Annotated in this window: 37 protein-coding genes and 2 tRNA genes (1 of these 39 only partly in view); 36 read left to right on the top strand and 3 right to left on the bottom strand. The window is 61.2% G+C overall.

The annotated features are described in order from the left end of the window. The 8 genes from GPK39_RS02160 to GPK39_RS02125 all read left to right on the top strand — a co-directional run. A partial coding sequence (locus GPK39_RS02160; RefSeq protein WP_215673594.1) for a hypothetical protein occupies positions 1-233 on the top strand: 233 nt, incomplete at its 5' end. Positions 234-490: 257 nt separating this feature from the next. Next, positions 491-898 carry a hypothetical protein gene (locus GPK39_RS02155; protein ID WP_215673593.1) on the top strand — a complete coding sequence of 136 codons (408 nt, stop codon included), beginning with the start codon at positions 491-493 and terminating at the stop codon, positions 896-898. A gap of 39 nt (positions 899-937) precedes the next feature. Next, positions 938-1330: a helix-turn-helix transcriptional regulator gene (locus GPK39_RS02150; RefSeq protein WP_035138093.1), complete on the top strand. Its 393-nt coding sequence runs from the start codon at positions 938-940 to the stop codon at positions 1328-1330. Next, positions 1327-1776: a hypothetical protein gene (locus tag GPK39_RS02145; protein ID WP_215673592.1), complete on the top strand. Its 450-nt coding sequence runs from the start codon at positions 1327-1329 to the stop codon at positions 1774-1776. Before GPK39_RS02150 ends, GPK39_RS02145 begins: the two co-directional genes overlap by 4 nt. A gap of 230 nt (positions 1777-2006) precedes the next feature. Continuing rightward, positions 2007-2978: a LacI family DNA-binding transcriptional regulator gene (locus tag GPK39_RS02140; protein WP_252204546.1), complete on the top strand. Its 972-nt coding sequence runs from the start codon at positions 2007-2009 to the stop codon at positions 2976-2978. Positions 2979-3161: 183 nt separating this feature from the next. Continuing rightward, a complete protein-coding gene (locus GPK39_RS02135) occupies positions 3162-4562 on the top strand; it encodes a PTS transporter subunit EIIC (protein WP_252204520.1) in 1401 nt (466 codons plus the stop codon). A 106-nt stretch (positions 4563-4668) separates the two neighbouring features. Beyond that, positions 4669-6201: a glycoside hydrolase family 32 protein gene (locus GPK39_RS02130; RefSeq protein ID WP_215673591.1), complete on the top strand. Its 1533-nt coding sequence runs from the start codon at positions 4669-4671 to the stop codon at positions 6199-6201. A gap of 96 nt (positions 6202-6297) precedes the next feature. Then, the gene (locus tag GPK39_RS02125) at positions 6298-7290 is read left to right on the top strand and encodes a PLP-dependent transferase (RefSeq protein ID WP_215673590.1); all 993 of its coding nucleotides are present in this window, start codon (positions 6298-6300) and stop codon (positions 7288-7290) included. A 101-nt stretch (positions 7291-7391) separates the two neighbouring features. Here the strand turns inward: GPK39_RS02125 and GPK39_RS02120 are convergent, their stop codons facing one another. Beyond that, positions 7392-7736: a winged helix-turn-helix domain-containing protein gene (locus tag GPK39_RS02120; RefSeq protein WP_215673589.1), complete on the bottom strand. Its 345-nt coding sequence runs from the start codon at positions 7734-7736 to the stop codon at positions 7392-7394. A gap of 193 nt (positions 7737-7929) precedes the next feature. Between GPK39_RS02120 and GPK39_RS02115 the strand changes: the two genes are divergently transcribed. After that, the gene (locus GPK39_RS02115; protein ID WP_152068092.1) at positions 7930-9441 is read left to right on the top strand and encodes an IMP dehydrogenase; all 1512 of its coding nucleotides are present in this window, start codon (positions 7930-7932) and stop codon (positions 9439-9441) included. 370 nt (positions 9442-9811) lie between these two features. Continuing rightward, positions 9812-12388 carry a leucine--tRNA ligase gene (gene leuS / locus GPK39_RS02110; protein ID WP_215673588.1) on the top strand — a complete coding sequence of 859 codons (2577 nt, stop codon included), beginning with the start codon at positions 9812-9814 and terminating at the stop codon, positions 12386-12388. A gap of 104 nt (positions 12389-12492) precedes the next feature. Here the strand turns inward: leuS and GPK39_RS02105 are convergent, their stop codons facing one another. Continuing rightward, a complete protein-coding gene (locus tag GPK39_RS02105; RefSeq protein ID WP_215673587.1) occupies positions 12493-12810 on the bottom strand; it encodes a hypothetical protein in 318 nt (105 codons plus the stop codon). A gap of 9 nt (positions 12811-12819) precedes the next feature. On the opposite strand from GPK39_RS02105, the gene GPK39_RS02100 reads away from it, so the two are divergent. The 26 genes from GPK39_RS02100 (at position 12820) to ffh (ending at position 40413) form a co-directional block, all read left to right on the top strand. Next, positions 12820-13092: a hypothetical protein gene (locus tag GPK39_RS02100; RefSeq protein ID WP_215673586.1), complete on the top strand. Its 273-nt coding sequence runs from the start codon at positions 12820-12822 to the stop codon at positions 13090-13092. A gap of 350 nt (positions 13093-13442) precedes the next feature. Then, on the top strand, positions 13443-13937 hold the full coding sequence (locus GPK39_RS02095) for a ribosome maturation factor RimP (RefSeq protein WP_138112363.1): 495 nt from the start codon (positions 13443-13445) through the stop codon (positions 13935-13937). A gap of 1 nt (position 13938) precedes the next feature. After that, a complete protein-coding gene (gene nusA / locus GPK39_RS02090) occupies positions 13939-15186 on the top strand; it encodes a transcription termination factor NusA (RefSeq protein ID WP_006234042.1) in 1248 nt (415 codons plus the stop codon). A 91-nt stretch (positions 15187-15277) separates the two neighbouring features. Beyond that, the gene (gene infB, locus GPK39_RS02085; protein ID WP_215673585.1) at positions 15278-17992 is read left to right on the top strand and encodes a translation initiation factor IF-2; all 2715 of its coding nucleotides are present in this window, start codon (positions 15278-15280) and stop codon (positions 17990-17992) included. Between the two features lie 11 nt (positions 17993-18003). Then, positions 18004-18414, top strand: coding sequence for a 30S ribosome-binding factor RbfA (gene rbfA / locus GPK39_RS02080; protein ID WP_006234038.1), 411 nt, complete (start codon positions 18004-18006; stop codon positions 18412-18414). Then, positions 18407-19450 (top strand): DHH family phosphoesterase, encoded by a 1044-nt coding sequence (locus tag GPK39_RS02075; protein WP_215673584.1) that lies wholly within the window; start codon positions 18407-18409, stop codon positions 19448-19450. Before rbfA ends, GPK39_RS02075 begins: the two co-directional genes overlap by 8 nt. Positions 19451-19465: 15 nt before the next feature. Beyond that, positions 19466-20398 carry a tRNA pseudouridine(55) synthase TruB gene (truB, locus tag GPK39_RS02070; RefSeq protein WP_215673583.1) on the top strand — a complete coding sequence of 311 codons (933 nt, stop codon included), beginning with the start codon at positions 19466-19468 and terminating at the stop codon, positions 20396-20398. After that, positions 20395-21402, top strand: a complete 1008-nt coding sequence (gene ribF, locus GPK39_RS02065; RefSeq protein ID WP_215673582.1) for a riboflavin biosynthesis protein RibF — start codon at positions 20395-20397, stop codon at positions 21400-21402. The genes truB and ribF overlap by 4 nt, the downstream gene beginning before the upstream one ends. Continuing rightward, positions 21395-23503 (top strand): DNA primase, encoded by a 2109-nt coding sequence (gene dnaG, locus GPK39_RS02060; RefSeq protein ID WP_215673581.1) that lies wholly within the window; start codon positions 21395-21397, stop codon positions 23501-23503. The genes ribF and dnaG overlap by 8 nt, the downstream gene beginning before the upstream one ends. 110 nt (positions 23504-23613) lie before the next feature. Then, on the top strand, positions 23614-24963 hold the full coding sequence (gene rpoD / locus GPK39_RS02055; protein WP_195363137.1) for an RNA polymerase sigma factor RpoD: 1350 nt from the start codon (positions 23614-23616) through the stop codon (positions 24961-24963). Between the two features lie 188 nt (positions 24964-25151). Next, a tRNA-Asn gene (locus tag GPK39_RS02050) sits at positions 25152-25226 on the top strand. 33 nt (positions 25227-25259) lie between these two features. Beyond that, positions 25260-25334, top strand: a tRNA-Asn gene (locus GPK39_RS02045). Between the two features lie 195 nt (positions 25335-25529). Beyond that, positions 25530-25886, top strand: coding sequence for an Asp23/Gls24 family envelope stress response protein (locus GPK39_RS02040; protein WP_338404375.1), 357 nt, complete (start codon positions 25530-25532; stop codon positions 25884-25886). Between the two features lie 27 nt (positions 25887-25913). Beyond that, positions 25914-27575, top strand: coding sequence for a DAK2 domain-containing protein (locus tag GPK39_RS02035; protein WP_215673579.1), 1662 nt, complete (start codon positions 25914-25916; stop codon positions 27573-27575). A 10-nt stretch (positions 27576-27585) separates the two neighbouring features. Then, the gene (recG, locus tag GPK39_RS02030; protein WP_215673578.1) at positions 27586-29763 is read left to right on the top strand and encodes an ATP-dependent DNA helicase RecG; all 2178 of its coding nucleotides are present in this window, start codon (positions 27586-27588) and stop codon (positions 29761-29763) included. Further along, entirely contained in the window at positions 29760-30416 is a 657-nt protein-coding gene (gene rsmD / locus GPK39_RS02025; RefSeq protein WP_215673577.1) for a 16S rRNA (guanine(966)-N(2))-methyltransferase RsmD, read from the top strand. The genes recG and rsmD overlap by 4 nt, the downstream gene beginning before the upstream one ends. Beyond that, positions 30409-30906, top strand: a complete 498-nt coding sequence (gene coaD / locus GPK39_RS02020) for a pantetheine-phosphate adenylyltransferase (protein WP_117769594.1) — start codon at positions 30409-30411, stop codon at positions 30904-30906. The genes rsmD and coaD overlap by 8 nt, the downstream gene beginning before the upstream one ends. Positions 30907-30974: 68 nt before the next feature. Beyond that, positions 30975-31472 (top strand): ATP synthase subunit B family protein, encoded by a 498-nt coding sequence (locus tag GPK39_RS02015; protein ID WP_040358176.1) that lies wholly within the window; start codon positions 30975-30977, stop codon positions 31470-31472. Then, entirely contained in the window at positions 31472-32026 is a 555-nt protein-coding gene (locus GPK39_RS02010) for a YceD family protein (RefSeq protein ID WP_215673576.1), read from the top strand. The genes GPK39_RS02015 and GPK39_RS02010 overlap by 1 nt, the downstream gene beginning before the upstream one ends. Positions 32027-32090: 64 nt before the next feature. Then, positions 32091-32270 carry a 50S ribosomal protein L32 gene (gene rpmF, locus GPK39_RS02005; protein ID WP_022094017.1) on the top strand — a complete coding sequence of 60 codons (180 nt, stop codon included), beginning with the start codon at positions 32091-32093 and terminating at the stop codon, positions 32268-32270. 87 nt (positions 32271-32357) lie between these two features. Next, the gene (gene plsX / locus GPK39_RS02000; RefSeq protein ID WP_215673575.1) at positions 32358-33377 is read left to right on the top strand and encodes a phosphate acyltransferase PlsX; all 1020 of its coding nucleotides are present in this window, start codon (positions 32358-32360) and stop codon (positions 33375-33377) included. Between the two features lie 114 nt (positions 33378-33491). Next, positions 33492-33734, top strand: a complete 243-nt coding sequence (locus GPK39_RS01995) for an acyl carrier protein (RefSeq protein WP_055309519.1) — start codon at positions 33492-33494, stop codon at positions 33732-33734. 3 nt (positions 33735-33737) lie between these two features. After that, positions 33738-34463: a ribonuclease III gene (rnc, locus tag GPK39_RS01990; protein ID WP_055286400.1), complete on the top strand. Its 726-nt coding sequence runs from the start codon at positions 33738-33740 to the stop codon at positions 34461-34463. 10 nt (positions 34464-34473) lie between these two features. Then, entirely contained in the window at positions 34474-38010 is a 3537-nt protein-coding gene (gene smc, locus GPK39_RS01985) for a chromosome segregation protein SMC (protein WP_215673574.1), read from the top strand. Next, positions 38010-38927 (top strand): signal recognition particle-docking protein FtsY, encoded by a 918-nt coding sequence (gene ftsY / locus GPK39_RS01980; RefSeq protein WP_215673573.1) that lies wholly within the window; start codon positions 38010-38012, stop codon positions 38925-38927. Before smc ends, ftsY begins: the two co-directional genes overlap by 1 nt. A gap of 10 nt (positions 38928-38937) precedes the next feature. After that, positions 38938-40413 carry a signal recognition particle protein gene (gene ffh / locus GPK39_RS01975; protein WP_215673572.1) on the top strand — a complete coding sequence of 492 codons (1476 nt, stop codon included), beginning with the start codon at positions 38938-38940 and terminating at the stop codon, positions 40411-40413. A 120-nt stretch (positions 40414-40533) separates the two neighbouring features. On the opposite strand, the gene GPK39_RS01970 is transcribed toward ffh, so the two are convergent. Then, positions 40534-40685 carry the 3' portion of a DUF134 domain-containing protein gene (locus GPK39_RS01970; protein ID WP_215673571.1) on the bottom strand. 613 nt of this gene lie beyond the right edge of the window, so 152 of the gene's 765 nt are visible here — the last part of the coding sequence; its start codon lies beyond the right edge, outside the window; its stop codon occupies positions 40534-40536.

Here is a 40685-nt window from a genome sequence, read left to right as displayed (position 1 = left end):
TCCAGATTCTAGGACAGGGGCCGCTTGCGTTTGGCGGTCAGCCGTCGGCGCGCTTACACCAACATTTCCGACGCGATCGTGATGAGACCAAGCCCAGCGAGGATCCCGCACTTACGCCTAATCCGTCTCACGAGCATGACGTAAAGCCCGCGCCCGCGTCCGCCAAGACGCCTGCGACCAAGACTGCTAAGAAGACCAGGCCCGCATCGACGCCGGCCGCCGCGTCCTCTTAGACAGGCGACGGTGACTGGGCGATTGCGTGCCTCGCCTTCGTTTCCTGGGTATGTTGTTGGCCACCATAAAAGTTCGGGCACTTCGCTGAGGGTCTTATTTGCCAATGCAGTTTCTGCCGTTTCTTTCTCACAATTCTCTGAGTCAATAATGCAGATTGCTTGAACTCGGCTTGAGACTTGCTATGTATTTGAATTTGACTAAACTTAACTTATAAGTTAACCACATTTGGTTTCTTCTGAAGCGGAGGGGGTGGCCTTTGGTTAGTGACTATGAACTTGTCGAATATGCTGATCCCGAGGGACGACCTTTTTGGGAACTAACCACCTCCCCTGAGAACTCTCAGTTTCAGAAGATGATTTCTGATCCTAAAACGAAGTTTACCGCCCGTAAAATGATTAATCAGATTTCAAAAATCTATGACTACGGGCTAAAGGATGTCATTGGAACGTCAAAGCTTCGGTGTATTGAGCCTAAGATTGGACTATACGAACTCAAGGGTTTTGATGGGGTTAATCGAGAAATGGTCTACGCGATTTGCCAAGGCGTGGACAAGATTGTTTTGCTTTTTTGGTTTAAGGGCCATCAAGGCTCGGGAAATATTTCCAAAGAAATTAAACGCGCAAAACAGTTGGCCGTGATAGCAAAGCAGCTTTTGGGGTCATAGCGTCGGCTTTTTTGCCCGCTTACGAAACGGAGACTTGTAATGGTTAAGGTCGATTTATCGGACTTTTACGCGGAAACGGAAACGAGCGAAACCCGTGCCTATGAGCACGCACTAGATATTGAGTTTATTGTTCATCGCGAGATGCAGCGCTCGGGCTTGAGTAAAAGCGAGTTGGCAAAGCGTATGGGCGTGAGTCTTCAGTCGCTTTCGAAATTGTTGAATTCTCAGCCTAACATGACGCTGAAAACAATCGCAAAGTTTGAGCTTGCGTTGGGTATCAAAATCATTCCTCAGGTCATTTCCAGTTATTCGAATGAGGCGCCGTTTTCCTCGTCTAATACTTCTGTCCGAGAACAATGGTCTTCATTTAACAGCGACTGCTCGGCTAAACGATTGAACTTTGAGATGATTCCGGGAGGTTTGGCTGCATGAGCAAGGATTTCATTGCGCCTATTCAGGTTGTTCATTTGTTTGTTGTCGACTCAACTTTTCATATTGAGAATGAGCCTTCCCAGAATATGGATTTAAAAGTTGACGTTAGTTATCAGGACGTCCATCTATTGAGGAACAAGGTGGGCGAGCGTGCAGACTTAAAGCTGTATGTGTGCGGCAGCCTGATTGATAGAGACGATGCAAAGGAAAAAATGCGCGCTGATGTAAGGGTTGCTATTTCGGTGTCTACAAAATTGCCGTTCGACATTTCAGACGATGAAGCGCGCCGTTATCTTCTCTCCAATGCGATTTCCATGGCGTATGGCCACGCTAAGAGCTATCTGATGGTCGTTACTGGACTTTCGCCCATGGGGGCTTTGACGCTGCCGGCAATTCTTCCTTCGGAATTGGCAGCGGACAGCGATGCGTCTTTCCAAAGTGAGTAAGTTGTTCTCGAGTTGGATTTTGCCTGCCACTGTGTGCAAATGTAACGGGGTGCCGAATCGGTAGTTTGACTGATTCGGCACTTATATTTTGAAGTTTTTAGTTGAAGCTCTACGATGCCCGTGCTACGACAGCTTAATTGACCGTGACGTCCTGTCTTGCGACGCGCATGTCGCTCCGCACGGGTATTATGGTGAAAGCGATTTCAACGACAGGGGTGCTCGTGGTAAAGATGAAGGATGTGGCCGAGCTAGCCGGCGTTTCGAGCGCCGCCGTCTCGCGCTACCTCAACGGTGGATATATCTCGGAGGACAAGGCCGAGCGCATTAAACAGGCGATTGAGCTGACCGGATACGTGCGGTCCAGTCAGGCTCGTGCGCTGCGCACCGGCTCCACCAAGCTCATCGGCGTCATCGTGCCCAAGATTAACTCGGAATCCGTGAGCCGCATTACCGCCGGTATAGGCCAGGTGCTCGGTCGCCGTGGCTACCAGATGCTGCTTGCCAATACCGACAATGCGGCCGATCGCGAGCTCGAATACCTCGATTTATTCCAAAACCACCCGGTCGATGGTATTGTGCTGGTGGCGACCATGGTTACCGACGAGCACCGTCGGGCGATTGGGTCGTGCCGCGTGCCCATTGTGCTGATCGGCCAGAATGTTGAGGGCGCGGTTTGCGTCTATCACGACGATTACGAGGCTGCCTTTGAGCTGGGTCATGCGCTTGCGGGTCGTGTGGACGGCAAGATCGCCTACATTGGAGTTACCGAGGATGACCGCGCGGCCGGTTATGACCGCCGTCGCGGTTTTGAGGCCGGCTTGCACGCCGCGGGCGTGGCGCTTGATCCGAGCCTGATTCGGCAGGGATCCTTTACGCTTGACTCGGGCTATCGCGCTGCGCGCGAGCTGCTTTCCGTCGCTCCCGATGTTTCGTTTATCGCCTGTGCGACCGACACCATGGCGGCGGGCGCGCTGCGTGCTATCGATGAGGTTCGCGGCATGGGCGAGGGTATACACCGCGTGAGCGGTTTTGGCGACAACGCATTTTTGCGCGCGCTGACGGGCGGCATTCCCACCGTGCACTATGGGTATCTGACCAGTGGCGTCGAGGCGACCAATATGTTGCTCAACACGCTCGATGGCGTGGAGGGGGAGCGCGGTCTAAAGACGCTTAAGCTCGGCCATCAGCTTATGAATGTTTAGGTTTTGGGCTCGTCTGTGTGCCGCTGAGCGCCTATTTTTGCCTTAAAACTACCATTCGCCGGCCTATTCCTACCGTTCACCCTAAAGTGAAAACGATTACAGACAGATGAAACTGAAATCGTTTACAGTGTAAGTGTCAAAGATGGCCGGGTGCAGATGCGCCCGTTGGAGGAAAGGGAAGTCATGGACTACCGCAAATCAGCCCAAGAGGTGGTCGACAACGTCGGTGGCGCCGACAACGTTGTTTCGGCCGCACACTGTGCCACGCGTCTGCGCCTGGTGATTGCCGATAATTCAAAGGTTAACAAGGAGGCCATCGAGAATATCGACGGCGCCAAGGGCGTCTTTGAGGCCCAGGGCCAGCTCCAGATTATTTTTGGCACCGGCACCGTCAACAAGGTCTACGAAAAGTTCATCGCGCTCAGCGGCGTCGAGGCTGCCACCAAGGCCGAGGTCAAGGAGGCCGCGGCTCAGCAGCAGAATATCTTTATGCGCGCCATTAAGGTGCTCGGCGACGTCTTTGTCCCCATTATTCCCGCCATCGTTGCTTCGGGTCTGTTGCTGGGCATTATGAGCGCCCTCAACTTTATGGCCTCCAACGGCTTTATCGCGCTCGACACCAATAACTTTATCTACAAGATCGCCGACCTGGTCTCGGGAACGTCTTTTGGCATTCTGCAGATCCTGATCGGTTACTCCGCCGCTAAGGCCTTTGGCGCCAACCCGTATCTTGGTGCCGTCGTCGGCGGTGCGTTCATCAACTCCTCGCTGCAGAGCGCCTACACGGTTGCCTCCGAGGGCGTGCAGACCATGGTCACCGTCATCCCCGGCGTGTACAGCTTTGAGTGGGTCGGTTATCAGGGCCACGTTATCCCCATCGTTATCGCCTGCGCCATTCTCGCCTTCCTCGAGAAGCGTCTCCACAAGGTTGTCCCCGAGATGTTCGATCTCTTTGTGACCCCGCTTGTCTCGGTGTTCGTGACCGTGCTCGTGACCCTCGTTGCCGTCGGCCCCATCTTCGTGTGGGCCGAGAACGCCATCCTCGGTCTGATCCAGACCCTGCTGACTCTGCCCTTCGGCATCGGTTCCTTTATCGTCGGCCTGTTCTATGCTCCCACGGTCGTTACCGGTATCCACCAGATGTACACCGCCATCGACCTGGGCCAGCTTGCCCAGCACGGCGTGACCTACTGGCTGCCCATCGCCAGTGCTGCCAACATCGCCCAGGGTGGCGCCGCGCTTGCCGTTGCCTTTAAGACCCGCGATGCCAAGATCAAGGGCCTGGCGCTTCCTTCGGCCCTGTCCGCCTTCATGGGCATTACCGAGCCTGCCATCTTTGGTGTGAACCTGCGCTTCTTTAAGCCCTTCATCGCCGGCTGCATCGGCGGCGGTTGCGGTGCCCTGGTCTGCGCGCTTACTTCGCTGGCCGCCTCCGGCACGGGCGTTACCGGCATCTTCGGTATTCTGCTGTGCCTGGCCCAGCCCGTGCAGTACGCGATCATGTTCGCGGTTGCCGCGGTCGTGTCCTTTGCTATCTCGTTTGTCCTGTACAAGGACGAGCCCAAGGCTTCCGAGCAGGCCTAAGAGCTTTTGATTGAGGGGTGCCCGCGGGTTGTATGCTCGCGGGCGTTTCCCGTATCTGGTGCCGATCTCTGGCGCCTTGTTACTTTCGATCCGTTAGGACTTTGATATGTCTAATGCCCTTGGTCGCGACCTTGCAAAGCTGGTCGCCGCTGTTGACGCCGCCGCCTCTGAGTGCGGTCATGGCGCATATGGCCAGCGCTTCCATATTATGCCGCCGGCGGGTTGGCTCAACGACCCCAACGGTCTTTGCCAAGCGGGCGGCGTGTTCCATGTCTATTTTCAATATGCGCCGTTTGATGTCGAGGGCGGCGTTAAGGCCTGGGGCCATGCGACGAGCCGCGATCTTATGACGTGGGACTATGTTGGCGCTCCGCTGCTGCCCGACGAGCCGTTCGATTGCCACGGTGTGTATTCGGGCTCCGCGCTTGCCGAGGACGGTCGCATTCGCGTGCTCTATACGGGCAACGTTAAGCTTTCCGATGCGGACGGCACGTACGACTACGTCAATACCGGCCGCCGCGCCGATACCGTCTATGTGGAGAGCACCGACGGTCAGGCGTTCGGCGCCAAGCGCGTAGTGCTGGCGTCTGAGGATTATCCTGATGATTTGACCTGCCACGTGCGTGACCCCAAGGTGTGGCGCGATGATGATGAGCGTTATCACATGGTGCTGGGTGCTCGTCGTCGCGTGGATGGGCCGCATGTCGAGAGCCGTTTTTGTGCCATGCACGGCGAGGGTGCCGGGCGCGATGTGGGCGAGATCCTGGTGTATGGCTCGGCCGATATGCTGAGTTGGGAGCTCGAGAGCCGCGTGTCTACGCCCAAGCGTTTTGGCTTTATGTGGGAGTGCCCGGGGTATCTGGAGCTTGAGGCGGATGGCGGCGTACCGGCGAAGTGGCTGTCCTTCTCTCCTCAGGGGCTTGAGGGCGGTCGTTGGGACCGCGGCAACGTTTACGCTGCTGGCTACATGCCTGTAACGGGCGACATTACCGGTGGTGACGGTGCCTATGAGCTGGGCGAGTTCCGCCTGTGGGACGCTGGTTTTGACTTCTATGCTCCGCAGGAGTTCACGGCCGAGGACGGTCGCCATATTCTAATCGGCTGGATGGGCATGCCCGATGAGCCGACCTATGGCAACGCGCCTACCGTGGCGTGCGGCTGGCAGCACTGCATGACGGTGCCGCGTGAGCTTACAGCCGGTGCCGGCGGCGTAGTGCTGCAGCAGCCGGCGCGCGAGATTGAGCACCATTATGTCTCGGTGCGTGTGGGGGCTGGCTCGTTGGAGGTTGACGGCGATACTTGCTTTGACGTTGTTGTTGGCGACGTCGACGGCGCATTTACCGCGACCGTTGATGGCGGGCTGAAGCTGGCGTTTGTGCCCGCCGAGGGCAACCTGCCCTCACGCTTCGAGATGCGATTTACCGATGAGGGTCGCGCTTCTGCCGGCTGCGGTCGTACCGTGCGTTGGGAGCTCGTCGACGAGGTCCGTAACGTGCGCATTGTTGGTGATGTCTCGTCGGTCGAGGTGTTTGTGAACGATGGCGCGCTCGTGTTCTCGACGCGCATCTATCCCGAGGCCTATGGCGTGACCGTTGACGCTCCGGGCGCGAACGTGACCTATCACGCGCTCAACATCTAGGCGATTCGTCGCATATCGGCGCTATACTGCAGCCGTTGCCCACGATGCGGGAAACATCCGCATCGTGGTTTTTTGTTTATGAAGGGGCGGTGCCGTGTGGATGTGCAACAGCTAGAAGAGGCCTGGGCTTTGGGGTCCAGTGCGCGTGAGTCGCGTCTTGTTGCGGCCTCGCATGTGCCGGCGGCGCTGCTTCTGTTGGGGATTGTACGTCCCGGCGATCGCCTGGTTGCGTTTGCCGATGACTTTGCCGAAGCGTTTGCACGAGGCTTTGATACCTGCGACGTTGTGCTCGTGGAAGAGCCGTCGGTTGCGGCGTTTACCGCCGCGTCTGAGGGCTTTGATGCTTCGTTTGATGCCGAGGTGCCGCACCTTTGGTGGTTCGTCAACTCCATCGGCGGGTTTGGTCTTCGCGTGCCCGATCTCCGCGCTCTGGGTCGCGCGGCTCGCGAGGCACGTGCGCTGCTCGTGGTGGATAACACCGTGGCTTCCATCGTTGGCTGCGATCCGCTGCGTTTGGGTGCTGTGCTGTCCCTCGAAGCGCTCGACCGCGTGTGCGCCGGTGAGGCTCCGCGCAAGTTGGTTGCCGTATCGGTCGCGCGCTCGCAGCTCAAGCGCCATCGTGTGGATGCCGCGGCTGAGTGCGTGCATGTCCTGTTTGAGAGCTGTGGCTTGGGCAAGCTTGATTTGCCTACTGACGAGGCTGGTGTGCTGGAGCGCGGGCTGGACTTGCTCGATACCCGCATGCAGGCACACTTCGACCGCGCCCGTGCGCTGGCCGAGTATCTGGACGCCAACGAGATGGTGCGCAACGTGCGCTATCCCGGGCTGAGTTCGCATCCCGACCATGCGGTTGCGACAGGAATCCTCGAGCACGGCTTTGGCCCGGCAGTTGAGTTTGACCTTATCGAGCGCAGTGCGGGTGATTTCTTCGATGCTTTGCCGGGGGAGTTTCGTACATCGCCCGCCGGCGGCGCAACGACGCGCCTCTCGGCCACGCGCGGTAAGCAGGGGAGCACCATCCGCCTCTTCGCCGGCACCGACAACCCCCTGACAGTAGCCGCTACCCTAGATAACGCCCTCCGTAAGTAGCTAATTTGGGACGGGGCTTTTTTAGCTACCTAATGTCAATTTTTGGCTATGAGTCATGAATACTCTGGATGGGTAGCTAAAAAAGCCCCGTCCCAAATTAGCTACTCTTTGATGCTGGCGATGAGCTCGTTTGCTTTGTTGGCAATGACGTTGTTGATGTCGGCCTGCAGCTTCTCGTAGACTGCTATGGCTCGCTCGCCGGCGGGGGTGAGCGTGGATCCGCGGGCGCCGTCGCGCTCGATGAGTTTGCATCCCAGCTGTCCTTCGGCCTCGTTCACAATGCGCCAGGCCTTGGAATACGCCATGCCCATGCTCTTGGCTGCGCGGTTGAGCGAGTGCTCGCGGGCAATACCCTGCAGCAGCAAGACGCAGCCGTGTCCGAACACGCCCGGCAGATCTTTGTCGCACGCTTGAATGACCAACTTTGCCGTCGTCTTGTACTCCATGTGCCCCACGTCTCCCCGCTAAAGTGTTTGCTGGGCAAACGCAAAGCCTGCGTCAAACCCTCGTGTGCTCTTCTTAAATCATGCATTGTAGCAGTCAAAGTGCGTTAAGATACTTCCCCAGTATTGGGCGCCCAAGGTTGGGCTGGGTCCTACGAGGCCTGCAGCCGACCGGTCGCATGGAAAAAGGAGAAACATGGCTACGTTCTTTCCCGGTGAGTCCCACACGTTTTCGGAGTATCTGCTGGTCCCTGGCTACTCGTCCTCGCAGTGCATCCCCAACAACGTCTCTCTTAAGACGCCGCTGACCCGCTTCAAGCGCGGTGAGAAGCCGGCAATCACCCTGAACATCCCCATGGTTTCCGCTATCATGCAGTCCGTCTCGGGCGTCGACATGGGTGTCGCGCTCGCTACCGAGGGCGGCCTGTCCTTCATTTACGGTTCCCAGAGCGCCGAGTCCGAGGCCGCTATGGTCAAGGCCGTTAAGGATCACAAGGCTGGCTTCGTTCAGTCTGATTCCACGCTGACCCCCGACATGACCATGGAGCAGGTCATCGAGCTCAAGGAGAAGACCGGTCACTCCACCATGCCGGTCACCGATGATGGCACTCCCAAGGGTAAGCTCCTGGGCATCGTCACCAGCCGTGACTATCGTCCCAGCCGCGATGACCACCAGACGAAGGTCTCCGAGTTCATGACCCCGCGTGAGCAGCTCATCGTGGGCGACAAGAACATCAGCCTCAAGGTCGCTAACGACGTCATCTGGGACAATAAGCTCAACGCCCTGCCCATCGTCGACGACTACGATCACCTGATGGGCATCGTCTTCCGCAAGGACTACGACAGCCACAAGACCAACCCCAACGAGCTGCTCGATAACGACAAGCGCTACATGGTCGGCGCCGGTATCAACACCCGCGACTATGCCGAGCGCGTGCCGCTGCTCATCGAGGCCGGTGCCGATGTCCTGTGCATCGACTCCTCTGAGGGCTTCAGCGAGTGGCAGAAGCGCACCATCGAGTGGATCCGTGCTAACTACGGCGAGGACGTCAAGGTCGGTGCCGGTAACGTCGTCGACGCCGAGGGCTTCCGCTTCCTGGCCGACTGCGGTGCCGACTTCATTAAGGTCGGTATCGGCGGCGGTTCCATCTGCATCACCCGCGAGACCAAGGGCATCGGCCGTGGCCAGGCCACCGCGCTGATCGACGTCTGCCGTGCTCGCGACGAGTACTACGAGGAGACCGGCGTCTACGTGCCCGTGTGCTCCGACGGCGGTATCGTCTACGACTACCACATGACGCTCGCCCTTGCCATGGGTGCGGACTTTATGATGTTGGGCCGCTACTTCGCCCGCTTCGACGAGAGCCCGACCGAGCGCGTCAACGTCAACGGCCAGTACATGAAGGAGTACTGGGGCGAGGGTTCTGCGCGTGCTCGCAATTGGCAGCGCTACGACCTGGGCGGCGCCGCGAAGCTCAGCTTCGTCGAGGGCGTCGACTCCTACGTCCCGTACGCCGGATCCCTCAAGGACGGCGTGGGCGGCACGCTCTACAAGGTTAAGTCCACGATGTGCAACTGCGGCGCCCTCTCGATCCCCGAGCTCCAGGAAAAGGCACGCCTAACGCTGGTCAGCTCCACCTCCATCGTCGAAGGCGGCGCCCACGACGTAGTCGTGAAAGACTCCCAGCAAAGCGTCAGCTACCGCTAAGCGGCTTTACCAAGCACCGCACCTTGCCGTTCAAACCGTCGCTCGCGTACCAAAGTACGCGTCGCTCCCCTTTCACGGCAATCTGCGGCACTTGGTAAACCCGACCGTGCTTGGACGGGTAACAATTAGCGGTTGATTCACAACCACGTTATTTAGATAAAGCGAGATGCCTGCAAGTCGCAGGCATCTCGCTTGTCGTATTTGCTATCATCAGTCAAGTTAACCTTAGGGTCGGGCGGCCTGGCTTTGTTCGCTACAAGTTCCGCACGCAAAGAAGAGCACTTAATGTGCTCTTCGTCTTGCGCAGGACTGTCCGCAGTAGCGAACAAAGCCAAGCCGCCCGACCCCAGCTAAGATTAAAGGAGCTGATATGTGCGATTGCACAGATCATAAGGACGAGATCCCTGCCTACGACGCGCAGGCCATTGAGTCCAGGTGGATGAAGGCCTGGGAGGACTCCAACCTCTTTGCCGTCGACACCGACGACAGCAAGCCCAAAAAGTACGTGCTCGAGATGTTCCCGTATCCGTCGGGTGACCTGCACATGGGCCACGCGCGCAACTATACCATCGGCGACGCCATGGCCCGTCAGGCCCGCATGCGCGGCTTTGACGTGCTGCATCCCATCGGCTTCGATGCCTTTGGCCTGCCCGCCGAGAACGCGGCCATCAAGCACAATACGCAGGCTGCTGCCTGGACGTATAAGAACATGGACCAGGCGCTCGCCACGATGAAGCGCATGGGTTTCTCCTACGATCTGGATCGCATGGTCAAGACCTGCAGCCCCGACTACTACCGTTGGGGTCAGTGGATCTTTGAGAAGATGTGGGAAAAGGGCTTGGTCTATCGCAAGAAGAACCCGGTCAACTGGTGCCCCAACTGCAAGACCGTTCTGGCCAACGAGCAGGTTACCGAGGGCAAGTGCTGGCGTTGCGGCACCGAGCCCGAGAAGCGCGACCTTGAGCAGTGGTACTACAAGATCACCGAGTACTCTCAGGAGCTGCTCGACGACTTGGAGAAGCTCCCCGGCTGGCCCGAGCGCGTCAAGCAGATGCAGGCCAACTGGATCGGTCGCTCCGAGGGCGCCGAGGTCGACTTTACCCTGTGCGACCAGGATGGCGAGCCCATTGAGGGCGATGAGGGCAAGATCACCGTCTTCACCACGCGTGCCGACACCCTCTTTGGTGTGTCCTTCTTTGTCCTGGCTCCCGAGTACGCCCGTCTGCACGAGCTCGTCGAGGGCACGGAGTACGAGGAGGCCGTCACCAAGATCGTCGAGGACTCCAAGCATATCTCTGCCGTCGAGCGTGCCCAGGGCACCCTCGAGAAACACGGTGCCTTTACCGGCCGCTACGTGGTGAACCCCGTGAACGGCGAGAAGGTCCCCGTGTGGGTTGCCGATTATGTCGTTGCCGACTACGGCACCGGTGCCGTCATGGCCGTTCCCTGCGGCGACCAGCGCGACTTTGAGTTTGCCCGCAAGTACGACCTGCCGATCGTTCCGATCATCCTGGACGATGACGATCGCGCTGCCGTCGAGGCCAGCGGCGAGACCATCGATACCTTCCATGCCGAGAACGTCGACTGGGATTGCGCCCGCGCTGCCGAGGGCACGCTCGTCCAGTCCGGCAAGTACACCGGCATGCGCGGCGGTAAGCACTCCGAGGGCGAGGCTGCCATCGTGGCCGACCTCGAGGCCATGGGCTGCGGCCGTCGCAAGGTCGAGTTCCGCCTGCGCGACTGGCTCATCAGCCGCCAGCGCTATTGGGGCAACCCCATCCCGGCCATCCACTGCGAGCACTGCGGCATCGTGCCCGTGCCTGAGGATCAACTGCCGGTGACGTTGCCCGAGAACCTGGACCTGGGCGCTGGCGAGACCCTTGCCGAGTGCAAGGACTTCTACGAGACCACCTGCCCGGTCTGCGGCCGCCCGGCTAAGCGCGAGACCGATACCATGGACACCTTCACCTGCTCCAGCTGGTATTACCTGCGCTATACCGACCCGCACAACACCGAGCTGCCCTTCTCCAAGGAAGCCGCCGACCGTTGGATGCCCGTCGATAACTACATCGGCGGCATCGAGCACGCCATTCTGCACCTGCTCTACAGCCGCTTCTTTACCAAGGCACTGCGCGACCTGGGCCTGCTGAGTGTGGACGAGCCCTTCACCAACCTGCTGTGTCAGGGCATGGTCAAGGACGAGAACGGCGACACCATGTCCAAGTCCAAGGGCAATGTCGTGCCCCCGAGCTCGGTCATCGAGCCCTACGGCGCCGACACCATGCGTTTGGCGATCCTGTTTATCGCCCCTCCCGAGAAGGACTTCGACTGGGATCCCAAGGCCGTCGAGGGCGCCAACCGCTTTATCAAGCGCGCCTGGCGTATCGTTTGGCAGCTCGTCCAGTCCGGCGACGCCAACGTGGCCTTCGACAAGTCCGCGCTCGACGAGGTTGCGATGAAGCTCTATCGCGAGCGTCACCGCACCATCGCCAAGTGCACCGAGGATTTCGATCGCGGCCAGTTTAACACCGCGATCTCGGCCGTCATGGAGCTCGTCAACGCGGCGAGCGCCTACCTCAACGCCACCGAGGGTACCGCCCGCGACAAGGCGCTGTGCTACGGCGTGGCTAAGGATATCGTGAGCGTCCTTGCCCCCATCTGCCCGTTCTGGGCCGACGAGCTGTGGCACGAGGCGCTCGGCTGCGAGGGTAACGCCTACACCGCCGCCTGGCCCGAGTTTGACCTGGCCGAGTCCGTTGAGGACACGGTGCAGATCGTCGTCCAGGTGCTCGGCAAGGTCCGTGGTCGCGTCGACGTTGCCCGCGATGCCTCCAATGAGGATATGCAGGCTGCCGCCGAGGCCGCCGTCGCCAAGTGGCTCGAGGGCAAGACGGTCGTCAAGGCCATCTGCGTGCCCGGCAAGCTGGTCAACCTGGTGGTCAAGTAAGCACTGCGCGCTTAACTGACGCACAAAAGACGAGGGGCGATCCGGTTGGGTCGTCCCTCGTTTTTCGTTGTGTGCCCTGCTTAGTCATTGCGTCGCAACGTTTTCTATGGGATGTGTACCAGGTCCCTAAAGTAAACGTTGCCCGTTGCCTCTTCGAACATCCAAATGTTGAGGTAGATGTCGTTGAGGTCGTTGAGGTCGTTGTTCACATCAAAGTTCGGATCGTCGAAGGTGCCCACAAAGGTGAGCATGGCGCGCGTTTCCTCTCCTGCGGCGACCGGCTGGCGCATGCGTACGTCGCGGACCTTACCGTTGACGTAGGCATAGGAGTCCACATCGCCAAACATCATGTCGACACCGGTGTTGTTGGACACTGTAAAGACGAGCGCGGCGTCCCCGTAGCCGTCGGTGTCCTTGCCCACGCAGATAACATGAACGTTCTCGTCTACCTCAAGGTCGATGGGGAGCTGTTCTTGGGAATCGGGACCCAGACCCTGGGATCGACGATGTCCTCGTCTATTTTGTCGAAGCTCTCCGATGGCGTCATTTTCTCGATGGCTTTTGTGCTGCCAGGGTTCGGTTCGTATGTGTCAGTTTTGCCATTCGCGTTGCCGCAGCCCAAGAGGGCCAACGAGCACGTTGCGATGGCGAGTGCAGTCATGCAGGGGGTGCCTAGACGTTTCATGGGTGCCTCCTTGCCGTAGAGGATTTGGAAAGGTTCGTCGTTGCGCGACTTGCTGGCTGGCTTGTTGCAGAATGTCCCTTAGCGTAAGTCTGATCGATAGGGGCTCGGGGAGGAATGCCCTTGGGGTCAGAACGGGCCTGTGGATTGGGACGCATGGCCCGTTTTGGGACCCTCGGGCGCTTGCCTCATGGAGTCTTTAGTCCAATTGTCCTGTTCTTGTGGAGAAGCTGTGCGCACGCTGACCTGCAGGTTCGTACTGTGCTTGCACGTTTCCGCAGCTATTGGTATAGTTTGCTTGCAAATGAAGTTGTAATTGAAAGAAGTGGGGTTTCGGCCCCGCTTCTTTTTTGTATGGATGGAGGTGCCGCAATGGTCAAGACCAAGACCGAGCAGGCGATCATCGACGCGCTCGAGGCCGTCGCTCCCCAGCACGATGTCGACATCGTCGACGTCGAGCTCGTGGGTGCCACCAAGGCCCCCTGCGTGCGCGTGCGTATCGAGGGTGCCGAGGGTCAGAGCCTTTCGCTCAACGACGTCACGGCCAACACCAAGTGGGTCGGCGATGTGATTGAGGAGCTCGACCCCATCTCTTCGAGCTATACGCTCGAGGTGTCGAGCCCGGGTATGGCGCGCCCGCTGCGCCGCCCGTGCGACTTTACCCGCTTTGTGGGCGAGAACTGCGAGCTCACCTCCACCGCTACCGAGGGCCGTCGCAAGTACGCCGGTAAGATTGCCGCCGCCACCGAGACGAACGTGACCCTCGAGCTCGAGGGCGGCGAGTCCGTTACCCTCGATTTCTCTGATGTTAAAAAGTGCAAGTTGAAGCCCACCTACGACTTCAAGCCCGCGAAGGAAGGAAAGTAAGATGGCAGCATCCGACATGATGTCCGCCCTGATGGAGCTTTGCCAGGAGAAGCACATCGACCAGCTCTACCTGATCGACCGCCTGGAGCAGTCGCTCGCCAAGAGCTATGCCGAGATCCTGCATCTTGAGTGGGGCGCCAAGGTGACCATCGACCGCACCACCGGCAAGATCTACGTCTACCGTCTGGAGCCGATTGACGATTCCATGGACGAGGAGGGCAACTTTACCGAGTTCGAGGAGATTGACGTCACTCCCAAGAACACGAGCCGCATCGCCGCCCAGCACGCCAAGGCCGAGATCAACGCCATCGTGCGTAACTCCGCCCGCGAGCAGATCTACGAGGAGTTCTCCGGCCGCATCGGTGACCTCATCAGCGGTACCGTGCTGCAGTCCACGCCCGACTTCACGATCGTCAAGATCCGCGAGGGCGTCGAGGCCGAGCTTCCGCACTTCGACCAGCGCCGTTACGAGAACGAGCGCAACGAGCGTCCGATGGGCGAGCGCTACCTGCACAACCAGCACATCAAGGCCGTGATCATCGACGTTCGCGACCCCAACTCCAACCTGCAGCCGGTTCGCGGCGAGCACAGCCGTCCGCCGATTGTCATCTCCCGTACCCACCCCGAGCTCATGCGTCGTCTGTTTGAGCAGGAGGTGCCCGAGATCTATGAGGGCACCGTCCAGATCAAGTCGATCGCCCGCGAGCCCGGCCAGCGCTCCAAGGTTGCCGTCCACTCGCTCGACGACCGTCTGGATCCCGTGGGCGCCTGCGTCGGCCCCAAGGGCAGCCGTGTTCGCGCTGTCGTGGGCGAGCTCCGTGGCGAGCGCGTCGACGTCATCCTGTGGGATGCCGATCCTGCCGTCTACGTCGCCAACGCCCTTTCGCCCGCCAAGGTCACCCGCGTCCTCATCGACGAGGAGAAGGCTTACGCCGGCGTCATCGTGCCCGACGACCAGCTGTCCCTCGCCATTGGCAAGGAGGGCCAGAACGCCCGTCTCGCCGCGCGCCTGACCGGCTGGCACATCGACATCAAGTCCGAGACCCTTGCCGCCGACATCCTCAAGAACGTTCCCGTTCACGAGGAGCCCGCCGCCGACCTGATCGGTGACGAGGAGGACGAGGACGTCCGCCGCTGCGAGTACGTGTCCGAGGACGGCATCCAGTGCCGCAACCAGGCTCGTCCCGGCTCCCGTTTCTGCGGTGTCCACGACACCGACGCCTTCGATGATGCGGAGGACCTGATCTAGCGCGCGGTCGCGCCGGGCGGGTCCCGGCGCGTCTCCCACGCTCGTTCAGTCTCTAGGCACCCAAAGTGCCAGAAAGGGTAGGTGAAGTCATATGGCAAAAGTCCGTGTGTCCACCCTGGCCAAAGAGTTCGGCATGACCTCCAAGGAATTGATGGGTCATCTCGCCGAAATGAAGATTCCCGCTAAGTCCGCTTCCTCCACCTTGGAGGACGCTTATGTCGCTATGGTCCGCAAGCAGCTCGCCTCGGTGATCGAGGCCCGCGCCCAGGAAGTCGAGGCCGCCAAGCAGGCCGAGGAGCAGGCGGCTGCCGCCGAGGAGGCCGCACGCGCCGCCGAGGCCGAGCGCGAGCGCATCGCCGCCGAGAAGGCCCGCGAGGAGGAGCGCCGCCAGTTTGCCGCAGCCCAGGCTGCTGAGGAGGCTGCCCGCGCCGAGGCCGAGGCCAAGAAGAAGGCCGAGCAGGAGCGCCTTGCCCGCGAGAAGGAGGAGGCTGCCCGCGAGGCTCAGCGCCGCGCCGTTCCCGCTTCCGACTCCGGTTCGCGCTTCCGTTCGCTGCTCGACCAGATCGCCGCACAGGAGACCGTGCTCAAGGAGAAGAAGGACGCCGAGGACAAGGCCAAGGCCGAGCGCGCCGCAGAGCGCGGTAACCGTCGTGGCGGCAACAACGACCGCCGCGGTGGCCGTCGTAACGATCGCAACGCCTCCGACAACAACTCCGAGCGCAACGCCTCCGAGAGCCGTCCGCACAGCCATCGCACTAACGCCAGCAACAACGTCGCTGCTGGCATGGACTTCCCCAACCCCGACAAGCAGGGCAAGGGCAAGAAGCGCAAGGGCGGTCACAACAACGAAGAGGACCACTACAGCCGCATGGCTCGCGAGGCCGAGGAGTACAGCCGCGAGAAGGTGCTCGAGGAGGCCCGCGCCGCCGTCGAGGAGGCCTCTCGCGAGTCCACCGGTCGCCGCAAGAAGCGCAAGGAGAAGCGCGAGCGCGAGGCTGCCAAGGCTCAGGAGGAGCGCAAGATAGAGGAGGCGCTGGCCCAGGGCGTGAACCCCGAGGACCTCGACGCCATCAAGGTCTCCCAGGGCGTTACCGTCCAGGAGCTTGCCGAGGCGCTCGACGTTCCGGCCAACGATATCATCAAGCGCCTGTTCCTGCTGGGTACGCCGCTCACTATGACGCAGTCCATGTCCGACGACCTCGTCGAGCTCGTTGCCGATGACCTGGGCCGTCAGATCAAGATCATCACCCCCGAGGAGGAGAACACCTTCTCGTTCTACGACGATCCCGCCGACCTCAAGTCGCGCGCCCCGGTCGTTACCGTCATGGGCCACGTCGACCACGGCAAGACGTCGCTGCTCGACGCCATCCGTCACACCGGCGTTGCTGCCGGCGAGGCGGGCGGTATTACGCAGGCCATCGGCGCTTCGCAGGTCATGATCAACGACCGCAAGATCACCTTCATCGATACCCCGGGTCACGCCACCTTTACGGCTATGCGTGCCCGTGGTGCCAAGGTGACCGACATTGTCATCCTGATCGTGGCTGCCGACGACGGCGTCATGCCCCAGACCGTCGAGTCGATCAACCACGCCAAGGCCGCCGGCGTACCCATCGTCGTCGCCGTCAACAAGATCGATAAGCCGGGCGCCAACCCCGACCGCGTGCGCCAGGAGCTCACCGAGTACGGCGTCATCCCCGAGGAGTGGGGCGGACAGAACATGTTCGTCAACATCTCCGCCAAGCAGAAGATCGGTATCGATGACCTTCTGGAGACCGTGCTGCTCCAGGCAGACGTGCTCGAGCTCAAGGCCAACCCGGACACCTTTGCCTCCGGCAACGTTCTCGAGGCCAAGCTCGACAAGGGCCGCGGCTCGGTCGCTACCGTGCTCGTGACCCGCGGTACCCTGCACGTGGGCGATACGCTGGTCGCCGGCCTTACCTACGGCCGCGTCCGCGCCATGCTCGACCCCAAGGGTCGCGCCGTCACCGAGGCCGGTCCCTCCGACGCCGTCGAGATCCTGGGCCTGCAGTCCGTGCCCAACGCCGGTGACGAGTTCCGCGTGTTCGAGGACGAGCGCGAGGCTCGCGCCCTTGCCGACGAGCGTTCGCTCAAGGCCCGTATCGAGGAGCAGAGCCGCGTCAAGCACGTCACGCTCGAGAACCTCTTCGAGACCATCGCCGACGCCGAGGTCAAGGAGCTCAACCTGATCATCAAGGCCGACGTCCAGGGCTCCATCGAGGCCCTTCAGGACTCGCTCGACAAGATGGATCAGTCCGAGGTTCGCATCAACACGATCCACTCTGCCGTTGGCGCCATCAACGAGACCGACGTCGTCCTGGCCGACGCCTCCAACGCCATCATCATCGGCTTTGGCGTCCGTCCCGACGGTAAGGCCCGCTCCGCCGCCGAGCGCGAGGGCGTCGAGATCCGTTGCTACGACGTCATCTACAAGTGCCTCGAGGAGCTCGACGCCGCCCGTATCGGCATGCTCAAGCCCACCGAGGTCGAGGTCTCCACGGGTACCGCGACCGTCCTGGACACCTTCAAGGTGCCCAAAGTCGGTATCGCCGCCGGCGTCCGCGTCGAAGAGGGCGAGATCGCCGCGACCGATTCCGTGCGTCTGGTGCGCGACGGCATCGTGGTCTTCAACGGTAAGATCGCCTCGATGCGCCACTACAAGGACGAGGCCAAGAGCCTCAAGAGCGGTTCCGAGGGCGGCATTGGTCTGGAGAACTTCCAGGACATCAAGCCCGGCGACCAGATCGAGGGTTACCGCATCGACCAGGTTGCCCGTACCGAGTAGGGGGTAGCGCTATGAAGCAAACGCAGGCAACCCGCCGTCTGGGCGAGCAGCTTCGCGAGAAGCTCGGTTATATCCTGCTCTTTGAGGTTTCCGATCCGCGTCTCGACCTGGTTACTTTGACCGCGGTCGAGGTCGCGGTGGACCGTTCGTTCGCGCGCGTGTACGTGTCGTGCGATGCGAGCCGCTACGACGAGGTCATGGAGGCGCTCGCTAGCGCTAAGGGCCGTATTCGCAGCCTGTTGGCTCGCTCGCTCGATTGGCGTGTCACGCCCGAGCTCGATTTTCGCATCGATCGCTCGACCGATGAGGCCGAGCGCATCACGCGTGCGCTGGAAAACGTTCCCGCCACGCTTGCGATCGAAAAGGACGAGGACGGCTATCCGATAGCGGATGCCGCCCAGGAGGCAGCTTTAGATGACTAATTCCGCCGACCTCGCCTCGTGCGAGTCTGCAGATATTCAGCGACGCATCCTCGAGCTCATCGAGGGTGCGTCCTCCATTGCGATTTCGGGACATACTTCTCCCGATGGCGATGCCTTGGGCTCCGTGTTGGGTCTGGGCCTTTCGCTCATGAAGTTTTTTCCCAACAAGGACATTGCGCTGTTGCTGGCAGACGATGACCCGGTTCCGCGCATCTACCGCTTTATGGAAGGCTCCGATCGCCTGGTGCCGGCATCTGCGTACACTGGCAATCCGGACTTGTTCATCTCGGTGGACGTGCCGGTCGTCGAGCGCCTCAACAACTCGGCCGAGGTGCTTCGCCGCTCCAAGCATGTGGTGTGCTTCGATCACCATCCGGCGCGCGAGGAGTTTGCCGACCTCAGCCTGAGGCGCGTCGATGCCGCGGCCTGCGCGATGATCATCGATCGCTTCTTGGACAATTGCGGCATTGTCGCACGTGATGGCGTTGCGACCTGCCTGCTGTGCGGCTTGGTTACCGATACCGGCCGTTTTCAGTACCAAAACGCCGATGCCGCCGCGTTCCATGCGGCCTCGCGTCTGGTTGCCCACGGTGCCGATCCGGCGCGTGTGGCACTCGAGGTATATCAGAGCATGCGCGTTGAGTTTTTGCACCTCAAGTCCATCGTTATGGGCCGCATCAAGACGGTGGCCCACGGGCGCGTCGCGTATAGCTATGCGTACCAGAGCGACCTTGAGGCTTGCGGTGTCACCTCGGATGAGTGCGACGGCCTGGTTGACGTGGTGCGTTCGGTGATGGGCGTCGAGGTCTGCATGTTCTTAAAGGGCATTGAGGGCGATACCAAGGTGCGTGGCAACCTGCGCTCCAAGGGCGACCTCGATGTGTCCGAGATTGCTGCCAACTTTGGCGGTGGCGGGCATCATGCCGCCGCCGGCTTTTCCAACAACGGAACAATTCGCGAGACGCTCGCCGTGGCACTTCCCATGCTGGCCGAGCTGGTGGGGGAGGATCCCGCTTCGGTGACCGTCGAGCTCTAACTTATTGGATGGTACATGGCTCGTCGAACGCCTTCTCAATTGAATATGCTGCTCGCCGTCGATAAGCCGGTGGGCTGCACGTCCCATGACGTGGTCTCGCAATGCCGACGCGCCCTCCATGAGCGGCGCGTCGGCCATGCCGGTACGCTCGACCCCATGGCATCGGGTGTCATGGTTGTGGGCGTGGGTCAGGCCACCCGTTTGCTGGGTATGCTCACGCTCGATACGAAAAACTACGTCGCCGACATTTCGTTTGGCGCCGAGACCAATACCGATGATGCGGAGGGCGAGGCGGTCCGCACGGTGGCTGTTGCCGACGAGCTCCGCGATCCTGCCTATGCGCGTGAGCGCTTGGTCGCCATGCTGGGTCCGCAGATGCAGGTGCCGCCGGCGTTTTCGGCTATCTCGGTCAATGGCGTTCGCGCCTACAAGTCTGCTCGCGAGGGCAATGCGGTGGACCTACCTCCGCGCCCCGTCGAGGTCTATGCCGCCGACCTGATCGCCGTGGGCGGCGAAGGTGATACATGCGTGTGGACCGTGGCGTTCTCGGTGAGCAAGGGCACTTACATTCGCGCGCTCGCTCGCGACCTGGGCCGCGCCTGCGAGAGCGCCGCGCACATTTCTGCGCTTCGCCGCACCGCATCCGGTGTTGTTTCTATTGGCGCCTGTCATGCGGTGGAGGAGCTTTCTCCCGAGTCCGCCGCTGGCTTTGCCCTGGATCCCATTGCGGCCCTGGGCGCCACGCGTGTTGACTTGCCGGGCGATCTTGCCGACGATCTGCTCTGCGGCCGACGCATTCCCGTTGAGCGTGCGCTTGCCGATTTCGATTCCTCGAAGGCGCCGTTTGCGTTGGTGCTCGATGGGGGACTCAAGGCGCTCGCCCGCATTGAGGGCGGCCGCTTTGTCATGGAGCACGTGTTTCCGCAGGCAATCGGCGGTGTTCGATGATGTTGTCCGCTCGCGAGCTCGCGCGTGTCTTTTTCGCGGGCGAGTCGGACGAGGCTCGCATCGTTGCTGCCGATACGTTTGATGAGTGTGAGCACTTGGGTGCCGCTTCAATCGCCATTGGCGTGTTCGACGGCGTTCACCGTGGACACCAGGAACTCATCGAAGCGCTTGTCCGTGATGCCCGTGCCCATGGCTGTAAGGCGGTCGTGGTTACCTTCGATCCCGACCCGGACGTTGTGGTGAGCCCTTCGCCCGCTCAAAAATTGATGACGACGGCCGACCGTCTGCATGCCTTGGCTCAAACCGGGGTCGATGCGGTGGTGGCCGTTCCCTTTACGCCTGAGGTTGCGGCACTCGACCATGTTGGTTTTCTCTCGCTGGTGTCGCGTCTGGTCGATATTCGTTCGATTCGCGTTGGTAGCGACTTTAGGCTGGGCCGAGGTGGTGCTTCTGGTGTTGCCGAGATGCGCACCTGGGGTGACCAGCGTGGCGTTGACGTATACGGGCACGACCTGCTTTGCGAGGGCGGTGAGGCCATTTGCGCCACCCGCATCCGTCATGAGCTGGGACAGGGCCATGTGGAGCTTGCTGCTGAGTTGCTCGGCCGCCCGTATATGGTGCGCGGCGGTGTTACTCGCGGCCGTCACGAGGGTTCTGGCATGGGCTTTCCCACGGCAAACCTGCAAGTTCCCGACGGCATTCAGGTGCCTGTCGATGGCGTGTATGAGGGCCTTGTGCTGGTCGATGACACCGCGTGGCCTGCTGCCGTGAACGTCGGCCTGCCGCCGACGTATGCCGACGATGCCGCTTCGGCGCATCTCGAGGCTAACTTAATTGGTTATACCGGCGACCTGTACGGCGCTTCCGTTTCGCTGGCGTTTACGCGCTGGCTGCGTCCCTCGCGTGTGTTCGATTCGCTGGATGAGTTGATCGGGACCGTCGAGGGTAATATCGAGGACATTCGTCACAACTTGGGTGAGCAGGGGGTGAGCATCCGTGATTAGCGATGAGGAAAAAGACCAGGTACGCGCGGCGTCGGACCTGGTTGCCATCGTGCAGGAAACGGTTGAGCTCAAACCCCGCGGCCATGAGTTTTGGGGCTGCTGCCCTTTTCATGGCGAAAAGACGCCGTCTTTCCACATTATTCCCGCCACGCAGGTGTGGCATTGCTTTGGTTGCGGCGAGGGTGGCGACGTCTTCACCTATATCATGAAGCGCGAGAACCTGAGCTTTCCCGAGTCAATCCGTTATTTGGCCGATCGCGCGGGTATTGAGCTGCATGACACCGGAGATCGCCGCGAGCGCGGTACCAAACGTGCCCGCATCTACGATCTGTGCGCCGAGACCGCCCAGTTCTACCACACCATGCTTATGCGCGGCAAGGACGGCCGTCCGCGCGAGTACTTTGCCAGCCGCGGCATGGGTGGCGACGTCTGCCGCCGCTACTGCCTGGGCTTTGCGCCGGGTCGCAACGCGCTGGTATCGCACCTGTCCCAGGCGGGTTTTACCCCGCAGGAGATGATCGACGCCAACGTTGCCGTGAGCCGCGGGCGCGGGCAACTAGCCGACCGCTTTTACGACCGCGTGATGTTCCCCATCTTTGACGAGCAGGGCCACAACATTGCCTTTGGTGGTCGCATCATGGGTGACGGCCAACCCAAGTACCTCAATACCGCCGAGACGAGCGTGTTTCATAAAAAGCGAAACCTCTACGGCTTTAATTGGGCCAAGGAGTTTATCGTCGCGCAGGATACCGCCATCGTGGTAGAGGGCTATACCGACTGCATCGCCTGTTGGGAGGCGGGGATTAAAAACGTCGTCGCCACGCTGGGCACCGCGCTCACGGAGCATCACGTCAAGACGCTCACCCGCTTTGCCAAGCGCATCGTGTATATGTTCGATGGCGACGCCGCCGGTCAAAAGGCCGCGCGCCGTGCGATTCAGTTTATCGAGCAGGATTCGATGGACCTGCGCTGCGTGGTGCTGCCCGACGGCAACGACCCTATGGAGTTTATTACGGCGCACGGCGGAGAGGAGCTGCAGGCGCGCATCGACGCTGCCGAGCCGCTTATGGACTTTGTTTACCGTTCGTTGCAGGAGTCGAGTGACATCACCACGCCGGGCGGTCGTGCCAAGGCGCTGGAGGACGCTCTCACGCTCATCTATCCGCTGCGCGACAGCTATATGATCGACACGTACTTTATCCAGATTGCCGACCTGTTGGGTTTGGATCTGGAGACCGTGCGCGCGAGCTCGGGCCGTGTGTTTCGCGATGTCGCCAAGCGCGAGGATGCGGAACGACGTCGTGAGCAGAACTATGAGCGCCAGCGGGCACAGGCTGAGCGGTCCGGTAGCGCGGGCGGTCGGGCGTCGGGTTCTCGCGATGCCGGTCGCGGTGCTTGGGCATCGGGCGCGACGCCGCCGGTGTCCGCGCCGGTCGAAGAAGAGCCGTACGACTACGTCCCGCTCGATGCCTACGGTGCCGCGCCCGTGGAGGTCGTCGACGACCTGCCGCCAATCGACATGCCTGATGGTATGGGCGCTGTGCCTGTGGCTGATGATTCGAGCGCACCGGCTGCGGCGGCGCCGATGGTTCTTACCGATCTTGAGCGCAAGTCCTTGGCAGGGGAGCGCGAACTGTTGACCATGCTCACGAGCTACCCCGACCTGTTCCGCACGTATGCCGACCGCATCTGCTCCATCGAGTGGGTTGACCCACGTCACGAGTCCATCGCATGGGCCGTTCTGGCAACGCCGCCGGGAACCGATCCTGCAGCCTGCATGGATGCGGCGCGCTCAGTGTGTCCCGATGCGGCAACGCTTGTGAGTGCCGGGCGCATCTCGGCGACGAGCAAGCACCCCACCGAGACGAACATCGTGTTTATGCTCGATACGCTCGAGCTCTACACCATCAAGCGCCGCATGCGAGCTGCACAGGCCAGGCTGCGCCAGGACCGTTCGCTCGATGATGAGGCCCGTCGCGCGCTGACCGTTCAGGCTGCGCAAGATTCGCAGCGTCAACGCGAACTGCAAAAGTCGATCGGCGGCGTGGCGGACCCGTTCCGTTTGATTGGCCTGGAGGCCGCAGGCACCGAACAAGCCTAGATGTTGTGGTCAACCAGCGTATTCTCGCCTATATCCAGCCCTCTTTTTGGGTATAGACGTCAATGTGTGTGCTAAAGTATTGAGTCCTGTGGACTATGAAGGGAGAATCTGTGCCAAAAAAGACTGAGAGCACGGGTACTGGGCTGGAATCCTACGTTGCAAAGCTCATGGGCAACGGCTCAAACAGGACTTCGGTAACCGAGGACGAGATTCAGGTCGCCCTGAAGGATATCGATGTAACTGATGAGCAGCTCACCGCGGTGTATTCCGCGCTGCGCAACAGCGGTATCCAGATTATCTCCGCGAGCGGTAACGACGACGCCCCCATGGACGTCGACGATGACGATAACGATACCGATACCGACGATTTCGATGACGACGACGAGCACGATTCCGGCTCGCTCGACGATCATGAGCTCAAGATGGCCCGTCAGGCCGACGCCGAGATGGGTTCTTCCAAGAGCAAGAAGAAGCGCACCGTGCGCACGTCCCGTTCACGCTCCCGCGTGCGTGGCATCGATGCCTCCACGGTGATGCTGACCGGCGACCCGGTCCGTATGTACCTCAAGGAGATCGGCAAGGTCGACCTGCTGACCGCCTCCGAAGAGGTCGATCTGGCCATGAAGATCGAGGCCGGTCTTGAGGCCACCGAGAAGCTCGAGGCTGCCGATGCTGGTGAGCTCGAACTCACGCGTGCCGAGATGCGTCGCCTTACGCGCATTGAGAACGTGGGCCTCGAAGCCAAGCAGGCGCTCATCAGTGCAAACCTGCGTCTGGTCGTCTCCATCGCCAAGCGCTATGTCGGCCGTGGCATGCTGTTCCTGGACCTGATTCAGGAGGGCAACCTCGGTCTGATCCGCGCCGTCGAGAAGTTCGACTACCAGAAGGGCTTTAAGTTCTCCACGTACGCCACGTGGTGGATCCGTCAGGCCATTACGCGCGCTATCGCCGACCAGGCCCGTACCATCCGTATTCCCGTGCATATGGTCGAGACCATCAACAAGCTCGTCCGCGTGCAGCGCCAGCTCCTTCAGGACCTGGGCCGCGACCCGACCCCCGAGGAGATCGGTGCCGAGATGGATATGAGTGCCGACCGCGTCCGCGAGATCCAGAAGATCTCGCAGGAGCCTGTGTCGCTCGAGACCCCCATCGGCGAGGAAGAGGATTCCCAGCTGGGCGACTTCATCGAGGACTCCCAGGCCATCGTTCCGCCCGATGCGGCCAGCTTCTCCATGCTGCAGGAGCAGCTCACCCAGGTGCTCGATTCGCTTGCCGATCGTGAGCGCAAGGTTATCGAGCTGCGCTTTGGCCTTGTCGACGGACATCCCCGCACGCTCGAGGAAGTCGGCCGCGAGTTTGGCGTCACGCGCGAGCGCATCCGTCAGATCGAGTCCAAGACCCTGGCCAAGCTTCGCCACCCGAGCCGCAGCAGCAAGCTCAAAGATTATATCGAAAGCTAGTCAAGCAAGAGGCGCCCTCAAGCACATCCGCTTGGGGGCGCTTTCATGTAGTCGTTGGGGACGTTCTTGAATGACTAGTCGTTTAAGAACGTCCCCAATGACTAGGTCGGAAAATTTCTTAAAAAAGTTCTTGCCCTAAGCTGATTCGTCCGTATAATAAACTTCGTTGCTTGAGAGCACGCACCTATTCCTCGGTAGCTCAATGGTAGAGCACGCGGCTGTTAACCGCGCTGTTGTAGGTTCGAGTCCTACCCGGGGAGCCAGAATTTTCCAGCCCATTCTGCTGGGCTTTTAATTCCTCGGTAGCTCAATGGTAGAGCACGCGGCTGTTAACCGCGCTGTTGTAGGTTCGAGTCCTACCCGGGGAGCCAGGTTGTAAAACCCGTCGCTTATGCGGCGGGTTTTTTCATGCCGCGATCGCCGTTCGCGAACGTTACCGTATCAACATTTCGTGTCGAGGATGTAATCCCGAGGCCCGCCACCTCAACATGGCGCGGTCGTTGTAGAATATTGGAATGATTGCTCCCACGACATGGTGCCGCGAGCACCAAGAAAAGGAGATTCTTGTGTCTGAGACCATTAACGGCAGCCTGAGCGTCTCGAATGACGTTATTGCCGATATTGCCGGTTATGCCGCGATGACGTGCTATGGCGTTGTCGGTATGGCTGAGCAGCTCCAGGGCGCCGAGAGCGTGCGCCTGCTTGCCGGTCAGCGCCTCCGCAAGGGCGTGCTTGTCTCCGCCGACGAGAACGGCCTTACGGTCGATCTTCACGTCGTGCTCGAGAGCGGCGTCAACATGAAGTCCGTCTGCCACAATCTTTCGAGCTCCGTTGCCTTCACTCTGCAGGAGATCGCCCAGATCGATCCCGCCAGCCTTAAGATCGGCATCCATATCGACGCGCTCAAGAGCCGTCTGAACTAGCATCCGAAAACGGAGATTCAAATACCCATGATTGCAAAGACCATTCGCACCTGTTTTCCGATCGCTGCGGCTGCTGTTTCCGACAAGGCCGAGGAGATCAACAAGCTCAACGTCTTCCCCGTACCCGACGGCGACACCGGTACCAACATGTCGCTCACGCTTGCCTCGGTGACCAAGGAGCTCTCCGCTCTTCCTGCCGATGCTGACATGGAAGCCATCGCCGGCGCCATCACCCACGGCTCCCTCATGGGTGCCCGCGGTAACTCCGGTGTTATTACCTCGCAGATTCTTCGCGGCGTGGCTGAGGGTCTTGTCTCCGCCGACGAGCCCATTACGTCCGCCAACATTGCCTTCGCCTTCCGTCGTGCCGTCAAGGTCGCCTTCCAGGCTGTCCGCAAGCCCATCGAGGGCACGATCCTCACAGTCCTGCGCGATGTCTCGACCAAGGCCGACGAGTGCGAGAAGAAGAAGTTCTCGGTCGAGGACGCGCTCGATGCCATCGTCGTCGAGGCCTATCAGTCCGTCGCCCGCACGCCCGACTTGCTGCCCGTTCTGAAGGAGAACGGCGTGGTCGACTCGGGCGCCTTTGGCTTTGCTATTTTCCTTGAGAACTTTGTTGCCGCTGCTCTTGGCCGTAGCACCGTTGTCGAGGATTTCTCCGCTACGTTTGACTCCGCCGGCTCTGCCCGCGATGCCGCTCTTGGCCGCGTTGAGATCGAGGCCAACGACGACTGGGAGGGCTCGGAGTTCCGCTACTGCAATGAGTTCCTCTTTAAGGCCGATGCTCCCTTTGACGAGGACGAGTGTCTGAAGTTCCTGGGCTCCATGGGCGACTGCGAGCTGCTCGTGGGCGCCTACCCCGACTACAAGATCCACGTGCACTCCAACACCCCCAACCTGGTGCTCGAGCACATGCTGCAGCTCGGTCAGATCTACGAGGTCTTTATCCACAACATGGAGATGGAGGCCCACGACCGTACCGCCAAGATTCACGAGGATCAGGAGAAGGCCGCCGAGCCCGCCAAGGCGCTGGGCTTTGTCGCCGTTGCCGCCGGTTCGGGCGAGGCCGACATCCTTAAGTCCCTCGGCGTTGACGTTATCGTCTCGGGTGGTCAGACCATGAACCCCTCGACCGCAGACCTGCTGGGCGCGGTGGACCAGGTCAACGCGACCTCGGTCATCATTCTGCCCAACAACGGCAACATCCGCATGGCTGCCGAGGCTGCCGCCTCTGCCTGCACGGACAAGAAGGTCGCCGTCGTTCCCACTAAAACCGTCCCGCAGGCGTTCTCCGCGCTGTTCGCGGTCCTGCCCGATTCCGAGCTCGAGGACGCCGTTGCCGCTATGGTCGACGCCATCAGCGAGGTTCGCGATGGCGAGGTTACCCGCGCCGTGCGCGATTCCAGCGCCTCTGACGGCTCTCCCATTCACTCCGGTGACGTCATGGGCATCATTGCCGGCTCCATCGATGTGGTCGGCTCCGACGTGAAGCAGGTCACGCTCGACTGCATCAACCGCATGCAGGAGGAAGAGGAGGGCGACGCGCTGACGATTCTGGCCGGCGAGGAGCTGTCCGATGAGGCCTTCCAGGAGATTGTCGACGCTATCGAGGAGGCTCAGCCCGATTTGGAGATCGACGCCCATCGTGGCGAGCAGCCGCTCTATCCCGTGATCTTCTCGATCGAGTAGGCATCTGCCCATGTCCGAGCTGTGCTCCGTGCCGCGCGTCTCGGAGCGCTTTGCCCAGAGCAATGCGCTTGACGAGGATATCGCGCGACTCAAATATGTTTCGGGTAAACGTGAGGAGGCCCTTCGCCGTCTGGGAATTCGGACGGTGGGGGACCTCCTTCTCCATATCCCTCATCGATACCTCGACTTTACCCGTTCGTGGTCCATCGAGATGGCGCCCATCGGTACCGTGTGCACCATCATCGCCACGGTCGACCGCATCGTCCAAAAGCAGCCGCGTCCGCGCATGCAGGTGACCGAGGTCTCGCTTGTGGACGAGACGGGCGTGCTGCAGGTCGCCTTTTTCCGCCAGCCCTGGATTGCCCAGCAGCTTAGACAGGGCGACCGCCTGGCCGTTATGGGCAAAGTCGAGTTTGCCTACGGTTTTAAGCAGATGGCCTCACCGCACTTTGAAAAGCTCGAGGAAGGGCGTGCCGCGGGCACTATCCTGCCGGTCCATTACGTGAGTGATGGCGTGAGCCAGGCGTGGATGCGCCGCATCGTAAGCGGCGCGCTCGAGGTCGTCGGTAATCCCTTTGATCCGATTCCCGCGCCGCTGCGCGCAAAGCGGAAGCTCATGAGCAATGCCCGCGCGTTGCGTTCGATCCACTTTCCCTCGAGCATGGCTGAGCGCGACATCGCACGCCGGCGTCTTGCCTACGAGGAGTGCCTCTACCTGCAGCTGGCGCTGCGTCTGCGCAACGACGGCGGCCTGGTCGATGTGGTGCCCTATGCCCACACCGCGGGCGAGCATCTGGGCGCGCTTAAACAGGCCCTTCCGTTTTCGCTGAGCGACGAGCAGGAGGCCGCATTCCAAGACATCCTGCATGACATGTGCGATGGCGGGCGCGTGATGAACCGTCTGCTGCTGGGCGATGTCGGTACCGGTAAGACCGCCGTTGCCGCCTGCGCGCTGGCTGTGGCTGCCGATAGCGGCACGCAGGCCTGCGTTATGGCGCCCACGGGCGTGCTGGCGCGCCAATATGCTGATAAGACCGGCCCCTTGCTCTCTCAGGCCGGTATAACGTGGGCGCTGCTGACGGGTGCCACTCCGGCGGCCGAGCGCGAGCGGATCCATGAGCAGCTGCAGTCCGGCGAGCTCGATGTCCTCTTTGGCACCCATGCGGTCCTTTCGGATGACGTTACGTTCAAGCATCTGTCGCTTGTTGTCATCGACGAGCAACACCGCTTTGGCGTAGGCCAGCGCAACGCCCTGCGCGCGAAGGGCCCCGGTGCCGATCTGCTCGTTATGACGGCAACGCCCATCCCGCGTACGCTGGCGCTTTCGGTCTACGGCGATCTGGACACGAGTATCATCCGCCATCGGCCCGTCCCTGGTGCTGGCGTGACGACACGCGTGCTCACCGAGTCGAGCCGTGACCTCGCCTATGGCGCCATTCGCGAGGCGCATGAGAAGGGGCAGCAGGCCTACGTGATTTGCCCGCTCGTGGAGCCGAGTGACTCGGCCGATGAGCTGGAAGACGTGCCCGGTATCGCCCGCGACGACGAGGGCCGCGTGACGGTCCCCGTGCCGCTGCACGATACGGCGACCGAGCTCGATCGCCTGCGTCTGGCGTTGCCGGGTCTTGCCATCGAGCGCCTTCACGGCCGTATGCCAGCGGGGGAGAAGGACCGCGTGATCGACGCCTTCAAGCGTGGCGAGATTGACGTGCTCGTCTCGACTACGGTGGTCGAGGTGGGCGTTGACGTGCCCAACGCCACCGTCATGGTCATCGAAAACGGCGAGCGCTTTGGTTTGGCTGCCCTGCACCAGCTGCGAGGCCGCGTGGGCCGTGGCGGCGTGTCGGGCACGTGCCTGGTCATGACGCACTCCAAGGGCAACGGCGGCGCATCGGCGGCGCAAGATCGTCTGCAATCGCTCGAAAAAACCTCGGATGGCTTTACGCTCGCCCAGATGGACCTGCGTCTGCGCCACGAGGGCGAAATCCTGGGGTACCGTCAGCATGGCGGTGTGACCCTGCGCTTTGTCGACCTGGATGCCGACGAGGAGCTGATCGAGTGGGCCCATTTGGACGCGGTCGAGCTCTTGCGGTATGCTTGCAACCTTGACTCTGTGGCGACGCGCCCTCTGCGCGATGCGGTCGCCATGCGATATCGACACATATTTAAGGAGGTCAGCGGAGGATGAGAATCATCGGCGGCGAATGGCGCGGTCGTAAGATCGAGGAGCCCCGTGGTCGCGATGTTACCCGCCCCACGACCGATCGCGTGCGCGAGGCATGCGCATCTATGGTCATGTCGGCATTCGACTTCGATCTGGACGAGGTCCGTGTGCTGGACGCCTTTGGCGGCTCCGGTGCCTTAGGGTTAGAGATGCTCTCTCGTGGGGCCCGCTCGCTCACGACGTTTGAGATCGATCGCAACGCCGCGCGGCTCATTACCAAGAATATCGAGTCGCTCTGCCGTGACCGTGCGCGTTGGCGCGTGGTCACGGGCGACATGCTGGCGAGTGCCTCGCGCGGTCGTGTACCGGGCGGCCCCTTTGATCTGGTCCTGCTCGACCCGCCCTATGCTTTTGGTGCCGAGCCGGTCGAGGAACTGCTGCAGGACCTGGCTCAGCAGGGTTTACTTGCGTCTGGCGCTTACGTCCTGTTTGAGCATGCCGCCGCCGATGCGGGCGCGCATCCGGCAGGCTTTGAGACTGTACGTGAGAAGCGCTACGGCATTACCTCGGTCGACCTGCTTCGCTGGGTCGACGATAACGATGGTGAAGGCGACAACGCCGGCGCAGATGCCGACAACAACGATGCCACGACGTTTCAGGAGGACGCCCATGAATGACACCATCAACCGCGTGATCGTCCCGGGCACCTTCGATCCCATCACGTTTGGCCATATCGATGTGATCCGCCGTGCCCGCCGCATCTTTCCCAGCGTGATCGTCGCTGTTGCCGAGTCGCAAGGTAAAAACGGTGTAGGCACCACGTTTATGCTCGATGAGCGCGTGGCGCTGGCCCGCGAGGCGCTCGGTGATATCGACGGCGTCGAGGTCCTGCCCTTTACCGGCCTCTTGGTCGACTTCGCTCGTGAGCAGGGGGCGGGTGCCGTGGTCAAGGGCCTGCGCGCCATGACCGACTTTGAGTATGAGCTGCAGCAGGCCGACCTTAACTATCGCCTGGATAGCGAGCTGGAGTCCATCTTTGTCATGAGTGCGCCGCAGTACGGCTATATCTCGAGCTCGGTGGTACGCCAGATCGCCTCGCTCGGCAGCGATGTATCGACGTTTGTCCCGCCCAACGTGGTCGAAGCGCTCAAACATCGCTTTTCGTGACGTTTCTTATTGCCTGGTGGCATGTGGTAAACTAGCACGATGATATGTTACCTATGAAAGGAGACCGGATGCCGGGCGAGAATTTTCCTGGCGATAGGATCGTCAGCTTGGTCGATGAGCTCGAAGGGCTGATCGAGGAAGCCAAGCCGCCTTTCGGCAAGAACGCTCAGTTCAAGGTCATCGACGCCGACGTGTTCTTCAACATCCTCGACGAGATCCGCATGAGCTATCCCGAGGAGTGGCAGAAGTCCCGCCGTATCCTTAAGGAGCGCGAGGAGCTTATGGCTTCCGCCGCCGCTCAGGCCGATTCCATCATCGCTGACGCTCAGCAGCAGGCCCTCACCATTGCCGGTGAGCAGGAGATCGTCCGCCTTGCGCAACAGCAAGCCGACGACATCCGCGATCGTGCCCAGCAGTACGAGCGCGAGACGCGTTATGCTGCCGAGGACTACGCAGAGCAGGTCTTTACGCACCTGGAGGAGAACCTCAAGAGCCTGACCGGCACCGTTACCCGTTGCCGTCAGCAGCTCAACGAGGGTGCCGCCCAACAGAATGGTCAGTGGTAATGGCTGAGTTCCCGAGCGTTACCGTCGATCTTTCCGAGCAGCTCGAGTTTCCTGGAGATTCGTATCCGCTGACCGGTAAGGTCGATGTCGCCACCTACACGGTGGGCGAGAAGGAGTACCAGCTACAGGACGGCATCGACTACGACGTTGTCTTTACCAATGCCGGTACCGGTGTCTTGCTCACGGGCATGGTCCGCGCGCACGCCACCGGCGAGTGCGATCGTTGCCTGGAGCCCGCCTCGTTTGATATCGCTGGCGAGATCGAGGAGTTCTACCTCTTTGAGGAGCCCGAGGATCCCGAGGCCTACGAGGACGGCTACGAGCTCCTGGGTGAGGACCGCATCGTCGATCTGGGCGAGCCCATCAATGACGCGGTCGTTATGGACACACCGTTTGTGGTGCTTTGCAAGCCCGATTGTCGCGGTCTGTGCCCCACTTGCGGTTGCAATCTCAACATCGAGCAATGCGATTGCGCCGCCCAGGCAGAGGCAGAATGGGCCGCTGCCACGGAAAATCCATTTGCAGCATTGAAGAATCTCAAGCTTGATGAGTAAAACTGTGGTAGTATCGCTACTTGCGCGTAATCGCCACACTGGATAGTTCATAAGGAAGGTCACTATGCCCGTACCTAAACAAAAGCAGGGTCGTATCCGCACTCACACCCGTCGTTCCGCCAACATGAAGATCTCGGCTGCGGCTCAGTCCACGTGCCCCCGTTGCGGTGCTGTCAAGCTTCCGCACCACGTGTGCCCCAGCTGCGGTTTCTACAAGGACCGCGAGGTTATCGTTACCGAGTAACGGTATACTCTGGATGCGATGCCGTTCCAAATGGAACCACAATGGCCGGCTCAATGAGTCGGCCATTTTTGTATAAGGAGCATGTATATGAGTAACGTTCGCGTTTGTGTAGACGTTGTGGGCGGAGACGAGAAACCTCAGGTTGTTCTCGATGGTATCGAGGCTGCACTTGCCTCCGATCCCGATATCGAGGTCTTGGCAGCTGGCCCCGCCGAAATCGTCAATCCCTTTGCAGCTTCCCATGCACGTGTTGAGGCCCTTGAGGCGCCCGACGTTATCGCCATGGATGACGATCCCATTCGCGCCGTGATGACCAAGCGTAAGTCGTCGATCGTTCTTTCTTGCCGCGCCATCAAGAAGGGCAACGCGGATGCGTTTTTCTCCGCCGGCTCGACCGGTGCCATGACCGCTGCTGCGACCGCCTACGTGACGCCGTTTAGGTATCAGGCCGAAGGCAAAAAGCAGCCGGTGCGCCCCTGTCTGACCAATGCACTGCCCAATCGCGCCGGCGGTCTGACGGTGCTGTGCGACATGGGTGCCAACCCCGATGTCGAGGTTGACGATATGGTGCGCTTTGCGCAGATGGGCAGCGCCTATGCCCGCGTCGTCCTGGGCATTGAGCATCCTCGCGTGGGCCTGCTTGCCAACGGCACCGAGGACGAGAAGGGTTCCAACTTTACCAAGGCCTGTTTCCCTGCTATGAAGGCCGCCGTTCCCGGCTTTGTTGGTAACTGCGAGGGAACGGACATCACCTCAGGTAACTTCGATGTCGTCGTTGCCGATGGCATGTCGGGCAATATTGCGCTCAAGGCCACCGAGGGTGCTGCCAAGTTTTTGCTGCAGGAGCTCAAGGGTGTCTTTATGTCTTCGCTCGGCACCAAGATTGCCGCGCTGCTTATCAAAAAGCAGATGCGCGAGATTAAGGCCAAGCTTTCGGGCGACGCCAAGGGCGGCGCGATTCTTTTGGGCCTGCGCGGCGTGGTCCTGATCGGCCATGGCGCCACCTCGGTCGAGGCTGTCAAAAACGGTACGCTCGCGGCGGCCGAAGCCGTGCGCGCGGGGCTGGTCGAGAATGTCGCCAACTCTATGGACGGTATCGTTTTATAACAGCGGCGTTATGCGTCTTGGGGCGCACGTCGTGGGGTAGAATCAGAACCGTGTCTTGGTACCGCCCGGGCGGTACCATTCTTTTGGTATTCATGCACTATGAGAGGAAGCGCTATGGACCGCTCCGAAATCTTCGACAAGATCGCCGAGGTCGCTGCTGACGTTCTGGGCGTCGATGTTGCCGAAATTAGCGATGAGACCACCTTTGACGACCTCGATGCCAACTCGCTCGAGCGCCTGCAGCTGGTTACGGCTATCGAGGACGAGTTCAACCTCGAGATCGATGACGAGACTCTGCTCTCGCTCAACTCTGTCGCCGACGCCGTCGACGCGATCGAAAACGCCAGGGAGGCCTAGGTCTTGGCTTTATCCGAACGACTTACGCGTGCCCAGGAAATCCTGGGCCACGAGTTCAATAATAAGGTGCTGCTGCGCGCGGCCCTTACGCATCCCTCGGCAGTCGAGGGCCAGCCGGTTTCTGCCAGCTATGAGCGCCTTGAGTTCTTGGGCGATTCCATTTTGGGTGCTGTGGTCGCACGCTCCCTGTTTGAGTCCTATCCTGAGTTTGACGAGGGCAAGCTCACGCGCCTGAAGGTGTCGCTTGTCTCGGGCGCTACGCTGTCCGAGGTTTCTCACGAGCTGGGCATCGACGACATCATCATCTTTGGTGCCTCCGAGACCGGTACCGGTGCGCGCGGCCTGCATTCGGCGCTCGAGAACGTCTACGAGTCGCTCGTGGGCGCACTGTACCTGGATGCCGGCTGGGACGTTGCGGCGGAGTTTATCCATCGTACGCTTAAGCCGCATTTGGCTTCCGAGCGCGCCGAGCATCCCGCGAACCCCAAGTCGTTTTTGCAGGAGTGCGTGCAAGCCGACGGTCACGAGCCCCCGGCGTATAAGCTCGTTGGCTCCGAGGGCCCGGCGCATGCGCCCACCTTTACCGCCGTGGTTTTGATCGATGGTATTCGTCAGGGTCGCGGCTCCGGCTCCTCAAAGAAGGAAGCCGAGGGAGCCGCCGCGCTCGAAGCGCTCGATCGCATGGGTTACACCACCAACGGCGTGATTCTGAACAAGAAGCACGTGTAAGCGAGGAACCGTGTATCTCAAGTCCCTCACGCTCAAAGGGTTCAAGTCGTTTGCCGACCGCGCCCATATGACGTTTGAGCCGGGCCTGACCGTCATCGTCGGTCCCAACGGCTCGGGAAAATCGAACATCTCTGACTCGATTCTGTGGGTCCTGGGCGAGCAGAGCGCCAAGCAGCTGCGCGGCCAGGCCATGGAGGATGTCATCTTCTCGGGCTCGTCAGCGCGCAAGCCGGTGGGTGTCGCCGAGGTCACGCTGGTGCTCGATAACTCGGACCATATGCTGCCCGTCGATTTTGACGAGGTCGCCATCACCCGTCGCATGTATCGCTCGGGCGAAAGCGAGTACCTCATCAACTCGAGTCCGTGCCGCCTGATGGACATTCAGGACATCCTGCACGATTCGGGCCTGGGCAAGGATACGCATTCCATCATCAGCCAGGGCAAGCTCGACGCCATTTTGCAGAGCCGCCCCGAGGAGCGTCGCGCCCTCATCGAGGAGGCCGCCGGCATCTCCAAGCACAAGCGCCGCAAGGAGCGTGCGCTCAAAAAGATTAAGTCGATGGACGAGCATCTGACGCGTGCTCGCGACATCAATAAGGAAATCGCCCGTCAGCTGCGACCGCTGGAGCGTCAGGTCGATCGCGCGCGCAAGTACAAAGAGCTGTCCTCGCGCGCGAACGAGCTTACGCAGATGCTAGCCGTCGACGAGCTGCGTTCGCTGCAGTCGCAGTGGAATGACTTGGAGAGCCGTTCCAAGGAAGGTGCCGCCGAGCTGGAGCTTGCGCAGTACCGCTTGGGCGAAAAGGAGCGCGAGCTCGAGAAGCTTCAGGTTATGCTCGAGGAAAAGGGCCTGTTTGTGGGCGACCTGGGCGAGCAGCGCCGTCATATGCAAGATGTGGTCGGCCGCATTAACTCCGACATGCGCCTGCTCGAGGAAAAGGGCCACAACATGGTGTCGCGCCTGTCTGACATGCGCGGGCAGATTTCGAGCTCCGAGCATCAGCGACGTCGCGTGGTCGAGGAGCTCGAGGACGCGCGTGCGCAGCTTGAGGAAGTGACCGGTGCGCACATGCAGGCTCAGGAGGACGTTGACGCCGCTGGTCCTGCTGCCGCTGAGCTCCACGAGCGTCGCGTTGCGCTCGACAATCAGATTTCGCAGCTCACGCGTGAGCAGCGCGATGTGCAGCGTGTGGCCGATAACGCCGCGCTCGAGCTCGCTAAGGTGAAGGATTCCTTGAGCAATGCCGAGGTCGAGGACAACATGTATGCCTCGCGCCTGGAGCAGATCGATGAACAGCTCGAGGAGGTCACGGCCTCGCTCGAGAGCCGTCGCGACCGCGCCGAGGAGCTTGAGGGCGCTCTTGAGGAGGCGCGCCAGGCTCAGGTCGATGCGCGTGAGGCCACCGAGGTCGCCCGTGCGGCCCTGAAGGACTTGCGTAATCGTGAGAGCGAGGCGCGCAACAAGTTATCCGAGGTGCGCTCGGAGCTTGCCAGCCAAAAGAAGCTTGATGCGCGCATGGCCGACAGCTCGCCGCTCGTGAGCCGTCTGGTGGGTGCGCTGGGCGATGACGTAACGGGTCGCCTGGGCGATGTGCTCGAAGCCCCGCGCGAGCTTGAGGGCCTGGTTGAGCAATTGCTCGCCGGCGATATCGATGCGCTTCTGTTCGACGATACGTCCGCGCTTGAGCGTGCCGGTCGTGCGGCTCTGGACCAAAAGAAGGCCTCGGGCGAAGCACTGCTGGTGGCGCGCGACGTGAGCGACTCTACCGCCGCTGAGGGCGCTGCCGGTATCCGCCTGGTTGATCGTCTGTCCGTGCGCGCAGGCTACGGACCCGTCGTCGAGGCGCTGCTCGGCGGCTATTACGTGGTCGATGACTTGGCTGCCGCGCTGTTGGCGCCGGTCGTTGACGGTGTGACCTATGTGACTCCCGATGGCGCCCGCGTGAGCTGTGGCGGCCTGGTGCGCGTGGGCCTCGATGCTGGCGAGGCCTCGGGTGCTCTGGAGCGTAAGCGTCGCATTCGCGAGCTGGAGGGGCTTGAGCCCGATCTGGCTGCCGTGTTTGAGCATGTGTCGGATCAGGTCGTCGAGGCGAATGCGGCCGTCGAAGAGGCGCGTGCCGCTGAGGGCGATGCCGCCGGCGAGATCGCCCGTCTTGAAGGCGAGCGCCGCTCGCTGCTCTCCGAGATCGGCCGCTTGGAGCAAAGCGCCAACAATGCCGAGGTCGAGCGCGTGCGCATCTCCAAGCGCCGCGAGCAGGCCGCCGAGGCCGTTCGCGCTGCGCGCCCGCGCGTTGACGAGCTCACCCGTTCGCGCGACGAGGCCCGTGCGCAGGCAGGCGACCTGGTTCTTCAGATTGCCGAAGCCAACGACGAGCTCGATCGCGTGCGCCGTGACGACTCCGAGGCAGCCGGTAAGCTCGCCGATGCCAAGGTTCGCCTAGCCCAGACGAGCGAACGCCTGCGTTCGCTGAAGGGCCGCGTGCCCGACCTTGAGCATCGTCTTGAGGGCATCGACCGTCGTATCCGCGGAACACGCCAGGCTTCGCGCTCGCTCGAGCTGCTGCGCCTGCGCGTCGACCCCATGCACGAACGCTATTCTGCCCTGTTGGAACGCGCGTCGGATTGGGCAGCGCGCCTGCGTGACCAGGCCTCTCTGGAGGAGGCGGACTCCGCTTCGCTCAAGAAGACCATCGAGGATGCCAAGGCAGAGGTTGCCCGCGCTAAGGAGCGAGTCGATACCGCCTCCGCCGCGCAAAACGAGTTCAAGGTCGCGCGTGGCAAGCTCGAGGTGCAGGTAGAGGCCGCCATTAAGGCCATTACCGCCGATGGCACCACGGTACTCGAGGAAGCGCTCATGCTTCCGGCGCCCACGGACCGCGATGCCGCCGAGCGCGAACTCAACCAGCTTGTGCGCCAGATCAACAACCTTGGTCCCGTTAACCAAGTTGCCATGGAGGAGTACGAGCAGCTCAAGCGCCGCGCCGATTACATCGAGGAGCAGCTGGCCGATTTGGAGAGCGCGCGCAAGGCGCTCACCAAGATCACGGTGGCCATTGATCGCAAGATGCGCAAGGCATTCCTGGTGACGTTTGAGAAGGTCGATGCGAACTTCCGCGAGATCTTCGCCATGCTGTTCCCGGGTGGCCAGGCGCATCTGGAGATGACCGACCCTGAGCATCCGGCCGAGACGGGCATCGAGGTCGTGGCGCAGCCGCGTGGCAAGCGCATCACCAAGATGATGCTCATGTCGGGCGGCGAGAAGAGCTTGACGGCGCTCGCCTTGCTCTTTGCCGTGTACCGCACGCGCACGGTGCCGTTCTATGTGCTGGACGAGGTCGAGGCGGCGCTCGATGACGCCAACCTGTCCAAGCTCATCGGCGCGCTCGACGTGTTGCGTTCCGATACGCAGCTCTTGGTTATCTCGCATCAGCGCCGTACTATGGAGGACGCTGACGTCCTCTACGGCGTCTCGATGCAAGCCGACGGCGTCAGTCGCGTCGTCTCGCAAAAACTCGATCGCGAAACCGGAAAGGTCGTGAATGCATAATGGGATTCTTCGATGCTCTCTCGCGCGGACTTGAGCGCAGCCGCGAGGCCCTCAACGAGGTCTTTTACTTTGGCGGCGAGGTCGACGAGGATTTTTGGGAGGACCTAGAGGACACCCTCGTTATGGGTGACATGGGTGCCGAGGTCGCGATCAAGGTATCCGATGACCTGCGCGATGCCGCGGCCAAGAAGAACCTCAAGACCGCTCCGCAGCTTCGCCGTGCCCTGGCCGAGCAGCTTGAGCAGCACTTTGTGCCCATCGAGCGCGATCCGTTCTCCGATACGCCGAGCTGCGTGCTGTTTGTGGGCATTAACGGCGCTGGCAAGACCACGACGGTCGGTAAGATCGCGAGCGCCATGGCCGCCCGCGGCAAGAACGTCGTGATCGGCTCTGCCGATACGTTCCGCGCTGCCGCTATCGAGCAGCTCGATGTGTGGGGCCAGCGCGCTGGCGTCCCCGTCATCAAGCGCGACCGCGGCTCCGACCCGGCAAGTGTTTGCTACGACGTGCTCGACGAGGCCGACAAGCGCGGCAGCGACCTGGTGCTTATCGACACTGCCGGTCGTCTGCACACGAGCCCCGAGCTCATGCGGGAGCTTGACAAGGTGGTTAACGTGACGCGTAAGCGCGCCGCCAATATGGCCGCCGGCCCCATGCCCGTCTCAGTCGTGCTCGTGATCGATGCCGCCACCGGCCAGAACGGTCTGAACCAGGCGCTCGAGTTTAACGAGACACTGGGCCTGGACGGTATTATCATGACTAAGCTCGACGGCACGGCTAAGGGCGGTATTGCCATGGCCGTGGCCGAGAAACTCAAGCTCCCGATTCTGCGCGTGGGCGTGGGCGAGCAGGTCGATGACCTGCAGGAGTTCAATGCCAAAGATTTCTGCCGCGCCCTGGTGGGCGAGTCCAATTAAGGAGTGACTAGTGTTTGATTCCCTGAGCGATCGTCTCAACGACACATTTGACCGCCTGCGCGGCAAGGGCAAGCTGACCGAGGCCGATATCACCTCTGCCATGCGCGACATTCGCATGGCGCTGCTCGAGGCCGACGTTAACTTTAAGGTCGTTAAGGAGTTCGTCGCCAAGACCAAGGAGCGCTGCATGACCGCCGAGGTCATGGAGTCGCTGTCGCCGGCGCAAAACGTCGTCAAGATCGTGCTCGACGAGCTCACCGAGATGCTCGGCTCCACCGAGAGCAAGCTCGTCTTTAGCAACCGCATCCCCAATGTCATCATGCTCGTGGGCCTGCAGGGCTCCGGTAAGACTACGGCGGCCGTAAAGCTGGCCTACCTGCTCAAGAAGCAGGGCCGCTCGCCGCTGCTCGCCGCGTGCGACGTCTACCGTCCCGCCGCTGCCGACCAGCTTGCCACGCTCGGCGGAGAGATCGGTGTCCCGGTCTTCCGAGGCGACGGTGCACACCCGGTCGACATCGCCAAGGGCGCCATTCAGGAGGCCGTCGACCACCTGCGTGACGTGGTCATCGTCGATACCGCCGGTCGTTTGCAGATCGACGAGCAGATGATGCAGGAGGCCGTGGACATCAAGAAGGCCGTCAAGCCCGATCAGGTGCTGATGGTCGTCGATGCCATGACCGGCCAGGATATTGTCAACGTCGTCTCGACCTTCGCCGAGCGTACCGACTTTGACGGCGTGATCATCTCCAAGCTCGACGGCGATGCCCGTGGCGGCGGCGCGCTTTCCGTGCGCCAGGTGACCGGCAAGCCCATCAAGTTCGTGAGCATGGGCGAGAAGCCCGATTCGCTGGAGCCGTTCTATCCCGATCGTATGGCCAAGCGAATCTTGGGCATGGGCGACGTTGTCGGCATTATTGAGAAGGCCCAGGAGGCGGCCGACGCCGAGCAGCTCGAGGCTGCCGAGCGCATGCTGCGCGAGGGCTTCACCATGAACGACATGCTCGACCAGATGAAGGCCGTCAAGAAGATGGGCGGCATGAAGGGCATTCTGGGCATGCTCCCCGGTGGCCAGCGTGCGCTTAACCGGATGGGTGGCAATCTGGACGAAGGTATCTTCGATAAGAACGAGGCCATCATCATGTCGATGACCAAGGAGGAGCGCCTTCGCCCCTCCATCATCAACGGCCAGCGCCGTGCCCGCATTGCCAAGGGCGCCGGCGTGACCCCCACCGAGGTCAATAGCCTTATGAAGCAGTGGGGCGAGATGAATAAGATGATGGGCCGCATGCGCACGATGGCCAATCAGGCGCAGGCCGGCGGCAAGAAGGGCAAGAAGGGTAAGAAGGGCAAAAAGATGCGCATGCCCAATATTCCCGGTTTGGATGCCATGGGGCTGGGCGGCATGGGCGGCCTGGGAACGGGCGGCCCCAAGTCCGATATGGACCTGCTGCGTCAAATGGAAGCGCAGATGCGTAATAAGAAATAGTGCTGTAATTCCAGCTTGATATGGCAAAGGCCACTCGGAAGCTACCGGGTGGCCTTTGTTGTTGGCTTTGATTGTTGGGTTGCGTTCTGTGTCGCGCCCCGAGTTTGCGGTGCCGTGCCGCTAGTGGCAGCCGCAGCCCTCGTGGCCCTCGTGCTCGTGATGGCCGTGACAACCACAGGACTCGCCATGCTCATGTGCGTGCTCGTGGTCATGGCCGTGGCAGCCGCACGTGGCCTCGCCGTTCTGTGCGAGCGTGCCGGCGATAAGGGCCT

The organism is Collinsella aerofaciens (assembly GCF_018785245.1).
GTDB lineage: Bacteria > Actinomycetota > Coriobacteriia > Coriobacteriales > Coriobacteriaceae > Collinsella > Collinsella aerofaciens_AD.
This window is presented reverse-complemented; position numbering and strand designations above follow the sequence as displayed.

Coding starts and splice junctions, on each gene's coding strand:
- GPK39_RS02150 (WP_035138093.1), top strand. CDS start 938: ATGGTTAAGGTCGATTTATCGGACTTTTACGCGGAAACGGAAACGAGC.
- GPK39_RS02145 (WP_215673592.1), top strand. CDS start 1,327: ATGAGCAAGGATTTCATTGCGCCTATTCAGGTTGTTCATTTGTTTGTT.
- GPK39_RS02140 (WP_252204546.1), top strand. CDS start 2,007: ATGAAGGATGTGGCCGAGCTAGCCGGCGTTTCGAGCGCCGCCGTCTCG.
- GPK39_RS02135 (WP_252204520.1), top strand. CDS start 3,162: ATGGACTACCGCAAATCAGCCCAAGAGGTGGTCGACAACGTCGGTGGC.
- GPK39_RS02130 (WP_215673591.1), top strand. CDS start 4,669: ATGTCTAATGCCCTTGGTCGCGACCTTGCAAAGCTGGTCGCCGCTGTT.
- GPK39_RS02120 (WP_215673589.1), bottom strand. CDS start 7,736: ATGGAGTACAAGACGACGGCAAAGTTGGTCATTCAAGCGTGCGACAAA.
- GPK39_RS02115 (WP_152068092.1), top strand. CDS start 7,930: ATGGCTACGTTCTTTCCCGGTGAGTCCCACACGTTTTCGGAGTATCTG.
- leuS (WP_215673588.1), top strand. CDS start 9,812: ATGTGCGATTGCACAGATCATAAGGACGAGATCCCTGCCTACGACGCG.
- GPK39_RS02100 (WP_215673586.1), top strand. CDS start 12,820: ATGAACGTTCTCGTCTACCTCAAGGTCGATGGGGAGCTGTTCTTGGGA.
- GPK39_RS02095 (WP_138112363.1), top strand. CDS start 13,443: ATGGTCAAGACCAAGACCGAGCAGGCGATCATCGACGCGCTCGAGGCC.
- nusA (WP_006234042.1), top strand. CDS start 13,939: ATGGCAGCATCCGACATGATGTCCGCCCTGATGGAGCTTTGCCAGGAG.
- infB (WP_215673585.1), top strand. CDS start 15,278: ATGGCAAAAGTCCGTGTGTCCACCCTGGCCAAAGAGTTCGGCATGACC.
- rbfA (WP_006234038.1), top strand. CDS start 18,004: ATGAAGCAAACGCAGGCAACCCGCCGTCTGGGCGAGCAGCTTCGCGAG.
- GPK39_RS02075 (WP_215673584.1), top strand. CDS start 18,407: ATGACTAATTCCGCCGACCTCGCCTCGTGCGAGTCTGCAGATATTCAG.
- truB (WP_215673583.1), top strand. CDS start 19,466: ATGGCTCGTCGAACGCCTTCTCAATTGAATATGCTGCTCGCCGTCGAT.
- ribF (WP_215673582.1), top strand. CDS start 20,395: ATGATGTTGTCCGCTCGCGAGCTCGCGCGTGTCTTTTTCGCGGGCGAG.
- GPK39_RS02035 (WP_215673579.1), top strand. CDS start 25,914: ATGATTGCAAAGACCATTCGCACCTGTTTTCCGATCGCTGCGGCTGCT.
- recG (WP_215673578.1), top strand. CDS start 27,586: ATGTCCGAGCTGTGCTCCGTGCCGCGCGTCTCGGAGCGCTTTGCCCAG.
- rsmD (WP_215673577.1), top strand. CDS start 29,760: ATGAGAATCATCGGCGGCGAATGGCGCGGTCGTAAGATCGAGGAGCCC.
- coaD (WP_117769594.1), top strand. CDS start 30,409: ATGAATGACACCATCAACCGCGTGATCGTCCCGGGCACCTTCGATCCC.
- GPK39_RS02015 (WP_040358176.1), top strand. CDS start 30,975: ATGCCGGGCGAGAATTTTCCTGGCGATAGGATCGTCAGCTTGGTCGAT.
- GPK39_RS02010 (WP_215673576.1), top strand. CDS start 31,472: ATGGCTGAGTTCCCGAGCGTTACCGTCGATCTTTCCGAGCAGCTCGAG.
- rpmF (WP_022094017.1), top strand. CDS start 32,091: ATGCCCGTACCTAAACAAAAGCAGGGTCGTATCCGCACTCACACCCGT.
- plsX (WP_215673575.1), top strand. CDS start 32,358: ATGAGTAACGTTCGCGTTTGTGTAGACGTTGTGGGCGGAGACGAGAAA.
- GPK39_RS01995 (WP_055309519.1), top strand. CDS start 33,492: ATGGACCGCTCCGAAATCTTCGACAAGATCGCCGAGGTCGCTGCTGAC.
- ftsY (WP_215673573.1), top strand. CDS start 38,010: ATGGGATTCTTCGATGCTCTCTCGCGCGGACTTGAGCGCAGCCGCGAG.